At 59.8% G+C, this 56538-nt stretch carries 52 protein-coding genes and 2 pseudogenes (1 of these 54 only partly in view); 19 read left to right on the forward strand and 35 right to left on the reverse strand.

The annotated features are described in order from the left end of the window. The first annotated feature begins 203 nt into the window (after positions 1-203). Genes HX868_RS06050 through HX868_RS06060 form a run of 3 tightly spaced genes read left to right on the forward strand, consistent with a single transcriptional unit; the run spans position 204 to position 3769 of the window. Positions 204-863 (forward strand): paraquat-inducible protein A, encoded by a 660-nt coding sequence (locus HX868_RS06050; protein ID WP_033898387.1) that lies wholly within the window; start codon positions 204-206, stop codon positions 861-863. After that, positions 850-1473: a paraquat-inducible protein A gene (locus HX868_RS06055; RefSeq protein ID WP_033898388.1), complete on the forward strand. Its 624-nt coding sequence runs from the start codon at positions 850-852 to the stop codon at positions 1471-1473. The genes HX868_RS06050 and HX868_RS06055 overlap by 14 nt, the downstream gene beginning before the upstream one ends. Further along, the gene (locus tag HX868_RS06060) at positions 1466-3769 is read left to right on the forward strand and encodes a PqiB family protein (RefSeq protein ID WP_095014571.1); all 2304 of its coding nucleotides are present in this window, start codon (positions 1466-1468) and stop codon (positions 3767-3769) included. Before HX868_RS06055 ends, HX868_RS06060 begins: the two co-directional genes overlap by 8 nt. Before the next feature lie 61 nt (positions 3770-3830). On the opposite strand, the gene mksF is transcribed toward HX868_RS06060, so the two are convergent. Genes mksF through mksB form a run of 3 tightly spaced genes read right to left on the reverse strand, consistent with a single transcriptional unit; the run spans position 3831 to position 8642 of the window. Continuing rightward, entirely contained in the window at positions 3831-6671 is a 2841-nt protein-coding gene (gene mksF, locus HX868_RS06065) for an Mks condensin complex protein MksF (RefSeq protein WP_028618682.1), read from the reverse strand. Further along, positions 6668-7375, reverse strand: coding sequence for an Mks condensin complex protein MksE (gene mksE / locus HX868_RS06070; RefSeq protein WP_016974932.1), 708 nt, complete (start codon positions 7373-7375; stop codon positions 6668-6670). The genes mksF and mksE overlap by 4 nt, the downstream gene beginning before the upstream one ends. Next, the gene (gene mksB, locus HX868_RS06075) at positions 7365-8642 is read right to left on the reverse strand and encodes an Mks condensin complex protein MksB (protein WP_177002260.1); all 1278 of its coding nucleotides are present in this window, start codon (positions 8640-8642) and stop codon (positions 7365-7367) included. The genes mksE and mksB overlap by 11 nt, the downstream gene beginning before the upstream one ends. A 187-nt stretch (positions 8643-8829) precedes the next feature. Here mksB and HX868_RS06080 point away from each other — a divergent pair, with 187 nt between their 5' ends. Continuing rightward, positions 8830-9576: an energy transducer TonB gene (locus tag HX868_RS06080; protein ID WP_177002525.1), complete on the forward strand. Its 747-nt coding sequence runs from the start codon at positions 8830-8832 to the stop codon at positions 9574-9576. Next, the gene (gene rimI / locus HX868_RS06085; RefSeq protein ID WP_005784514.1) at positions 9569-10021 is read left to right on the forward strand and encodes a ribosomal protein S18-alanine N-acetyltransferase; all 453 of its coding nucleotides are present in this window, start codon (positions 9569-9571) and stop codon (positions 10019-10021) included. The genes HX868_RS06080 and rimI overlap by 8 nt, the downstream gene beginning before the upstream one ends. A gap of 83 nt (positions 10022-10104) precedes the next feature. On the opposite strand, the gene HX868_RS06090 is transcribed toward rimI, so the two are convergent. Beyond that, entirely contained in the window at positions 10105-10407 is a 303-nt protein-coding gene (locus HX868_RS06090) for a serine kinase/phosphatase (RefSeq protein ID WP_095014577.1), read from the reverse strand. A 154-nt stretch (positions 10408-10561) separates the two neighbouring features. Here HX868_RS06090 and can point away from each other — a divergent pair, with 154 nt between their 5' ends. Then, the gene (can, locus tag HX868_RS06095) at positions 10562-11206 is read left to right on the forward strand and encodes a carbonate dehydratase (protein ID WP_003188288.1); all 645 of its coding nucleotides are present in this window, start codon (positions 10562-10564) and stop codon (positions 11204-11206) included. On the opposite strand, the gene HX868_RS06100 is transcribed toward can, so the two are convergent. The 5 genes from HX868_RS06100 to HX868_RS06120 form a co-directional block, all read right to left on the reverse strand. Next, positions 11203-11724, reverse strand: coding sequence for an SET domain-containing protein-lysine N-methyltransferase (locus HX868_RS06100; RefSeq protein ID WP_177002261.1), 522 nt, complete (start codon positions 11722-11724; stop codon positions 11203-11205). The genes can and HX868_RS06100 overlap by 4 nt on opposite strands. Positions 11725-11868: 144 nt before the next feature. Then, positions 11869-13038 (reverse strand): hypothetical protein, encoded by a 1170-nt coding sequence (locus tag HX868_RS06105; protein ID WP_177002262.1) that lies wholly within the window; start codon positions 13036-13038, stop codon positions 11869-11871. Between the two features lie 122 nt (positions 13039-13160). Further along, a complete protein-coding gene (locus HX868_RS06110; protein WP_177002263.1) occupies positions 13161-14861 on the reverse strand; it encodes an acid phosphatase in 1701 nt (566 codons plus the stop codon). Between the two features lie 82 nt (positions 14862-14943). Further along, positions 14944-15264 carry a hypothetical protein gene (locus HX868_RS06115; protein ID WP_177002264.1) on the reverse strand — a complete coding sequence of 107 codons (321 nt, stop codon included), beginning with the start codon at positions 15262-15264 and terminating at the stop codon, positions 14944-14946. 126 nt (positions 15265-15390) lie between these two features. Further along, positions 15391-16809: a short-chain fatty acid transporter gene (locus tag HX868_RS06120; RefSeq protein ID WP_095014582.1), complete on the reverse strand. Its 1419-nt coding sequence runs from the start codon at positions 16807-16809 to the stop codon at positions 15391-15393. A 185-nt stretch (positions 16810-16994) separates the two neighbouring features. Here HX868_RS06120 and HX868_RS06125 point away from each other — a divergent pair, with 185 nt between their 5' ends. Then, positions 16995-18284, forward strand: a complete 1290-nt coding sequence (locus HX868_RS06125; protein ID WP_177002265.1) for an MFS transporter — start codon at positions 16995-16997, stop codon at positions 18282-18284. Between the two features lie 3 nt (positions 18285-18287). On the opposite strand, the gene HX868_RS06130 is transcribed toward HX868_RS06125, so the two are convergent. After that, positions 18288-19658 carry a GntT/GntP/DsdX family permease gene (locus HX868_RS06130; RefSeq protein WP_095014586.1) on the reverse strand — a complete coding sequence of 457 codons (1371 nt, stop codon included), beginning with the start codon at positions 19656-19658 and terminating at the stop codon, positions 18288-18290. A gap of 292 nt (positions 19659-19950) precedes the next feature. Here HX868_RS06130 and HX868_RS06135 point away from each other — a divergent pair, with 292 nt between their 5' ends. From HX868_RS06135 to HX868_RS06150, 4 genes are all read left to right on the forward strand, one after another. Beyond that, positions 19951-20856 (forward strand): cation diffusion facilitator family transporter, encoded by a 906-nt coding sequence (locus HX868_RS06135; RefSeq protein WP_177002266.1) that lies wholly within the window; start codon positions 19951-19953, stop codon positions 20854-20856. A 109-nt stretch (positions 20857-20965) separates the two neighbouring features. Beyond that, positions 20966-22192, forward strand: coding sequence for a TolC family protein (locus HX868_RS06140; RefSeq protein ID WP_177002267.1), 1227 nt, complete (start codon positions 20966-20968; stop codon positions 22190-22192). 18 nt (positions 22193-22210) lie between these two features. Continuing rightward, positions 22211-23314: an efflux RND transporter periplasmic adaptor subunit gene (locus HX868_RS06145; RefSeq protein WP_177002268.1), complete on the forward strand. Its 1104-nt coding sequence runs from the start codon at positions 22211-22213 to the stop codon at positions 23312-23314. An 18-nt stretch (positions 23315-23332) separates the two neighbouring features. Next, on the forward strand, positions 23333-26470 hold the full coding sequence (locus HX868_RS06150) for a CusA/CzcA family heavy metal efflux RND transporter (protein WP_177002269.1): 3138 nt from the start codon (positions 23333-23335) through the stop codon (positions 26468-26470). On the opposite strand, the gene HX868_RS06155 is transcribed toward HX868_RS06150, so the two are convergent. The 3 genes from HX868_RS06155 to HX868_RS06165 form a co-directional block, all read right to left on the reverse strand. After that, the gene (locus tag HX868_RS06155) at positions 26394-27830 is read right to left on the reverse strand and encodes a heavy metal sensor histidine kinase (RefSeq protein ID WP_177002270.1); all 1437 of its coding nucleotides are present in this window, start codon (positions 27828-27830) and stop codon (positions 26394-26396) included. The genes HX868_RS06150 and HX868_RS06155 overlap by 77 nt on opposite strands. Beyond that, complete coding sequence (locus HX868_RS06160; protein ID WP_033898419.1) at positions 27827-28501, reverse strand: heavy metal response regulator transcription factor; 675 nt, start codon at positions 28499-28501, stop codon at positions 27827-27829. The genes HX868_RS06155 and HX868_RS06160 overlap by 4 nt, the downstream gene beginning before the upstream one ends. A 345-nt stretch (positions 28502-28846) precedes the next feature. Further along, positions 28847-30166, reverse strand: a complete 1320-nt coding sequence (locus tag HX868_RS06165) for an OprD family porin (protein WP_177002271.1) — start codon at positions 30164-30166, stop codon at positions 28847-28849. Between the two features lie 225 nt (positions 30167-30391). On the opposite strand from HX868_RS06165, the gene HX868_RS06170 reads away from it, so the two are divergent. The 4 genes and pseudogenes from HX868_RS06170 to HX868_RS06180 all read left to right on the forward strand — a co-directional run bounded on the left by HX868_RS06170 (position 30392) and on the right by HX868_RS06180 (position 32779). Next, positions 30392-30724, forward strand: coding sequence for a DUF2790 domain-containing protein (locus HX868_RS06170; protein WP_016974914.1), 333 nt, complete (start codon positions 30392-30394; stop codon positions 30722-30724). 196 nt (positions 30725-30920) lie between these two features. Continuing rightward, positions 30921-31607: pseudogene (locus HX868_RS31180) on the forward strand (PAS domain-containing protein); the annotation flags it as partial. A gap of 108 nt (positions 31608-31715) precedes the next feature. Continuing rightward, a pseudogene (locus HX868_RS31185) lies at positions 31716-32147 on the forward strand (methyl-accepting chemotaxis protein); the annotation flags it as partial. Between the two features lie 53 nt (positions 32148-32200). Then, positions 32201-32779: a flavin reductase family protein gene (locus HX868_RS06180; protein WP_177002273.1), complete on the forward strand. Its 579-nt coding sequence runs from the start codon at positions 32201-32203 to the stop codon at positions 32777-32779. 94 nt (positions 32780-32873) lie between these two features. Here the strand turns inward: HX868_RS06180 and HX868_RS06185 are convergent, their stop codons facing one another. Beyond that, positions 32874-33758: a LysR family transcriptional regulator gene (locus HX868_RS06185; protein ID WP_177002274.1), complete on the reverse strand. Its 885-nt coding sequence runs from the start codon at positions 33756-33758 to the stop codon at positions 32874-32876. 122 nt (positions 33759-33880) lie between these two features. On the opposite strand from HX868_RS06185, the gene HX868_RS06190 reads away from it, so the two are divergent. Beyond that, entirely contained in the window at positions 33881-35218 is a 1338-nt protein-coding gene (locus HX868_RS06190; RefSeq protein WP_177002526.1) for an MFS transporter, read from the forward strand. On the opposite strand, the gene HX868_RS06195 is transcribed toward HX868_RS06190, so the two are convergent. Continuing rightward, on the reverse strand, positions 35195-36016 hold the full coding sequence (locus tag HX868_RS06195; RefSeq protein ID WP_177002275.1) for an AraC family transcriptional regulator: 822 nt from the start codon (positions 36014-36016) through the stop codon (positions 35195-35197). The genes HX868_RS06190 and HX868_RS06195 overlap by 24 nt on opposite strands. A 142-nt stretch (positions 36017-36158) precedes the next feature. On the opposite strand from HX868_RS06195, the gene HX868_RS06200 reads away from it, so the two are divergent. Beyond that, entirely contained in the window at positions 36159-36797 is a 639-nt protein-coding gene (locus tag HX868_RS06200; protein ID WP_177002276.1) for a LysE family transporter, read from the forward strand. A gap of 44 nt (positions 36798-36841) precedes the next feature. Continuing rightward, positions 36842-37936, forward strand: coding sequence for a D-alanine--D-alanine ligase (gene ddlA, locus HX868_RS06205; protein WP_177002277.1), 1095 nt, complete (start codon positions 36842-36844; stop codon positions 37934-37936). On the opposite strand, the gene pgeF is transcribed toward ddlA, so the two are convergent. Genes pgeF through HX868_RS06220 form a run of 3 tightly spaced genes read right to left on the reverse strand, consistent with a single transcriptional unit; the run spans position 37926 to position 41322 of the window. Then, positions 37926-38651 (reverse strand): peptidoglycan editing factor PgeF, encoded by a 726-nt coding sequence (gene pgeF / locus HX868_RS06210; RefSeq protein WP_177002278.1) that lies wholly within the window; start codon positions 38649-38651, stop codon positions 37926-37928. The genes ddlA and pgeF overlap by 11 nt on opposite strands. Before the next feature lie 26 nt (positions 38652-38677). Continuing rightward, entirely contained in the window at positions 38678-40507 is a 1830-nt protein-coding gene (gene ggt, locus HX868_RS06215) for a gamma-glutamyltransferase (RefSeq protein ID WP_177002279.1), read from the reverse strand. 35 nt (positions 40508-40542) lie between these two features. Continuing rightward, the gene (locus HX868_RS06220) at positions 40543-41322 is read right to left on the reverse strand and encodes a PhzF family phenazine biosynthesis isomerase (RefSeq protein WP_177002280.1); all 780 of its coding nucleotides are present in this window, start codon (positions 41320-41322) and stop codon (positions 40543-40545) included. Positions 41323-41792: 470 nt separating this feature from the next. Between HX868_RS06220 and HX868_RS06225 the strand changes: the two genes are divergently transcribed. Next, entirely contained in the window at positions 41793-42428 is a 636-nt protein-coding gene (locus tag HX868_RS06225; protein WP_246355493.1) for a nucleotidyltransferase domain-containing protein, read from the forward strand. 225 nt (positions 42429-42653) lie between these two features. Here the strand turns inward: HX868_RS06225 and HX868_RS06230 are convergent, their stop codons facing one another. From HX868_RS06230 to HX868_RS06310, 17 genes are all read right to left on the reverse strand, one after another. Continuing rightward, positions 42654-42854: a hypothetical protein gene (locus HX868_RS06230; RefSeq protein WP_177002281.1), complete on the reverse strand. Its 201-nt coding sequence runs from the start codon at positions 42852-42854 to the stop codon at positions 42654-42656. 4 nt (positions 42855-42858) lie between these two features. Next, complete coding sequence (locus tag HX868_RS06235) at positions 42859-43467, reverse strand: AbiU2 domain-containing protein (protein WP_177002282.1); 609 nt, start codon at positions 43465-43467, stop codon at positions 42859-42861. A 565-nt stretch (positions 43468-44032) separates the two neighbouring features. Beyond that, a complete protein-coding gene (locus HX868_RS06240; protein WP_177002283.1) occupies positions 44033-44632 on the reverse strand; it encodes a histidine phosphatase family protein in 600 nt (199 codons plus the stop codon). A gap of 204 nt (positions 44633-44836) precedes the next feature. Then, entirely contained in the window at positions 44837-45061 is a 225-nt protein-coding gene (locus HX868_RS06245) for a hypothetical protein (protein ID WP_177002284.1), read from the reverse strand. Positions 45062-45479: 418 nt separating this feature from the next. Next, positions 45480-46547, reverse strand: coding sequence for a hypothetical protein (locus HX868_RS06250; protein ID WP_177002285.1), 1068 nt, complete (start codon positions 46545-46547; stop codon positions 45480-45482). Between the two features lie 553 nt (positions 46548-47100). Further along, positions 47101-47712, reverse strand: coding sequence for a hypothetical protein (locus tag HX868_RS06255; protein ID WP_177002286.1), 612 nt, complete (start codon positions 47710-47712; stop codon positions 47101-47103). A gap of 327 nt (positions 47713-48039) precedes the next feature. Continuing rightward, the gene (locus HX868_RS06260; RefSeq protein ID WP_177002287.1) at positions 48040-48687 is read right to left on the reverse strand and encodes an MAE_28990/MAE_18760 family HEPN-like nuclease; all 648 of its coding nucleotides are present in this window, start codon (positions 48685-48687) and stop codon (positions 48040-48042) included. After that, the gene (locus HX868_RS06265; protein WP_177002288.1) at positions 48684-49796 is read right to left on the reverse strand and encodes a DUF262 domain-containing protein; all 1113 of its coding nucleotides are present in this window, start codon (positions 49794-49796) and stop codon (positions 48684-48686) included. The genes HX868_RS06260 and HX868_RS06265 overlap by 4 nt, the downstream gene beginning before the upstream one ends. A gap of 741 nt (positions 49797-50537) precedes the next feature. Continuing rightward, positions 50538-50969, reverse strand: a complete 432-nt coding sequence (locus HX868_RS06270; RefSeq protein ID WP_177002289.1) for a hypothetical protein — start codon at positions 50967-50969, stop codon at positions 50538-50540. A 48-nt stretch (positions 50970-51017) separates the two neighbouring features. After that, positions 51018-51641, reverse strand: coding sequence for a tail assembly protein (locus HX868_RS06275; RefSeq protein WP_177002290.1), 624 nt, complete (start codon positions 51639-51641; stop codon positions 51018-51020). 12 nt (positions 51642-51653) lie between these two features. Next, on the reverse strand, positions 51654-52034 hold the full coding sequence (locus HX868_RS06280) for a hypothetical protein (RefSeq protein WP_177002291.1): 381 nt from the start codon (positions 52032-52034) through the stop codon (positions 51654-51656). Between the two features lie 106 nt (positions 52035-52140). After that, positions 52141-52749 (reverse strand): hypothetical protein, encoded by a 609-nt coding sequence (locus tag HX868_RS06285; RefSeq protein ID WP_177002292.1) that lies wholly within the window; start codon positions 52747-52749, stop codon positions 52141-52143. A gap of 301 nt (positions 52750-53050) precedes the next feature. Then, positions 53051-53413, reverse strand: a complete 363-nt coding sequence (locus HX868_RS06290; RefSeq protein WP_177002293.1) for a hypothetical protein — start codon at positions 53411-53413, stop codon at positions 53051-53053. Continuing rightward, entirely contained in the window at positions 53410-55203 is a 1794-nt protein-coding gene (locus tag HX868_RS06295; RefSeq protein ID WP_177002294.1) for a DUF927 domain-containing protein, read from the reverse strand. Before HX868_RS06295 ends, HX868_RS06290 begins: the two co-directional genes overlap by 4 nt. Continuing rightward, complete coding sequence (locus tag HX868_RS06300) at positions 55190-56071, reverse strand: toprim domain-containing protein (RefSeq protein WP_177002295.1); 882 nt, start codon at positions 56069-56071, stop codon at positions 55190-55192. Before HX868_RS06300 ends, HX868_RS06295 begins: the two co-directional genes overlap by 14 nt. Further along, positions 56068-56295 (reverse strand): hypothetical protein, encoded by a 228-nt coding sequence (locus HX868_RS06305; RefSeq protein WP_177002296.1) that lies wholly within the window; start codon positions 56293-56295, stop codon positions 56068-56070. Before HX868_RS06305 ends, HX868_RS06300 begins: the two co-directional genes overlap by 4 nt. Further along, on the reverse strand, positions 56288-56538 hold the 3' portion of the coding sequence (locus HX868_RS06310; protein WP_177002297.1) for a hypothetical protein. 37 nt of this gene lie beyond the right edge of the window; the window shows 251 of its 288 coding nt (coding positions 38-288); its start codon lies off the right edge, out of view; it ends in the stop codon at positions 56288-56290. Before HX868_RS06310 ends, HX868_RS06305 begins: the two co-directional genes overlap by 8 nt.

Here is a 56538-nt window from a genome sequence, read left to right on the forward strand (position 1 = left end):
ATGGTAGTGTGGGGTTTCCCCATGTGAGAGTAGGTCATCGTCAAGATTAAATTCCGAAACCCCATTTGCGAAAGCAGATGGGGTTTTGTTTTGGGCGGTCGAAAAGTTCAGCACCGCAAATCCCCCGACAAATTTGCACAGTTATTTCTGAACCAGACCACTAGAATAGGCACCTAACCTTTTTTAGAGTCTGAGCCCTACCTATGCCCGATCCGGTTGATGCCCTTGAGGTGTCGGATTTACCACTGGACGACCTGGTGGCATGCCATGAGTGCGATTTACTGATGCGCAAACCAGTGCTCGCCCTCGGCGAAAAAGCCCAATGCCCGCGTTGCGGTTACGAGCTGTACGCTCACCGCCATAACGTCGTTGAGCGAAGCCTTGCCTTGGTGCTGGCGGCGTTGCTGTTGTACATCCCCGCGAACTTTCTGCCGATCATGCAGCTCAATCTACTTGGGCAGTCCTCCGAAGACACCGTCTGGAGCGGCGTCGTCGCCCTGTTCGATACCGGCATGCAAGGCGTCGCCGCTGTCGTCTTCCTGTGCAGCATGGGTATTCCCTTGCTCAAGCTGCTCTGCCAGTTGGCAGTGTTGCTCAGCATCCGATGGAACATCGGCCGCAGTTATGGACTGCTGTTGTACCGCATCTACCATCACATGAAAGACTGGGGGATGCTGGAGGTCTACCTGATGGGCGTGCTGGTAGCGATCGTTAAACTCGCCGATATGGCCGCCATCACGGTAGGTCTCGGTCTTGTCTGCTTTGTCAGCTTGTTAATGGTTCAGGTATTGCTTGAGGTGGTGATGTCGCCCCACCAGATCTGGCAAGCGTTGTCAGGAGAGGATGAACATGCGGGCGATTGATGCAGGCATTCTGATTTGTACCGAATGCCATGAGTTGAACAAACAAGACGCCGACAGCGACGAGCAAATTTGCACGCGTTGTGGTGCGCTGATCCATGCTCGTCGCCCCAACAGCCTTGCCCGCACATGGGCGCTGCTGATTACGGCGGCCATCTTGTACATTCCCGCCAACCTGTTGCCGATCATGACTATCAACTCCCTTGGTCAGGGCGATCCCAGTACCATCATGGCGGGTGTGATCCAACTGGTGCAGCACGGCATGTTCCCCATCGCCGCTGTGGTGTTCATTGCCAGTATCCTGGTGCCAACGTTCAAGCTGGTCGGCATAGGTCTGCTACTGTTCTCGGTGCAGCGTCGCCAACCGCTGTCCGCGCAACAACGCATTGTGATGTACCGCTTTATCGAATTCATTGGCCGCTGGTCCATGCTGGATATCTTCGTGATCGCCATCCTGGTGGCGGTTGTAAACTTTGGGCGCCTTGCCAGTGTCGAGGCCAATCTCGGCGCGGCAGCGTTCGCCAGTGTGGTGATCTTGACGATGCTTGCCGCAGTAACTTTCGATCCCCGACTGATTTGGGATAACACGGAGTCGGACGACGACCATGAGTGATTTGCCTAAAGCTAAAACCCGCCCAGCCTCCAACTGGTCGGCCATTTGGGTGCTGCCCCTGATTGCCCTGATCATCGGTGGCTGGCTGGGGTGGCGTGCCTATTCCCAACAGGGCATCGATATCCAGGTGCGCTTTGAAAGCGGTGAAGGCATCCAGGTCAACAAGACCGAAGTGGTCTACAAAGGCATGCCGGTGGGTAAGGTCAAGGCGCTGGCCTTGGATGACGAAGGCAACAATCGCGGGGTGATCGCCACCATCGAGATGAACAAGGACGTCGACCAGTACCTCAAGACCAACACGCGTTTCTGGCTGGTCAAACCGAGCGTCACCCTCGCCGGTATCACCGGCCTGGAAACCCTGGTGTCAGGTAACTACATCGCCGCGAGCCCTGGCGACGGGGAGCCCACACGCAAATTCAAGGCGCTCTCCGAAGAGCCGCCTTTGTCCGATGCCAAGCCCGGCCTGCACCTGACCGTCAAGGCCGACCGCCTTGGCTCACTCAACCGTGGCAGTCCGGTGTTCTACAAACAGATCCAGGTCGGCCAGGTCAAAAGCTACCTGCTTTCCGAAGACCAGAGCACGGTCGAGATCAAGGTCTACATCGAACCCACCTACGCCAGCCTGGTGCGTAAACACACACGTTTCTGGAACGCCAGCGGCATCAGCATCGACGCCAACCTGTCCGGTGTGAAAGTCCGTAGCGAATCGCTCTCCAGTATCGTCGCCGGCGGTATCGCCTTCGCCACGCCGGAGAATCGCAAAGACAGTCCGCCCACCGATCCGAGCCTGCCCTTCCGTTTGTATGAAGATTTCGATGCGGCCGCTGCCGGCATCAGGGTCAAGGTCAAGCTCACCGACTTCGAAGGCCTGCAGGCGGGGCGCACCCCTGTCATGTACAAAGGCATCCAGGTCGGCAGCCTGAAAACCCTGAAGATCAACCCAGACCTTTCCAGTGCCAACGCAGAACTGACGCTCGATCCCCTGGCCGAAGATTACCTGGTACAGGACACTCAATTCTGGGTCGTCAAACCTTCCATATCCTTGGCAGGTATCACCGGGCTTGAGGCCTTGGTCAAGGGTAACTACATCGCCATTCGCCCAGGCGACAAAGGCACCCCTCCACAAAGGGAGTACGTGGCCCGGGCCAAGGCCCCACCATTGGACCTGCGCTCGCCAGGCCTGCACATGGTGCTGTTCACCGACAACCTCGGCTCCCTGGATGTCGGCAGCCCGATCCTCTACAAGCAGGTCAAGGTCGGCTCGGTGCAGAGCTACCAGTTCTCGCGCAAGAACAAGCAACTGGTGATCGGCGTCCACATCGAGAAGGAATACGAAAACCTGGTCAACGGCTCGACGCGCTTCTGGAACGCCAGCGGCGTCACCCTGACCGGTGGCCTCACCGGCGGCATCCAGGTCAAGAGTGAATCCCTGGCCAGCCTGATGGCCGGCGGCATCGCCTTCGAAACCCCGGAACCAAACGTACCGCTGAAAAAGCGCATCCCGCGTTTCCGTCTGTTTGCAGACCGCGAAGCCGCCAACCAGCACGGCACGCTGGTGACCATCAAGGTCGACCGCGCCGACGGCATGCGCCCAGGTACTCCGGTACGTTTCAAAGGTCTGGATGTGGGCAAGATTGAAAGTGTCGACCTCAGTGCCGACATGCAATCGGTGCTGCTCAGCGCACGCATCACTCAGGTAGCAGACCGCATCGCACGCGTCGGCAGCCAGTTCTGGGTGGTCAAGCCTGAGCTGGGTCTGATGAAAACCTCCAACCTGGAAACCCTGGTCACTGGGCAATACATCGAAGTGCAGCCAGCGGCGAAAAATGCCGGCCCACAAAAGAGTTTTGTCGCGCTGGATCAACCCCCAGAAGCTGTGCATCAGGAGGCTGGTTTGAGTCTGACCCTCAGCGCCGCACGCCGCGGTTCGCTGAAGGAAGGTGTACCGGTCACCTATCGCGAAGTCACCGTGGGCAAAGTGACCGGCTACGAATTGGGCCAGACCGCAGACCGTGTGCTGATCCATATCCTTATCGAGCCTAAATATGCGCCACTGGTACGAGGCGGTAGCCGCTTCTGGAATACCAGTGGGTTTGGCCTCGATTTCGGTCTATTCAAAGGCGCTACTGTGCGTACTGAATCCTTGGAGACGTTGGTTGCCGGTGGCATCGCCTTCGCGACACCGGACGGCGAGCGCATGGGCAATGCCGCCAGGCCACAACAAACCTTCCCGCTGTTCGACAAGTTTGAAGATGAATGGCTGACCTGGGCGCCTAAAATCCCACTCGGCAAATAAGCGCTCACAAAAAAGGCCGTGATCCAGAAGATCGCGGCCTTTTGCATTTCAGCGAAACAAATCAGACTTCATCCAGCTCCGGCTCGTCCGCCTGTACATTCATCGTCGCCTTCACCACATCATGGCGACGGATGTACTTCCAGTCCGCCTCATCGATATAGATCCCGTTCGGCCCGCTGCCGCCTTCCAGGTCGATTGCCACCTGCGCCGACACCTGCGGCTTCACACTGGCCAGAATCGGCACGAAGCCCAGCTGCAAGCTGGTTTCCAGCAACGCCGCCTGGTTCTTCTCGTCGATGTCCGCCGCCTCGTCGAGGTAGTACGGTAGACGCACGCGCCCGGCCTGGTCGCGGTCCATCAAGTGCAGCAACAAATACATGTTGGTCAGCGCCTTGATGGTCATGGTGGTGCCGTTGGACGCCGCGCCATCGATGTCGGTATGGATCACCGGCTGGCCATGCACCTTGGTGATCTCGAACGCCAGCTCGAACAAGTCCTTGAGGCCCAACTGGTTGTGGTTGGCGGCCACCAGGCGAGCCAGGTATTCCTTGGCTTCTTCGTTCTTGTTGTCCTGTTCGGCGCTCTGGCTCAGGTCAAACACCGACAGTGTTTCGCCTTCTTCATACTGACCCGCACTGTGGATGATCTGGTCGATGTGCTTGAGCGCTTCCTTGTTCGGCGCCAGCACGATGCGGAAGCTTTGCAGGTTGGACACCTGGCGCTTGTTGATCTCGCGGTTGAACAGCGCCAGTTGGTGTTCAAGGCTGTCGTAGTCGCTGCGGATATTGCGCAGGGTCCGCGCAATGTCGGTGACTGCCGCTCGACGAGCCTTGCCCAGCGTCAGCGCTTCGTCGGTACGGTGTGCATAGGCGTTGATCAGCAGCTGCAGGCGACGCTCAACGTCATCCTCGCTGTCGAACTTGGCCACGCCCTTGAGGCGCACCTGCGCATACAACGCTTCGATCTGGCCATCAGCGCGCAGCAACCCTTGCCAACTGTCCTGATAGTCATTGAGCAACGGCAGCAGGTTGTCCATGGAGTCGTCGACCGGGTCCATGAACGGTGTACCGAACGGCAAGTCAGCCGGCAGCAACTGACGACGACGCAACGCGTCATCCAGCGTGCGCTGCTTGGCTTCCATATCGCCGATCTGACGGCCCACCAGTTGCAGCTTGGCCGACAGTTGCTGGACGCGTTCAGTGAAGGCATCACTGGAGCGTTTCAACTCATCCTGCGCCGCTTCCATCTGCGCCAGGTTTTCCAGCTTCTCGCCTTCTTCTGCGCTCAGGGTTTGTGCGCGGCGGAAGTCTTCCAAGGCCTTTTGCGCATCCAGCACCTGCTGGTACAACGCTTCGGTCTGAGTCTTGCTCGCGGCGCGGTCAGAGGCGACAGCCTGCTGGGTTTTCAGTTGCTTGAGTTCTTTCTCCAGACGCTCTTTCTGGTCGCGCAATGCCGCGCGATCCGCGAGTGCCTGCAATGCTGGCGGCTCAATGTGGGAGATGTCGATGGACAGCCCCGGCACTTCAAAACGCTCGCCCTTGAAGCCGTCGAGGATCTGCTCCAGGGATTTGACCCACTGGCCATCCTCGTCCAGGGTGATGCCGTGCTCGCCCAACGGCAGGCTGAACAACGAACTGTTGAACAGGCGCATCAGACGCTCGACGTCCTGCTGTGAGAATTCCTCCCGCAGCTTGGCGTAGCTGTTGTTGTCGGCGTGGTCGAGCTGCTGCTTGACCGACTTCAAGCGCTTTTCCAAGTCGCGCAGACGCTCGTCCAGGTCCTCGGCGCTGAACTGCCGGGACTGCGCCAAGGCCCCCGCCAATTCATCGTGCGCATCCTTGGCCGCCAGCAACTGCTGCTCCAGCACTTTCACGTCATCCACCAGGGCAAAACGATGCTTGAGCACCGACAGCTCGCCCAGCCAACGCTGGATCCCGCTGATCTCACGCTCCAGGCGCATCAGCTCCTGCGTGCCGCCACGCTGGTCGTTCTGCAGCGCGTCCTGTTCATTGCGGTAGTGCTCGGCCTGGATGGTCAGCTCTTCCTTGCGCGCACTGGCGTAGTCCGACCAGGTACCCAGCAACGAATCGAGCAATGGCGACAGGCGATGCAACTTGCCGCGCAGCACGTCGCGCTGGCGAACACCATTGGACAACGCCTCGACCAGCGGCCCGGCGGCGACCAGCGAGTTGTAGTCCTGCTCCATGCGTCGTACATCGCGGAAGGCTTCTTCGCACGCAGCGATGTAATCCACGCTGCCGGAACGCAGGCTGTGTTCAAACGCATCGAGGAACAGCTGCTTGAGCTTGGCCGCGGTGATTTCGCGCATGTGCAGCAGGTTGATAAACAGCGCGCGGAAGGTCTTCAGGCTCTGCTCGCTGGTGGAACGCAGCGGAATCAGGGTCAGGTCCAATGGGATCGACGTGTGGCCGCCCACCAGCAAACGGCGCAGTTCATCCGGCTTGAGTTCGTAGGCTTTCAGGCCTTCGCGCTCAAGGTTGGTGAACAGTTCTTTCTGACGCAGGCAGGTGTCGTTCTTCTGGTAGTGGGCCAGGTCCAGCTTGCCCGCATAGGCAAAGAACTGGTGACCGAAACCACCGCCCGGGCCGCGCCCGACCACGCCGATGACATGCGGGCCGTGGGGCAGGGAGACTTCCACCAGGATGTAGCTGGTGTCGGTGGCAAAGTAGAAGCGCCGCGATTGTTCCAGGGTGTACTTGCCGAAACTCATGTCCGACATGCGCGCCAGGATCGGGAACTGCAAGGCGTTGATCGAGGCGGATTTACCCAGGTTGTTCGCGCCATACACCGACAGCGGTTCTTCCAGCGGGAACAAGCCCAGGCTGTAACCGGCGGTGTTCAATAGGGCGAAGCGGCGGATGCCGTAGCGTTCCTTACTCATGCGTCGGTCTCCTGTTCTTCGGCAATGGCGCGGGCCAGGGCGTCTTCTTCGCTTTCGTCGGCAAAGTCACTCAAGTCCAGCGGGTCATCGGTTTTCAGCAATTTCTCATCACTGTCTTCGTCGATGATCACCGGTGCCGGCAGCGGCAACACGCTGTGCACGCTGGCCGCGAGATCACGGTCTTGCTGCACCGACAGGCACACATCAAGGAAACGGTGCATGGGCGGCAGGAAGCGATAGATACCGTTGTCCTCGCTGGCAAAACCCAGCTGGGTCATGCGGCGCATGATTTTTTCTTCGAGTTCTTCCTGGGTTTGCACTTCGGCCTGGATAAACAGGTCGCGGTACTTCTCCAGCAGCGACGGCAGTTCATCACGGCCGAGGCTGCCACCATCAAGCACGGCAATCGGATCGCGGCCCTGGTCGGCCAGGTGCTCGACGATGATGAAGGTGAACAATGCCAGGCGCTGGGCAGTCTTGTTCACCTGCGCGGCGGCCACGGCGGTGTCCGGCACGAAGTAGTAAAAACCACGGGTATCGCAGACCAGTTCAAAGCCCAGGGCCTTGAACAGCGTGCGGTACTGGTCCTGGAAGTTCGACAGTTGCGCGTACAGCTCCGGGTCGCGGCGGCTGACGTGGTAACCCTTGAACAGCTCGCGAAAGATCGGCGCCAGCTGTGACAGTTCGGATAGATCAAGATGCATGAGGTGTGCTCGCGGAATTCTCGGTCGCTTCAACAGCGGCCGGGAGCAGGGCGAAGGAGCGCAGGCTGACCTGGTGCTCGGTTGTGTGGTACTCGCGGCGTTCCAGGCGTTCGCGCTTGAAGCGTTTTTCGCGGGACAGGCGCGAGAACCAGTACAGCAATTCGTCGGTGGCGCCGTCCGGTTCCTGCTCCAGCAGCCAGGTCATCAGGTCCGGCATCGGCAGCGCGTCTTCGCAGCGTTCGAGCATCTCCTTGACCGTGCGCGGCGCGCGCTGGGCTTCGCCTTTGTAGGATTTGTGCGCCTTCGGAAACTTCGCCGGTTTCGGCTCAAAGTTCGCCAGGGCGTACACATAAGCTTCCACCTGGCTGGCACTGCCGAGGAAGGTGCTTTGCGGCCTGGTGAACATCGGCATCGCCGCTTGCGGCACTGCGTCCAGCCCTTTACGGCGGATGGCCGACAGGGCCAGCGCCGCGCCACGGGTCACGGCGTTGTGCCGGCGCGCTTCTTCACGCAGCGGCAGCAGCAGTTCCCGCGCATGGCGCAAGGTCAACTGGGCGCTGGTCTGCATTTCGAGGATGCGTGCGTGGGTGCGCAGCAGCATGTCGTCATCCACCAGGTGGCCGAGGCGCTGTTGTTCTGTGAGCATGCGCAGCAGCACATTTTCCACCTTGCGCACGCCTTGTTCGAAGGCGCCGTCGGCGTTCACCAGTTGGATCATCGGTTCGACGTATTCGTCCCAGGTCGCCAGGACTTCGGCGTAGCGCTGGCGCAACGGGATCTGCCGGTCGCTGGTCTTGGCCCGGTCGGCCACGGCGGCGAGGGCCTGTTCGTCATTGGCGAGTTTTTTCAGCACGTCCCGCACGCGCATGTCGAGCAGGCGCAGTTGGCGGGCGAGGTCGTGGCCATCACGGATGTCGAAGGCGTCCTGGATATAACCGGCCAGGCGCTCAAGGTGGCGCAGGTAGGCTTCGATTTCCAGGCACAGGCCAAGCCGGTGCTCCTTGCGAAGATACGCCAGGAAATCGTGGATCTGCGCGTTGAGCTCGAAACGGTTCGGGCTCTTGGCGACAGGCACCAGGATATCCAGGCGAATCCACACGTCCAGCAGGCTGGTAATGTCCTGTGGCGTGCTGTCCAGTTGTTGGGCCGCCAATTGCGCGCGCAACTCGCCCAGGCTCAAGGTGCCTTGGTCGAAGTGTTCGCACAGTGGCTCAAGCAGGGCCCAGTGTTCGGCGAGGGCGCGCAAGACGCGCTTGGGTTCGATCATCGGAATGGCCGGCTGGTTGGCGATTAAAAGTCGCGATTGTACTGCATCGGACGCGGGATTTATCCACAGCCGGTCAGTGCGCAGTGGGCGATTGTTGCCGAACAGCGGTAGAATCCCCGCTCTTTAGTTATCCACAAGTGGCCGAGCTGTGCTTATCGAGTCCCGACGTCGCGCTTACTTGACCGCCATGCAGGTGGTCAACTGGCTGCCCCGCACCGAACTGCCGTTCGCCGCGCCATCGCGGCCCGAGCTGTTGCAGGCGCTTGAGCCCTATGAGGCGTTCGAGTCGTCTGGCGAGGAGGCGGCCGCGCCGGTGTCGGTGGTCAAGCCAGCGCCTGAGGCGCGCCCGGTCGTCGAGCGGGCGAAGATCGAAGTGCCGCGTCCATCGCCGGTGACCAAGGCGGCCAAGGTGGTCGAAGAGGCTGCGCCGGTGGTCAAGGCCCCGGTGGTGCCGCCGCCGCGTTTCGCCCTGCAATTGCTGCGGGCCGGGCGCTGTCTGCTGCTGGTGGAGTTGCCTACCGGCGAACGCTTCCAGACCCGCGACCCCGCCTACATGCTGCTAAAAGACATGCTGCGTGCCGCCGGCCTGCCCGACAGCCCGCAAATCGTCGGCGACCCGGTGCGCTGGCCGTTACTGGTACGCGGCAACATGGACCAGGGCCCGGAAGCTGCGCGGGATTTTGTGCAGGGTTTTGTCTCGGCACGTCTGGAAGACGAACCCTGTGTGTGCCTGTGGTTGATCGGCCTGCCGGCCGTGCGCTTTGCCGGCGAAGCCAATGCCGAGGCCTGGTACCGCGAACTGCAGGTCGAAAGCCTGGGCTCGGTATGGGCCCTGCCGGGCCTGGAATTATTAATGGAAGAGCCACAGCGTAAGGCTGATGTCTGGCAAGCCATGCGCCGGCTAATGGCGCGCTGGAAAACAACCGATGAGTGAGGCTTTATCCTTCCGCCCGATGACCGAGGCCGACCTCGACGCCGTGCTGAAAATCGAATACGCGGCGTTCAGCCACCCCTGGACCCGCGGGATCTTTCTAGACGGGCTGGGCAAGTACCAGATCTGGCTGATGTTTGAAGGTGAGCAGCAAGTGGGGCACGGCGTGGTGCAGATCATCCTTGATGAGGCGCACCTGCTGAACATCACCGTCAAGCCGGAAAACCAGGGCCGCGGCCTTGGGCTGGCGCTGCTGGAGCACCTGATGTCCCGCGCCTACGCCGCCAGTGCGCGTGAGTGCTTCCTGGAAGTGCGCGACAGCAATACCGGCGCGTTTCGCCTGTATGAGCGTTATGGCTTCAACGAAATCGGCCGTCGGCGGGATTATTACCCCGCCGTGGGTGGCCGCGAAGATGCGGTCGTCATGGCCTGTACCCTGGTCGACTGACGCGCCCCTCTGTAGCAGCCCGGCTTGCCGGCGATAGCGTCCTCAAGATCGCCATCGCCGGCAAGCCGGGCTCCTACAAACGCTCAGGGTTTACCGTTTATCGGGTCGACATCGGCCAGTTCGGCCTCATCCAAGCCATTGCCGCCGCCGATCTCATCTTCGTCCACGATACTCAGGTCGTAATCCGCCGGATTGTCTTCACCTTCCTCCCTGGCATCCCGCGCGCCATCCTCCCGGATCAACGTTTCCGGGGTTAAATCATCACCGCTCTGCGCCGAGGGCTCATCCTGGTCAAAATCCAGCTCGCGCATCGAGCCCATGCGATCTTCATTGTCATCAATGGGTTCGGGTTGCGTAGCGCCGTAGGGACGTCGTGATTCAGTCATGGCCAATCCTCATACTGTGGGGCTTATAGTGTGTGGACAGGCTGAGCGGCCCAAAGATTCAAGCTAATTCACGCTTGTTATTCACCGGCAGGGCGTGACTTGGACGTGGGGTTGTCAGTCACAAAACTGCGCATCATTCCTGAGGCTTTCCCTGATGAACGAACTACAAGACCTGCTTGATAACAATGAACGCTGGGCGGACGCGATCAAACAGGAAGATCCCGAATTCTTCGCCAAGCTCGCCCGCCAGCAAACGCCGGAATATCTGTGGATCGGCTGTTCCGACGCCCGCGTACCGGCCAACGAGATCGTCGGCATGCTGCCGGGTGACCTGTTTGTGCACCGCAACGTGGCCAACGTGGTGCTGCACACCGACCTCAATTGCCTGTCGGTGATCCAGTACGCAGTGGACGTGCTCAAGGTCAAGCACATCCTGGTCACCGGCCACTATGGCTGCGGCGGCGTGCGCGCCTCGATGCAGGACCGCCAATTTGGCCTGATCGATGGCTGGCTGCGCACTATTCGTGACCTCTATTACGAAAACCGTGACGTGCTGGCCCAGTTGCCGACCGAAGAAGAGCGCGTCGACCGTATGTGCGAGCTGAACGTGATCCAGCAAGTGGCCAACGTCGGCCACACCAGCATTGTGCAAAACGCCTGGCACCGTGGGCAGAGCCTGTCGATCCATGGCTGCATCTACGGCATCAAGGATGGGCGCTGGAAGAGCTTGAACACCACCATCAGTGGCTTCGAGCAATTGCCGCCGCAGTATCGCCTGCGTCCGTTGGGTGAAGCCTAAGGGCGTTTGCGTTCACGCCACTGGGCCATGAACGTCTGGCCCTCGGCGTTCAGCAGCTCGTCGTGACCGGTAATCCAGCCTCGGCAGTTCAGCTCGCCGCATTGGCATGCGAACTGCCGGAACAGCACGTCTTCGGTCATGGCGTAATCCATGGTCAGCAGCTCGCCTGGCTGGATTTCACACAGGGCCCAGACCTCCAGATAGTGCAGGTCGAGAAACACATTCGGTTTACATGAATGTGAAAACAGGCCACTGAACCAACAGTCGTAGAGGTGGGTACGCGACGATAGCTGCAACGTGTGCAGGCGTCGCTCGCTCAGGGCGTAGCCGGAGACTTTGGCGATGCATACACGGCTGTCGAAGGCCGTGCGTGCCCTGATTCCGACCCCCACGCCTTCAATGTTCAGCACCACTTCGAATTTCTCGCTCGAAGGGTAGCCTTGTCCGAGCGTGGGCTTGAACGGGTAGAGACAGTCGCTCACAGCAGTTTCAGCCTTATCCTTGGCCTGAGTTTTCATGACTCTCCTGGTTTAGGCTGCATCGACCTGCCGGTGGTGTCTGACTGCCAGTCTTGCAGCTGATGGGCGCCGCTCAAGACTCGCGGAAGAGGGAGCCGATTTCTACTGTCAATGTTGACAGTAGAAATCGGTTTTTTTTGCGAATTACAGCGCCGGGGCTGCAATGGCTGGGGTGGGGGCGGCATTCTTGAGTTGTTTCAACTGCGTCTTGATGGCGGGCGTAGCGCATTTCGCGTTTGCATCCTCCGGGGACAAGTTGCGCACCGAGGTGTAGAACAACTCACAGGTCTGCTCTTTGCGTGTGACTTGCCACGTATTCATGCACGCCTTGAGCAACACGTTCGGATCACTCGCGGGTTTCTGACCCATTCCGGCCTGCCAGCAGGCGGCGCTCAGGTCCTGCCCCATCACCTTCAAGCCGGCCTCGTCGGCTTTCTGTTCATTACCGTCGTAGGTGTCGGGGTTTGCGGCATACCAGATGTAGCTTGGATGGTTGGCGCCCAGCACTGACACATTCTTGCCTGCCGTCGGGCTGATCTGCGCCAGGCCCAGTACGCCCACGGTCTGGCCGTATTGCTGTTTGATCCAGTTTCGCACCGGAGCGCCAAACGCCACCATCGGCAATGCGCCTTTGGCGGGCAGGCTCAGTTCCTGGACCATGCGTGTCTGGTAGTCGGTGAAGTAGCTGTAGACGGTTTCCAGGTCCTTGCCCGCGTTGGAGGGCGCGGCGATGGGGGCGATATCGATGATGGTCTGGTAAGCCGGCGTTTCAGTGGCCGGGATGCCATTGTCCGTGAGCAGGGTGGCCCAGCGGTCGGTGGTGGCCGACTCCAGATAGTCCTGAGCCTGGGTCAGCGAGTAATCCGGCGGGAAGTGCAGCAGTTCGATGCTCTTGCGGTTTTCCAGGGCCATGCCCAGCGGCAGGAACAAATACCAGTTGTAGGCCCACTTGCCGTCAGTGTTGAGTTTGCTGGCGCCTTGGTAGGCCAGGTCGGCGGTATCGAGCAAGGTGGTCAGGGGTTGACCGTAACTGTCAGGCACACCGCTGAAGGTCGCTGAGACCTGCCCGTCATGGGTCTTGACGCTGACTTTTGCGCGGCTGTAGCCGTCCCGTTGCAGGCTCTGATTCAAATAGTGCTCGGCAGTCTGCTCCAGCGTCCATGGTCGAAAGCAGATCACACTGCAATTGTTGGGGAAGGCGAACAGTTGGGTCACGCGTTGCGTACTCCCCAATGGCACCTCGATGTCGGCCTGTACGACCGCACTCGCCATCAGTGCGGCCAGGGCGAAGGACAACCTGGTCGGTTTAAACATTGTTGTTTCCTTGTCAGCGAAAGCCCGTCTGCGCGGGGTGAAAGCCCACCTCCACACAGTAGCGGTTGACCAGGAAAACCGCGTGTTAAATCGCCAGGCGTGTCGCTATTGGATAAGAAAACCTACAGGCTGAACTGCAATGCGTTGCTCAAGTCGCCCATTGGCTTCTGGCCGCGGGCGATCATTGCGTCATCCCGCTGCTTAAGGCCATCCAGGGTCTCTAGCTGGAATACGCGGGTGATCAAGCGCAGGATCGACGCCGTGTCGTACACCGTATGGTCCACCGTGCCTTTGCGCGCGAACGGCGACACCACAATCGCCGGAATCCGCGTGCCAGGGCCCCAACGGTCGCCCTTGGGCGGTGCCACGTGGTCCCACCAGCCGCCGTTTTCATCGACGGTGACCACCACCACCATGTTTTTCCACTGCGGGCTCTCTTGCAGTACCTTCAAGGCACGGGCGATATGGCGGTCGCCCGAGGCCACGTCGGCATAGCCTGCGTGCATGTTCAGGTTGCCCTGGGGCTTGTAGAAGGTCACAGCGGGCAGTTTGCCGGCTTGGGCGTCGGCGAAGAACGTGTTGGTGCTGGACTCATCGCCCAAACCGCCATCGCGCAGGCGCTTGTCACGCTCGGCGCGATTTTCCGGGCCTTGCTGCTTGAAGTAGTTGAATGGTTGGTGGTGATACTGGAAGTTCGGGATCTTCGGGATACCGCCCGAATCCTTGAACTGGTCCAGGGTGGCTTGCCACGCACCGGCGTACCAGGCCCAGTCGACATTCTTTTTCGACAGTTTGTCGCCGATGTGTTCGTGGGTCTGCGGCACCAGCACGTTGGGCAGGTCGGGTTTGGAGTAGTCCGGGTTTTCCGGGTCGCGGATCCAGGTCGGCCAGTAAGGCGGCGCCAGGGTGTTCACGCCGTAACCGTCGGGGGTCAACGCGCTGGGGCCGAACTGCGGCGGGCCGGTCATGGCGCTGGCCGGGGACTTGTCCAGCGGCTTGAGGCGCGGGTCGGTGGGGTCATCGCTTTGCAGCGTGGCGATCTGCGCCTTGGCCACCGATTGCGCGGCATTCGGGTAAAATGGCGCGGTGGCGCTGATCAGGTACTGGTGGTTGAGGAACGAGCCACCAAATGCCCCCTGGAAGAAGTTGTCGCAGAGTACAAACTCCTTGGCCACGTCCCACAGGCGCAGGGAATAACGGCTCTGGGCGTAATGACCCATCACTAGGCCACCCGAGTCGGCCCAGGCGACGAAGTTGTCGTTTTTACCGCCGTTGATCTGCATCTGGTTCTGATAGAACACGTGCCACAAGTCGCGAGTGACCAGGCTCAGGGGCAGGTCTTCGGCATTCGGGCCCTTAAGCGCGAACGGCGCGTTGGGCAGGTTTTCCTGGAATTGCACTTCGCTGGGGTAGGTCACCCCGTCGACCGTTTGCGGCCCGACTTGCAGCACGCCACCCCAGGCCGGTGGCAGGGTGGTCAGCGGGCTGCCGTCGCGGTCGCGTTGCTGTGTATCGGCGGCAGACAGTGCTGACAGCGGTTTCTCCACGCCTGGGAAATCTGCAAACAGGTTATTGAAGCTGCGGTTCTCGGCATAAATCACCACCACGGTTTTCACCTGATCGTGCAGTGCCTTGTCCAACTCTTGCGACGTGAGCGGACGTGTCACCGGTTTGCCCGGCGCTTCGCTGGTGTTGCCGCAGGCACTTAACGTCGCGCCGACCCCCAACACCGCTGCGCCTCCCAAGAAGCGCCGGCGGCTGGTGTCGACCGGTGGTTGGGTGGCTGAATCGGGGGAAGGGCGGTCTTCGTGCTCGTCACTCATTGCGGGGGAGTCCTTGGCGAGATGTTGCAAGATATTTCGCAGGACGGTAGCAATGCAATGTGACGGAACGAAGACACTGATTTCACAGCAGGCGCAGAGCCAGTTGGCTACCCGCGCGCAAGTATTCCACCTGGGCCGTCACCGCATCCTTGACGATGGCCTCGCCGGTGTCGGTCAGCTTGGCCTTCTTTGCATCGATGACACTGGTCTGCAACAGCTGCATCGCCACGTCGACCGATTTCTGGAACGCGGTGATGTTGTTATGCAGGCCGAACTCCTTGATCACGGCGGCCATGCGGCGGTCTGCGTCGTCGCGCAATGCTCGGTATTCAGGGACCGAAACGTTGTCGTCCTTGTAGATATCAGTGATCAGTTCTTCCAGTGATTTGGAGAGGGGCGTCATCGGATTTTCCTTGGTGTCAGGTGAGGAGGAAGCCGAGACAGGTTAATCAAAGGCATTGATGGGAGGAGTCAGGGGTTGTCGTCGTCTTGAGTAGGACAACCCCACGCGATTAATCGGAAGATGCGGTCAAGGCATGACCGGCGGCAAATACTTCAACGTCGTCCCCAACGCCCACAGCAAGAACAGCACCAGCGGTGTGTGCACCAGCAACTGCACGAACGAAAATCCAATCAAATCCCGCGCCTTCAACCCCAGCACGCCCAGCAACGGCAGCATATAGAACGGGTTGATCAGGTTCGGCAGCGCCTCGGCGGCGTTGTAGATCTGCACCGCCCAGCCCAGGTGGTATTGCAGGTCATTGGCCACTTGCATCACGTAGGGCGCTTCGATAATCCACTTGCCGCCGCCCGACGGAATGAAGAAACCGAGCACCGCCGAGTACACGCCCATCAGCAGCGCGTAGGTATCGTGGGAGGCGATGGACGTGAAGAAGGTCGAGATGTGGTGTGCCAGAGTCTGGCCGTCACCGCCTTTCACGACGGTCATCAGCGCGGCAATCGAACCGTACAGCGGGAACTGGATCAGCACGCCGGTGGTGGTCGGCACTGCACGGGCCACCGCATCGAGGAAGCTGCGCGGGCGCCAGTGCAGCAGGGCGCCGGCCATGATGAACAGGAAGTTGTAGGTGTTCAGCCCCGAGATCGCACTGATCGCCGGCTTGGTCGAAAACTCATGGAACAGCCAACCCGCCGCCAGCAATGCCAGCAGGATAGTCAGCAACGGGCTGTGCTCCAGCCACTCTCCTGGGCGAGTCGGTGCTTGTATCTTGGGCAAGTTGAACGCCGGGTCGACGCCACAGGCCTTGGCATCACGCGCGCTGTTCGGGCCGGGCGCGGTGGCGTAGGCGATGATCAGCGAGACCACGATCAATGCCAGCAGCAGCACGCCGGATTGCCACAGGAAAATAGTGTCGGTGAACGGGATCACGCCGGTGATCGACAGGATCGACGGCGGCAGGCTGGCCGGGTTGGCCTGCAACTGCGCGGCGGACGACGACAGCCCCAATGCCCACACGGCGCCCAGCCCCAGATACGCCGCCGCACCGGCTGCGCGGTAATCCATCTTCAAATCCGTACGACGCGCCAACGCCCGTACCAGCAAGCCGCCGAATACCAGGGACAGGCCCCAGTTCAGCAACGAGGCGACCATCGAGATCAACGCCACCCAGGCCACGGCCGAGCGGCCGTTCTTCGGGATACGCGCCAGGCGGTCGATCAGTTTCACGGCCGGTGGCGAACTCGCCACCACATAACCGCCGATCACCACAAAGGCCATCTGCATGGTGAAGGGGATCAGGCTCCAGAACCCGTCACCGAACGCTTTGGCGGCTTCGGTTGGCGCGGCGCCCATGCCCAGGGTCGCCACGGCGACGATGATCACGGCAAGTGCCGCAAACACCCAGGAGTCGGGAAACCAGCGTTCGGCGAAGTTGGAGCAACGCAGGGCAAATCGGGCATAGCGGCTTTCTTCGATAGCGTCGGCCACGAGTCTTTCCTCTTATAGTTATTAGGGTGCAGGCAATTTTCCGGCATGTTCCGCTACGGCCATTGATATGGGAATGCAGTTATCTTCATCGATCCATGAGGAAAACAAATATATCTGCCGCGATTGCCATCATTGGGCTCAGCTCATAACCTGCACGCCATTTTGTTTGTCTGCCGAGTCTCTACATGACCGCCACCTTTCCTGCGCAGGCGCAGCGCTTTTCCCGCTCCGACTACAAAACCCTGAGCCTGGCCGCCTTGGGCGGTGCCCTGGAAATCTACGACTTCATCATCTTCGTGTTTTTCGCGCTGACCTTGAGCCAACTGTTCTTCCCGCCCGAAATGCCCGAGTGGCTGCGCCTTCTGCAAAGCTTCGGCATTTTTGTGACCGGCTACCTGGCGCGCCCGCTGGGCGGCATCCTGATGGCGCACTTCGCCGATCATCTGGGGCGCAAGCGCGTGTTCAGCCTGAGCATCCTGATGATGGCGTTGCCCTGCCTGCTGATCGGGATCATGCCGACCTACGCGCAAATCGGCTATTTCGCACCGCTGATCCTGCTGGCGCTGCGCGTGCTGCAGGGTGCTGCGGTGGGCGGTGAAGTGCCCAGTGCCTGGACCTTCGTCGCCGAACACGCGCCGCCCCACCATCGTGGTTACGCGCTGGGCTTCCTGCAAGCCGGCCTGACCTTCGGCTATCTGCTCGGTGCACTGACGGCGACCCTGCTGGCGCAAGTCTTCACCCCGGCCGAAATACTCGACTATGCCTGGCGCTTTCCCTTCCTGCTCGGTGGCGTGTTCGGCGTGATCGGCGTGTGGCTGCGTCGCTGGCTCAGTGAAACCCCGGTGTTCCTCGAAATGCAGGCGCGCCGCCAGGCCGCCGCCGAACTGCCATTGCGCACCGTGTTGCGTGACCACCGCGCCGTGCTGCTGCCGGCAATGATCCTCACCTGCGTGCTCACCTCCGCCGTGGTGGTGCTGGTGGTCATCACCCCGACCATGATGCAGAAAACCTTCGGCATGAGCCCCAGCCACACCTTCGCCTTGAGCGCTCTGGGCATCGTGTTCCTCAATATCGGCTGTGTGCTGGCCGGCTTGCTGGTCGACCGCATCGGCGCCTGGCGCGCGGTGCTGGTCTACAGCCTGTTGCTGCCGGTGGGGATTGCGGTCCTGTACGCCAGCCTGATCAGCGGCGGCATCTGGCTGGGCGCGGCGTACGCCGTGGCGGGCTTGAGCTGTGGCGTGGTGGGCGCGGTGCCGTCGGTGATGGTCGGCCTGTTTCCGGCGCAGGTGCGGGTGTCGGGGATTTCCTTTACCTACAACATTGCCTACGCGCTGTGGGCGAGTACCACACCGTTGTTGCTGATTGCGCTGATGCCGACCAGCCCGTGGATTTGTGTGGGATATTGCGTGGTGATGGGGGCGGTGGGGGTGGTGAGTGTGGCGCTGTTTGGCAAGCGCCACACCTTGGCTGCCTAGACGTTAAGTCAAAAAGTGCCAGAGCAGCAGCGTACCGATCAAGCCGACGACTGAAACAATGGTCTGCAACACCGACCACACCCAGATCGTCTGCTTCAACTGCAAGCCGAAGTATTCACGCACCATCCAGAACCCGGCGTCGTTGACGTGGCAGAAGAACACCGAGCCGGCGCCGATCGCCAGGGCTACCAGTGAACTTTGCGTCGCCGCCAGCCCGGCCATCATCGGCGCGAGGATGCCTGCGGTCGTCGTGGTAGCCACCGTGGCCGAGCCGGTGGCTTGGCGCAGCGCAACCGCAATCAACCACGCGAGCAACAGATACGGCATGTGCGCGCCTTCGGCGACCTTGCTGATGGTCTGGCTCACGCCTGCGTCCAACAGCGTTTGCTTGAGGCCACCCCCTGCGCCAATGGTCAGCAGCAACACGGCGATGGGCGCGAGCGCCTTGCGCAGGGTGTTGCCGACCTCGGCGCGCGGCATGCCGGCGGCCCAGCCCAGGCAGATCACGGCGGCGATCACGGCCAGGCCGAGGGCGATCAGCGGTTCGCCGAGGAATTTCAGGGTCAGGCCGACAGTGCTTTCAGCCGGCAGTGCGACCTTGGCCAAGGTGCTGCCCAACATCAGAATCACCGGCAACAGAATGATCAGCAACGACACCGCAAAACTCGGCTGGCGCGGCGCCTTGGGCGGTGCGCTGAACAGTGCGCCGATGTCCGCCGGTTCATCCACATGCAGGCGCTTGGACAGCCAGTTGCCGTAGATCGGGCCGGCCAGGATCACTGCCGGCACCGCCAGGCAGAAGCCCAGCAACATGGTCAGGCCCAGGTCGGCGTGCAACGCGCCCACCGCAATCAATGGCCCCGGGTGCGGTGGCATCAGGGCGTGCAACGTGGTCATACCCGCGAGCGCCGGGATAGCGATTTTCAGCAATGGCTGGTTCGAACGCTTGGCCATCACAAAGATGATCGGCACCATCATCACCAGGCCCACTTCAAAGAACAGCGGCAAGCCAATCACCATGGCCACCAGCGCCATCACCCAGGGCAATGACTTGCCCTTGCCCAACCCGAGCAGGGTGGTGGCGATGCGGTCGGCTGCACCGGATTCCGCCATCAGCGCGCCGAGCATCGAGCCCAGGGCGATGATGATCCCGGCTTCACCGAGGATGGCTCCGGCACCTTTACTGAACGCCTTGGCCACTTCTTCAGGTGGCAGCCCGGCGCCGACACCGGCGATAAACGTGCCGATCAGGATCGAGAGGAACGGCGGTAATTTGGTCGCACTGATCAGCACGATGATGCTGGCGATGGCCAGCAGTACACAGAACATAAGGCGGGTGTCGTGAACCATCCACGCGGCAGTCGATAACTCCAAAACGGGACTCCTTATCGAACAGGTTGGGAAAATTGTTTCTTTTTGTTTCCTGTTCGAAAAGCATACCTGATAGAACCGTTGCAGAGCGCTCGTGTGCGATTTTGGTGCGCCAAAAATAACGGTGAACTGGCGTGCAGATGACAAATTTGCAAGGCATGCCAATGTTTTTGCGCCAGGGCTCTATCTTTGTAGGAGCCGGCTTGCCGGCGATGGGGTCCGTAAGATCGACGCCTAGGGTCAACATCACTATCGCCGGCAAGCCGGCTCCTACAACAGATCAGGAGCACTCCCCATGAGCGCAGGACACAACCACGCCCAAGTACGCGCCGGCCACGAACGCAAGCTATGGATCGCCCTGGGCCTGACCGGCAGCTTCATGATTGCCGAAGTGATCGGTGCCTTCGTCACCGGCAGCCTGGCGCTGTTATCCGATGCCGCGCACATGATGACCGACGCCCTGGCCCTGGCGATTTCCCTGGTGGCCATCCAGATTGCCAAGCGCCCGGCCGACCGCAAGCGCACCTTCGGCTATGCGCGGTTCGAGATCCTGGCCGCAGCGTTCAATGCGTTGCTGTTGTTCGCCGTGGCGTTCTACATCCTGTATGAGGCGTACCAACGGCTGCAGGCGCCCGCTGAAATCCAGTCCACCGGCATGCTGGTGATTGCGGTGCTGGGGCTGATCGTCAACCTGATCTCCATGCGCCTGCTCAGCGCGGCCAGCGGCGAGAGCCTCAACGTCAAGGGCGCTTACCTGGAAGTGTGGAGTGACATGCTCGGTTCCATCGGCGTGATCATCGCCGCGGTGTTGATCATGTTCACAGGCTGGGGATGGGTTGACTCCCTGGTGGCGGCAGCCATCGGTTTCTGGGTGTTGCCGCGCACCTGGACGCTGCTCAAGGAGAGCATGAACGTGCTGCTGCAAGGCGTGCCGGACGGCGTTGATATCGACCAGGTCGAGCAGGGCATTCGCAGCGTGCCAGGCGTCAAGGACGTGCATGACTTGCACATCTGGGCCCTGACCAGCGGCAAAAATGTGTTGAGTACTCACCTGGTCACCGACGCGGCCCAGGGCTCCGAGCAACAGATCCTCAGCCGAGTGACGGCATTACTGCATGAACAATTCGATATTTCCCACGCCACTATTCAGGTCGAGGGGGGAGGCTTCCAACATGACGAGCATGACGAAGTACATGCCTGATCCTGGCTAACGGATTTGTAATGTTCTGCCCACCGCCCTGATAAGTACCGAACGCTACATTGCCCCCGCTGGGACACCTCAGCGACTTCATGGGCGTGGAACTTTCGTTATGGCACTTTCGGTTAGAACACTGTTGGGGGCGGCGGCATTGTGGGCAGCCGCAGCCGCATGCGCCGCCCAGGCACAAACCCTCACCCTCGACACGGCCCTGCAAACCGCCTTCGCCAACAACCCGGACCTGGCGGCCGCGCAATGGGAGATCGACATTGCCCAGGGGGGGCGTCAGCAAGCGGGGTTGATCCCCAACCCGGTGGCCTCGTGGGATGTGGAGGACACCCGTCGCGACTCTCGCACCACCAGCATCAAGATCAGCCAGGCGCTGGAACTGGGCGGCAAACGGGGGGCGCGCATCGATGTGGCGTCCCGCGTCCAGGACGCCGCCGCGTTGACCTTGGAACAGCGTCGCAACACCCTGCGCGCCGAAGTCATCGACAACTACTACGGCGCTCTGCGCGCCCAGGAACGCCTCGACCTGGCGCAGCGTTCCATGGCCGTGGCCGAACGTGGCTTGGTCGTCGCCAACGGTCGGGTGACAGCAGGCAAAGCCTCGCCGGTGGAAGCCACAAGAGCCCAAGTGCAAGTATCGGAGATTCGCCTGGAACTTGACCGCGCGCAAATTGGCCTCACCGATGCCTACCGTCGCCTGGCCGCTAGCACGGGCAGCGCCGCACCGAACTTCCAGGCCGTCGCGACACAAAACCTGTCCGCGCCGACCGTGCCGTCAGCCACCCAGTTGCTGGCGCGCCTTGAGCAGACCGCCGAGTTGCGCCTGGCCGAACTGAACATCCTGCAAAACGAAGCCAGTGTCGTCCTGGAAAAGGCCCAGCGCATTCCTGACCTCGACGTGTCCATCGGCAGCCAGTACGACGCCAGCGTGCGCGAGCGGGTGAACCTGGTGGGCGTGTCGATGCCGATTCCGTTGTTCAACCGCAACCAGGGCAACGTACTCGCCGCCTCGCGCCGCGCCGACCAGGCCCGCGACCTGCGCAACGCCGCCGAACTGCGCTTGCGAACTGAAACCCGTCAGGCCTTGGACTTGTGGCAGTCCGCGAATACTGAGGTGCGCGCGTTCAACCAGCAGATCCTGCCGGCCGCGCAAAGCGCGGTGGACAGCGCCACCCGGGGCTTCGAGATGGGCAAGTTCAGTTTCCTCGACGTGCTGGATGCCCAGCGCACCCTGATCGCGGCGCGCACGCAGTACCTCACCGCCACCGCCCAGGCCACTGACGCCTGGGTGCGCATCGAACGGATTTACGGCGACCTCGCCCGCTTTTGATTTCCTTTGGAGTCCTCTATGAACAACAGACACGGCGTGGCAATCGCCGTCGCCTTGAGCCTGATGCTGTCCGGTTTTGCGAAGGCCGATGAAGAAGGCGAACTTGAACTCACCGAACAGCAGATCCAGGCCGCCGGCATTCAAATCGCCGAGGCTCAACCGCGATCGGTCAGCACCTTGCTGGTGCTGCCGGGCGAGGTGCGTTTCGACGAAGACCGTACCTCCCACATCGTCCCGCGCACGGCGGGCGTGGTGGAGTCGGTGAAGGTCAACCTCGGTCAATCGGTGAAGAAAGGTGAGCTGTTGGCAGTGATCTCCAGCCAGCAGATTTCCGATCAGCGCAGTGAGTTGGCGGCCAGCGAGCGACGGGTCGAGCTGGCGCGCACCACCTTCCAGCGCGAACGCCAATTGTGGCAGGACAAAATCTCCGCCGAGCAGGATTACCTGCTGGCGCGCCAAACCCTGCAAGAAGCCGAAATCGCCCTGAACAATGCGCGACAAAAGATGACCGCCCTCAGCGGCAGTGCTGTGCTGGTCGGTGGCAATCGCTATGAGCTGCGTGCGCCGTTCGCCGGCGTGGTGGTGGAAAAACACCTGGGTGTCGGTGAAGTCGTGAGTGAGACGACTAACGCCTTCATCCTCTCGGACCTGTCCCAGGTGTGGGTCACGTTCGGTGTGTTTCCCAAGGATTTGAACAAGGTCCGGGTCGGCAAACCGGTCAAGGTCAGCTCCACCGAAATGGGCACTGAAGTGCAGGGTACGGTGGCGTATGTCGGCAATTTGCTCGGTGAGCAAACCCGCACCGCGACGGTGCGCATCAGTGTGCCCAACCCTGACGACGCCTGGCGTCCTGGTCTGTTTGTCAGCGTGCAACTGGCCGCCGACACGTTCCAGGCCAAGGTCACTGTACCGCAGGAGGCGATCCAGACCGTCGAGGACAAGCCCTCGGTGTTCGTGCGCACCGAGCACGGTTTTATCACTCGTCATCTGGAGCTTGGCGCGAGTGAAAACGGCTACGTCGAAGTACGCCAGGGCCTCGACGCCGGCGCACAGGTGGCCACCGTTGGCAGCTTCATTCTCAAGTCCGAACTGGGCAAAGGCTCGGCCGAACACGCCCATTGATCCCGCGAGTGATTCCCCATGTTTGAGCGCCTTATCCAATTTGCCATCGAGCAGCGCATCATCGTGCTGCTGGCGGTGCTGTTGATGGCCGGTGTCGGCATCGCCAGCTATCAGAAGTTGCCCATCGACGCGGTGCCCGACATCACCAACGTGCAGGTGCAGATCAACTCGGCGGCGGCCGGGTATTCACCGTTGGAGACCGAGCAGCGCATCACGTTTCCCATCGAAACCGCCATGGCCGGCTTGCCCGGTTTGCAGCAGACGCGATCGCTGTCGCGTTCCGGCTTGTCCCAGGTGACGGTGATCTTCAAGGACGGCACTGACCTGTTCTTCGCCCGCCAATTGGTCAACGAGCGCCTGCAAGTGGCCCGCGAGCAATTACCCACGGGCATCGAGACGGCGATGGGGCCGATTTCCACGGGGCTTGGAGAAATTTTCCTATGGACCGTCGAAGCCAAGGATGGCGCGCTCAAGGACGACGGCACGCCTTACACCCCGACGGATTTGCGGGTTATCCAGGACTGGATCATCAAACCGCAACTGCGCAACGTGCCGGGCGTGGCCGAGATCAACACCATCGGCGGCTTCGCCAAGGAATACCAGATTGCGCCGGACCCCAAGCGCCTTGCCGCCTACAACCTGACCTTGAATGACTTGGTCACGGCGCTGGAACGCAATAACGCCAATGTCGGCGCCGGCTATATCGAGCGCAGCGGCGAGCAACTGTTGATCCGTGCACCGGGGCAATTGGCGTCCATCGATGACATTGCCAACATCGTCATCATCAGTTCGGACGGCACGCCAATTCGCGTGCGCAATGTGGCCCAGGTCGAGATCGGCCGAGAGCTGCGTACCGGCGCCGCCACCGAAAATGGCCGCGAAGTGGTGCTCGGCACGGTATTCATGTTGATCGGCGAAAACAGCCGCAGCGTGTCCCAGGCCGTGGCGAAAAAACTCGAAGAGATCAACCGTTCGCTGCCCGAAGGCGTGGTTGCCGTCACCGTCTACGACCGTACCAACCTGGTCGAAAAAGCCATCGCCACCGTGAAGAAGAATCTCTTCGAAGGTGCGCTGCTGGTGGTGGCAGTGCTGTTCCTCTTCCTCGGTAATATCCGCGCTGCGCTGATCACTGCGATGGTGATTCCCCTGGCGATGCTGTTCACCTTTACCGGGATGTTCACCAACAAAGTCAGCGCCAACCTGATGAGCCTCGGCGCGCTGGACTTCGGCATCATCGTCGACGGCGCGGTGGTGATCGTCGAGAACGCCATTCGCCGTTTGGCTCACGCACAGCAGCGTCACGGACGACTGTTGACGCGTAGCGAGCGCCTGCACGAAGTGTTTGCTGCCGCCAAGGAAGCAAGGCGAGCGCTGATTTTCGGGCAACTGATCATTATGGTGGTGTACCTGCCGATCTTCGCCCTCACCGGCGTGGCCGGGAAGATGTTCCACCCCATGGCGTTTACCGTGGTGATCGCCCTGTTGGGCGCGATGATTCTGTCGGTGACCTTTGTCCCGGCGGCGATTGCGCTGTTCGTCACCGGCAAGGTCAAGGAAGAAGAAAATATCGTCATGCGCAGCGCGCGTCGGGTCTATGCACCGGTGCTCGACTGGGTGATGGCGCGTCGGCCGCTGGTGTTTGGCTTGGCCGTGTTGACCATCGTCGCTTCAGGCGTTGTCGCCAGCCGTATGGGCAGCGAATTTATCCCCAGCCTCAGCGAAGGCGACTTTGCCCAGCAGGCCCTGCGCGTGCCTGGCACCAGCCTGACGCAATCGGTGCAGATGCAGCAGCAACTGGAAAAAACCTTGATGGCCCAGGTGCCGGAAATCGAGCGGGTATTCGCGCGCACCGGCACTGCGGAGATCGCTTCGGATCCGATGCCACCGAACATTTCCGACAGCTACGTGATGCTTAAACCCAGGGACCAATGGCCAGATCCCAAGAAGTCCCGCGAAACCCTGATCGCTGATATCCAGCGCGCCAGTGCGATTGTGCCGGGCAGTGCGTACGAGTTGTCGCAGCCGATCCAGTTGCGTTTCAACGAGTTGATTTCCGGCGTGCGCAGTGATGTGGCGGTGAAGGTGTTCGGCGATGACATGGACGTACTCAACAAGACCGCCGGGGAAATTGCCGAGACGCTGAAAAAGCTCAAGGGCGCCTCGGAAGTCAAGGTTGAGCAAACCGCCGGCCTGCCGGTGCTGACCATCAATATCGACCGCGACAAGGCCGCGCGATTTGGCCTGAATGTGGGCGATGTGCAGGACACCATTGCCGTCGCTGTCGGTGGGCGCCAGGCCGGTACGTTGTACGAAGGTGACCGGCGTTTTGACATGGTCGTGCGCTTGTCTGACGCACTGCGTACCGATATCGACGGGCTGTCGCGGCTGTTGATTCCGGTGCCGAGTAACGCGGCGGGCCAGTTGGGGTTCATCGCCTTGTCCCAGGTGGCGAGCCTGGACCTGGTGCTCGGCCCGAACCAGATCAGCCGTGAGAACGGCAAGCGCCTGGTGATCGTCAGCGCCAACGTACGTGGGCGGGATATCGGCTCGTTTGTGGAAGAGGCCGAGGCGGCGATTCTCGCCCAGGTGAAGGTGCCGGCGGGTTACTGGACCACCTGGGGCGGCCAGTTCGAACAGTTGAAGGAAGCGTCCGAGCGCTTGCGCATCGTGGTGCCGGTGGCGCTGCTGCTGGTGTTCGGGCTGTTGTTCATGATGTTCAACAACCTCAAGGATGGCCTGTTGGTGTTCACCGGCATTCCGTTCGCCTTGACCGGTGGGATCATGGCGCTGTGGCTGCGGGATATTCCGTTGTCGATCTCGGCGGGGGTGGGCTTTATTGCTTTGTCCGGCGTGGCGGTGTTGAACGGCCTGGTGATGATCGCGTTCATTCGCAATCTGCGCGAGGAAGGGCGTTCATTGTCGATGGCGATCAACGAGGGGGCGCTGACCCGGTTGCGCCCGGTGTTGATGACGGCGTTGGTGGCGTCTCTCGGGTTCATCCCCATGGCGCTCGCCACCGGCACCGGCGCTGAGGTGCAGCGGCCGCTGGCGACGGTGGTGATCGGCGGGATCATTTCCTCTACGTTGCTGACCCTGCTGGTGTTGCCGGCGCTGTATCAATGGGCGCATCGCAAGGAAGAGGAAACACCAGGCTGAACCGTGTAAACCGGCCCGGCTGGCTGCTGACGTCGGCGTGCCCCTGATGCAGGCGCATGATCGACTGCACAATCGCCAGCCCAAGGCCGGTGCCGCCTTCAGCGCGGGCGCGGCTGTTGTCGGCGCGGTAGAAGCGTTCGAACAGGTGGGGCAGGTGATGGGCTTCGATACCACGCCCCGGGTTGCCCACCGACAGCGAAACGCTCTGGTCATAGCTTTCCACCAGCAGCAAAACACTGGAAGCATCGGGGGTATGGCGAATGGCATTGGACAGCAGGTTGGAAATGGCGCGCTGGATCATCAGCCGATCCCCCGTCACCCAGGCGTCGCCGCGCAGGCTCAGGGTAATGTGTTTGTCCTCGGCGCTGAGGGCGAACAGCTCCATCACCCGCTGTGCTTCCTGTGCCAGTGACACCGGTGCAAACCCGGCACGCGCGGCGGGGTGGCTGACCTGGGCGAGGAACAGCATGTCCGAGACAATCCGCGACAGGCGCTCCATTTCCTCGGTGCAGGATTCCAGGCCGGCCTTGTATTCCTCCGAGGGTCGCTCGCGGGACAGGGTCACCTGGGCCTTGCCCATCAGGTTGGTCAGGGGCGCGCGCAGCTCGTGGGCCAGGTCATCGGAGAACTGCGACAGTTGCTGCACCCCGGCGTCGAGGCGATGCAGCATAACGTTGATGCCCTCGGCCAATTCGCCCAGCTCCTTGGGCAGGTTGTCCAGGGACAGGCGATGGGTCAGGTCCTGGGTTGTGACCTTGGCTGCCACGCGGCTGAACTGCTGCAACGGCGCGAGCCCGCGCTGCACCAGCCACCAGGCGCCCATGCCGATCAGGATCAGCAACATCGGCAGGGCGATCACCGTGGAGCGCAGGTAGGCACTGAGCAACGCCTCATCATCGGAACGGTCCAGCGACAGCAGCACGCGGACATACTCGCCACCTTGCAAGGGCATCAGTCGCGTCGCACTGAGGATGCGATTGCCCTGGCCGTCGACCCAGTTCAAATAGGCCAGGTTTTTGCCCGTGGGCACGTCGAGTAGCAGTGGCTGTTGGGGCTTGGCGCCGACGCTGAGCAGTACCGGTGCATCGGGCCGTGCACCTAGGATGGTCAGGTAGATGTTGTCGTGGCCCATCACCAGGTCCAGCAGTGAATGAGGACGGTTGGTGATGCGGTGTTCATCGAGGCCCTGGTTGAGGGTATGGGCCAGTTGCTCCATTTTGTTTTCCAGGCCCTTGCGTGCCAGTTTGTCCAGCTCGTGGGTCAGGGCCAGGTACGCCAGGCTTGCCAGCAGCACCACCAACCCGGCGCCCATCAGGCTGACTGTCAGCCCCAGGCGCATCGACAGGCTGCTGGTCTTCATGGGCGCGCCTCCAGCACATAGCCCACGCCGCGAATGGTATGGATCAACTTCACCTCGCTCTGGTCATCGACCTTGCCGCGCAGACGGCTGATGGAGACTTCCACCACATTGGTGTCGCAATCGAAGTTCATGTCCCAGACCAGCGAGATGATCTGCGTGCGGGTCATCACCTCACCGGCCTGGCGCATCAGTACGTGCAGCAGGGCGAATTCCTTGGTGGTCAGGTCAATCCGACGGTTGCCGCGATAGGCGCGGTGTCGGCGGGGGTCCAGTTCCAGGTCCGAGACGCGCAGCACATCCGGCAGCGGGATGTGCTCGCTGCGCCGCAACAAGGTGCGCACGCGGGCCAGCAGTTCGGGAAATTCGAAGGGCTTGACCAGGTAATCATCGGCGCCCATGTCCAGGCCCTTGATCTTGTCGGCCAGCCGGCCGCGCGCGGTGAGCATCATCACGCGCTGGTTACCGTCGCGGCGCAGTTGCTCCAGCACTTCCCAACCGTCGGTGTTGGGCAAGTTGACGTCGAGGATCACCAATTCATAGCTGTGTTGCCGGGCCAGGTGCAGGCCATCAACGCCGCTGGCGGCGCAATCGACCACATAACCGCTTTCGGTCAGGCCTTGCTGCAGGTAGTCGGCGGTTTTTTGTTCGTCCTCAACCACAAGGATACGCATGGGGGGTTACCTTCAAAGAATACGAAAAGGGGCATGGCCTCATGGAGAGGCTGAGTGATCTGTAGGAAAATTCTGAAGCGTGAAGTAGCTTTAGGGTCAAGCCAGCTCAGACAGGTGCGACGATTCGTCACTCAAGTCTGCACACAAAAAAAACGCCCCAACCGGGGCGTAAAAATTCATCTCTGTTCCAAAGGAGCTACACAAAAGCCGCAGAGATGAGGTGTGTTCGATGTGCAGTGTAAAAAGTGCAACTTAACGAGAAGGTGAGGCCGATATTACAGTTTTGACAGACTTCAACTTGTGAACAGATGTAGTGCATCGGCAAGTGAATGTAATGGGCCTCCCTTAAAGCACTGCAATGGGATACTCGACAATCAAGCGGACTTCTTCCAGGTCCGACTCAAATGCACTAGAGCGCACCGTCGCCTGGCGCAGTCGCAGCGATAAGTCCTTCAAACTGCCGCCTTGCACCACATACTTGGCCTCGATATCCCGTTCCCAGCGACGTTGGTCGGTGAGCGGGTTGCCGGACGCATCGCGACGCATGTACACCGCGTTGGCGTTGCTGTAGTCAGCGCCGGTGCCTTTGCCGTAGCGGGTCATGAACGACAGTCCGGGAATGCCGAACGCCTGCATGTCCAGGTCGTAGCGCACCATCCACGAACGCTCCTTGGGCGAGTTGAAGTCGCTGTACTGGATCGAGTTGTTGAGGAAGATCGAGTCCGACTGGCGCAGGTAATCGAAGTCGTCATCGCCGTTGTTGCGCTGGTGCGAGACGGCCAGGCTGTGGGCGCCGAGCTTGACTCCGAGCCTGGCACTCCAGATGTTGTTGTCGAATTCGCCCAGCAGCTTTTTACCTTCGTCCACGGCCTTGTAGTAGTTGAAGTCGCCGAACAGCGAGACGTCTTCGCCCAGCGGATAACTGCCCGCGGTGCCGAAGTAGTACTGGTCCCAGGCGTCTTTCAAGCGGCTGCTGTAGAGGCTGACGCTGAGATTTTTGTTCACGGTGTAGTCGCCGCCGAAATAGCCGATCCAGGGCGAGTCGACCGGGCCCGCGTAGAAGGTGGCAAAGCCCTTGTCCATGCCGCTTTGCGTCGGCTGGCTCATGCCGCTCAGGCGCCCGCCCTGCAAACTCAGGCCCTCAAGGCTGGTGTTTTGCGCGGTGACCCCACGAAAGCTTTCCGGCAAGACACGTGAATCACCGTACGCCACGACCGGCGTCAGCGGGAATACATCGCCGGCTTTGATCACGGTGTCCAGTACGCGTAGTTTCGCGGCGCCGCCAAATTTACTGTAGTTGTCTTCCGGGTGGTTGTTGCTGTCCACCGGCAGCACGCCGAACGAGCCTTTGCCACCGCTGCGACCGGTGCCCGAATCCAGCTTCACGCCGACCATGGCGAATGCGTCCAGGCCGAACCCCACGGTGCCCTGGGTAAAACCGGATTCGAATCGGCCAATCAATCCCTGCGCCCAGGCTTCTGAATAGCCGTTGCCGGTGGGGCTGGACTGGCCCTTGCGATCATCGCGATTGAAGTAAAAATTACGTGCCAGCACGTTAACGCTGCTGCCTTCGATAAAGCCCTCGGGCGGCTCCTGCGCAGCCACGGCGGTCAAGGGCAAGGCGGCGCACAGTGAAAGGGGAAGGCTGTAGTGACGGATACGCATGGTTCGCTCCTGGGTACTGGCAGTGTTCAGCTTCTTATGGGAGTGGGCGTTCTTATTGATCTGGCCCGGGCTGATAGTTGCAAACCGTGGATAACGAAGAAGTGGCGTGAACATTACAATTCTGGAAACTCACGGTTATCTAACAAATAAGTAATGTTCTGGTGAAGATTGCGTCAGGGTCCGTTGGTTAGTCTCGGTACTGAACTTTCAATCGAGGAACTAACCATGAATCTTTATAAAATCGCGTTGGGCGTGTTAACGGCAGTTTTGTCTTTTGGTGTATTGGCCGAGGGCGGGGGTGATCGTACGTTCGCACTGATGATGGAACGCAATGAGAAAGCCATGGCCGACTATGCCGCCAAAAAGGGCAAGCCCGCGCCTGAGGTCCAGGTGTATCGCTATGGCCTGGAGCTGGACATTGCCAAGGTGGTCAACGTCACGCCACCGATCCGCTCGTGCAACCCGGTGCCGTCGCGCATGACCTATGAAGACTCCAGCGGCAAGCTCAATACCCTTGAGTATCAAGTGATGGGCGTGTGCCGAAACAATGGCAGCTGATGGATCCAAAAATATAGTTGGGAATGGGGCTAAAGCCCTCTTCAGAAAACGCCGGCAACGCCGATGCAGGTCAGATCCATCTCCCTCATTTGATCATCGGTGCCCCATGTTCAACACCCGTTTGAAGCAGGAGCTGTCGGCTCTTCGCGAAGAATTGTCCAGCTTGAATCAGGTCAAGGAGAGCCTGGAAAGTGAAATGCTGTGCCTGACGCTGGACGCCGAAGGCCGGGTGGAATGGGCCAATGCCAACTTCCTGCAGGAACTGGTCTACCAGAGTGGCCAACTGATCGGACGGCCGATCGAAGATCTGGTGCCGGCCCACGTGCGCAAGGATGAGTTCCAGCTGCGCTTCAAGAACGCTCTGGTGCGCGGCGAACATTTCGCCGGCACCGTGCGCCTGGTGCGCGGCAATGGCCAGGAAGTGTGGTTGCGCTCGATTGTGCAGCCAGTGCGCAGTTCCGATGGGCGCATCAAGCATTTCTCGATTTATTCCAGTGACCTCACACGCACCATTGAAGCTTCCCGCGAGCATGAAAACCTGATCACCGCGCTGGTACGTTCCACCGCGGTGATCGAGTTCGACCTCGGTGGCCACGTGCTCACCGCGAACGACCGTTTCCTCGGCGGCATGGGTTACAGCCTGGCGCAGATCCAGGGCAAACATCACCGCATGTTCTGCGAGCCGGAGGAATACAACAGCACCGAGTACCAGGATTTCTGGAAGCGCTTGAACGCCGGTGAATTTGTTGCGGCGCGCTTCAAGCGAGTGGACAGCCACGGCCGTGTAGTGTGGCTGGAGGCGACGTACAACCCGGTGATGGATGCGACGGACCGGCTGTATAAAGTGGTCAAGTTCGCCACGGTGATCACCGACCAGGTCAACCAGGAACAGGCGGTGGCCGAGGCGGCAAACATTGCCTACAGCACGTCGCTGCAAACCGATAACAGCGCCCAGCGTGGGACCACCGTGGTGACCCAAGCGGTGGATGTGATGCGCGACCTGGCCAAGCACATGCAACAGGCTGGCGAGGGCATCGAGGCGCTGAACGCTCAATCCCAGGTGATCGGGACAATCGTCAAGACCATCAGCGGCATTGCCGAGCAGACCAACTTGCTGGCGCTCAACGCGGCCATTGAGGCGGCGCGAGCAGGCGAGCAGGGGCGTGGTTTTGCGGTGGTGGCCGATGAAGTGCGGCAGCTGGCCTCGCGTACCAGCAAGGCGACTGAGGAGATTGTCGGCGTGGTGCGTCAGAACCAGGACATGGCGCGCGATGCTGTGAGCCTGATGACTGAGGGTCGCCTGCAAGCCGAGCAAGGCCTGGCCCTGGCGGCCGAGGCGGGCACGGTGATCGTGGAGATCCAGGACGGCGCGCAAAAGGTGGTCAGTGCGGTAGGACAGTTCGCCAACCAACTGTCGAGTTGAGCCTGAGGCTTCAGGTATCGTAGGCGCTTTCTTGCATGAAGAGCCGACCGTCCATGAGCCCTACCCACCGTCGCCCCGTTCCGCTGTCCAAGGCCTACCGTTTGCTCAACCATGGCCCGACCGTGCTGGTGAGCGCCGCGCACAATGGCCAGCGCAATATCATGGCCGCTGCCTGGGCCATGCCGCTGGATTTTGAACCACCGAAGGTCGCTGTGGTGCTGGACAAGTCCACTTGGACCCGTCAACTGCTCGAAAGCGCCGGCACCTTTGTACTGCAGGTGCCTTGCGCGGCCCAGGCCGATCTTGTGCAAACCGTGGGTAACACGACCGGCGCCGACACGGACAAATTTGCCGCCTACGGCTTGCAGACGTTCAAGGGTGAACACACCGAAGCGCCGTTGCTGGAAGGTTGCGTGGCCTGGCTGGAGTGCCGCCTGTTGCCCGAGCCCCATAACCAGCAGACCTACGATCTGTTCCTGGGTGAAGTGGTGGCGGCCTATGCCGACGAGCGCGTATTCAGCGACGGCCGCTGGCACTTCGAAGGCCATGATGAACTGCGCACCTTGCACCATGTGGCGGGCGGCAACTTCCTGACCATCGGCCAGCCGATCACCGGCAAGACCCTTGCCTGACGCCCCCTGTAGGAGCCGGCTTGCCGGCGATAACCGTATTCAGGAGTACGTCTACTCCACAGGCCGCATCGCCGGCAAGCCGGCTCCTACAGGGTTACCATTTTGCCTGGCTGAGGGCTTCGGCAAACGCCATCAGCTTCGGTGAGTACTGCCGGGACGGCGGGTAGACCAACGAGATCGCCCGACTGCGCCCGGCGACGTGTTCCAGTACCGGAACCAGGCGCCCGGCCGCGAGGTCTTCGCGCACGGCAAAATCCATCACCTGGGCAATGCCAAAACCGCCCACGGCGCCGTCAACCAGGGCATCGCCGATGTCAAAGATCAGCCGCCCTTCGACGCTTACATCCTGCACCTTGCCGTCGATCATGAACTGCCAGTCCACCAGGCGGCCGCTGCGCAAGTTACGTACGGTGAGGCAGTTGTGGTGCTTGAGGTCATCGACGCAGTGCGGTGTGCCGAAACGTGCGAGATAACCGGGTGCGGCGACCGTGACCCAACGCAGTGGCGGCAGGGTGCGGGCGATCAGGCGTTGGTCCTGGATCTCGCCGGTACGCAGCAACGCATCGAAGCCTTCATCGACGATATCCACCAGGCGGTCGGTCATCACCGCCTCGATACGCAACTCGGGGTAACGCAAGGTCAATTTGCCGATCACTGGCATCACCACTTTGCGCCCGAACAGTGACGGCGTGCTGATCTTCAACAGACCGGACGGGTTGCTGCGCCGGTCGAGCAGCAGTTTTTCGGCTTCGGCCAACTCCGCCAGCAACGGTGCACTGCGCTCGTACAACATCTGCCCATCGGGGGTGAGGCTGACGCTGCGTGTGTTGCGTTGCAACAGGCGAACCCCCAACTCGCTTTCCAGGCGCGAAATGGCGCGGGACAGACCGGACTGGGTCAGCCCAAGGTCACCGGCGGCACGGGTGAAACTGCGGGTTTCAGCCACGCGGACCAGCAGGCGAACAGCGTTCAGATCCATGATTAAAGTCATTACTGAAAGAGTGATAGCGCTATTTATCATCGATCAGGCATGAAAGAAACTGATGCTCTCTTATTTTCGGACAGGACGCTGTGATGTCTCCTTCTCGACCCTCAGGCTGGATGTTGACGTTGCTGGCCACCGCGCAACTGATCATCGCGCTGGACGCCACCATCGTGTTTGTTGCCCTGCCGCAGATCGGCATGCACCTGGATTTTTCCGCCCAACAACTGCAGTGGGTGGTCAGTGCCTACAGCGTGACATTTGGCGGGTTCCTGCTGCTGGGTGGCAGGGCCACCGATTTGCTGGGCAAACGGCGTTTGTACCGGGTGGGGCAGTCGCTCTACGCCCTGGCCTCCCTGGCGGCGGTGCTGGGTGGCAGCGCGATATTGCTGGTACTGGCGCGGGCGGTGCAGGGCGTGGGCGGCGCGATGCTGTTCCCGGCCACGCTCGCGCTGATCAACACTCACTACGCCGAAGGGCCGGCGCGCAACCGTGCGTTTGCCGTGTGGAGTGCGGCGTCGGCGGCGGGGCTGGCGTTGGGCGCGTTGCTGGGCGGCGTGTTGACCCAGGTATGGGGTTGGGAAGCGGTATTTCTGGTGAACGTGCCTCTGGCGGGCGGCTGTGCGTGGGTGGCGCGGTACTGGATCCCCGCTGATGGTGAGCGTGCGCGTGGACGCAACTTCGATATCAGCGGCGCGTTGACCGTGACCGTCGGCGGCACGTTACTGGTGTTTGCCCTGGTACAAGGCCCGGAATGGGGCTGGACGGCCCCGTCCACCCTCGGTTGCCTGGCCTTGGCATTGGCACTGCTCGGGCTGTTCGCCTGGATCGAGCACCGAGGCCGCGACCCGCTGATGCCGCTGCGCCTGTTTGCCTACCGTGAGCTGCGTATGGCCATGGTGCTGACAGCGGTGTTCATGAGCAGCTTTGGCGTGCAGTACTACTTCCTCGCGCTGTATTACCAACAAGTTTACGGCTACAGCGTATTGCAGTCGGGGTTGGCGTTCTTGCCGGCGACCTTGGTGTGCACGTTCGGCATCTGGCTGGCGGAGCGCTCGCTGGTGCGGCTGGGGTTGCGCAACACCCTCGTCATCGGGCAACTGGCTGGCGCGCTGGGCATTGCGCTGGTGGTATGGGCATTGCCGACCGGCGTGGGGTTCTGGTCGTTGCTGCCGGGTATTTTCATCTTGAGCATCGGCCAGGGTATGACCTGGACCGCGATGTGGGTGGCGGCGGGCCTGGGTATCCGGCCGGGAGAGCAAGGCGTGGCGGCGGGGATGGCGTCCACCAGTCAGCAGATCGGCGGGGCGTTGGGATTGGCGGTGCTGGTGTCGGTGGCGAGTGCCGGTGGGATCGAGCAGGCGTTATGGTGGAGCGCGGCGATCGCCCTGGCAGGCGCGATACTGGCGCTGCGTCTCAAGCAACCGGCCGGGTTACCTGCCCTGGAAACGGTCTGACATTTTTACCCAGCGCGACGGTGGCATGCCGTACGTGCTACGAAATTGCCGGGTCATATGGCTCTGGTCGGTAAACCCTGCGGTCATCGCCGCGTCGACCAGCGATTGGCCCTGGGCCAACAGGCTGCGCACCAGATCCAATCGCCGCATGGTCAGGTAGCGGTAGGGGCTGGTGCCGAACAGCAAGCGAAAATCCCGCGACAAGGCCCAGCGGTCGCGTCCGGCATGGTCGGCCATTTCATCCAGGGTGATGCTGCGGCCCAAGGCGCTGTGGATAAATTCCCGTGCACGCTCGGCGGCTACATAGTCGAAGGTCTTGCGGCTGACGATCCCGCCCGAGACGTTGCTCAAGGCGTGGGCCAGGTCAAACAGGGCGTCCTGTTCCTGCAACGGGTCGATGGGGTTATCCAGGTTCTGCAGCAGCACTTCGCTGGCGCGGAATAGCCGTGGGTCGGTGGATAGGCCGTTGGGGATAAACGGCAACGGCTTGCCGCCGAGAATCTGCTGGATCAGCGCCGGCTCGACGTAAATCATCCGGTACTTGAAGCCTTCATCGCTGCCGGCGTGACCGTCGTGGGTCTCATCGGGATGCAGCACCATGGTGGTGCCCGGCAGGCTGTGGACCATGTCTCCACGATAGTGAAAGCTTTGCACGCCGGTCAACGTACGCCCGATGGCGTAGGTGTCATGGCGATGCGGGTCGAAGGCGAAGCCGGCAAAGTACGCCTCGATACGGTCCAGGCCACTGGCATGTGGCGCGCGGTGCAGCCAGTCGAGGGTGGCGGTGGGTTTGCCCATGGTGGCGTGTCACAAAGAAAGATAGATAAGTACGTTAACCCAGTCTGGCTCGGGTTGTCTGCCGGGGTCTTGTACGATTGTGCAGGGCGTGGGTGAGGCCTATGATCGCCGTTCGTGCCTTGCGCTGATGGAGCTGCCTCCCATGGATTTTTTCAACCCCGCCTACCTGGCGCCCCTGGTTTCGCTGGCCCTGCTATGGACGGTGGCAGTGGTGACGCCCGGTCCCAACTTTTTCAACACGGCGCAATTGGCCGCCAGCTGTTCGCGCCGCCATGGCGTGGTGGCGTCGGCGGGTGTCGCCACAGGCACCATCATGTGGGGGCTGGCGGGTGGCCTGGGCATCAAGTCGCTGTTTACTGCCGCACCGATGCTGTATTTGGCGTTCAAGATCATTGGCGGGTGCTACCTGATCTACCTCGGGCTGAAACTCTTCAAGCGCTCAACGCCGAACATGAGTCAGAACCTGCTGCCGGACGAGGCACGGCGTTCGCTGTTTTCCGCATGGCGCCTGGGGTTGCTGGGTAACTTGTCCAACCCCAAGGCGGCGCTGTTTGTGGCCACCATCTTCGCGTCCACCATGCCACCGTCTCCCTCGCCGATGCTGCTGACCCTGGCGGTCATCACCATGGCCACTTTGTCGTTCAGCTGGTATTCCTGCGTGGCCCTGGTGTTTTCCAGTGAACGTATGGCCAATCTCTACAGCCGCTCGCGCAAGTGGCTCGACCGCTTTGCCGGGGGCTGCTACGTGCTGTTCGGTGCACATCTGGTAGCGAATCGCTGACCGCCCGTGGTAAGAAGCCTTACTTTCAACAGTGAGGCCGGGTCATGAGCAAGGTGCGGGTAGGTATTATTTTTGGTGGCCGGTCGGCTGAGCATGAAGTCTCGTTGCAGTCGGCGCGCAACATTGTGGACGCGCTGGACCGCTCCCGTTTCGAGCCGGTGTTGATCGGTATCGACAAGGCTGGCCACTGGCACCTCAACGACACATCGAACTTCCTGCTCAACCAGGAAAACCCGGCCCTGATCGCCCTCAACCAGTCCAACCGCGAGCTGGCGGTGGTGCCCGGCAAGGCCAACCAGCAACTGGTGGAGACCTCGGGCACAGGCCTGCTGGAACATGTCGATGTGATTTTCCCCATTGTCCACGGCACCCTCGGCGAAGACGGTTGCCTGCAAGGCCTGTTGCGCATGGCGGACCTGCCTTTCGTCGGTTCCGACGTACTCGGCTCGGCGGTGTGCATGGACAAGGACATCAGCAAGCGCCTGCTGCGTGACGCTGGTATCGCCGTTACCCCGTTCATCACCCTGACCCGCAGCAACGCGGCGCGTACTTCGTTTGCAACTGCGGTGACCAAGCTCGGCCTGCCGATGTTCGTCAAACCCGCCAACCAAGGTTCGTCCGTGGGCGTGAGTAAAGTCTGCGACGAAGCCGAGTATTACGCAGCCGTCGAACTGGCACTGGGTTTTGATGAAAAGGTGTTGGTTGAATCCGCCGTAAAAGGCCGTGAAATCGAATGCGCCGTGCTGGGCAACGAAAACCCCATCGCCAGCGGTTGTGGCGAAATCGTGGTGAGCAGCGGTTTCTATTCCTACGACAGCAAATACATCGACGACCAGGCGGCCCAGGTGGTGGTGCCGGCCGACATCAGCCAGGAAGCCAGCGAGCGTATTCGCGGGCTGGCCATCGAGGCGTTCGAGGTGCTGGGCTGTTCTGGTCTGGCACGGGTCGACGTGTTCCTCACCGACGACGGTGAAGTACTGATCAACGAAATCAACTCACTGCCCGGCTTCACCCGCATCAGCATGTACCCCAAGTTGTGGCAGGCGGCGGGGATGAGCTACAGCGAACTGGTGAGCCGGCTGATCGAGCTGGCGTTGGAGCGGCACGCGGGGCGCAAGGGGTTGAAGATCAGTCGGTGATGCGAGCAATCCACGAATAAATCAGTGTCTTCACTTCCTCCGGATGATGCGTCCTTCGGCGGTAGCTGGCAAAGGTGGGGGAGGTGCAGTAAGTGCACACCTCACTCACCTCGATCTGCTCCCGCCGGATGCCGGCGGCTTGCAGCAACATCACCCCATATCCACTCAAATCAAACCACGCACTTCCCTCTTGCCGGGCGTGGGGTGGTGCGATCTCAGGCGGCAGCAACGGCGCTGGTTGCGCGGTGCTCCACGGCGCCTGCCCGTTTGACCATACGTGCCCTTGGTCAGCTTGAAACTGCGCGACAAACCCTTCGCTTACCTCATAGCAGCACGGTTTGATCGACGGCCCGATCGCCACCCGCAACTGGTCGACCGCAATCCCTTCATCGGTAAAGCGCTTGATGGCATTGGCGATGATCCCGCTTTGCAGCCCCTTCCATCCTCCATGCACCGCAGCGACCTTTTCGCCGCCCTGCGAGGCAATGAGAAGGGGCAGGCAGTCGGCGGTAATCACCGCAATGGGATGATGCTCACCCGTGCACACCCCGTCCGCTTCAACGGTATTGGGCACCTGGTCGGCTTGCCACTCGATCACCGAAGGGCTATGCACCTGCTTGCAGATGAACACCTCTGCCGGGCGCAGCGGATCATTGATCGAACAAAAGCCGTGGTCGACGCCGGGAATGGCGCCGAGATTATCTGCCTGCTGCACGAACGCGTTCTCCGTTGAGTGAATAGTCAGTCGCCAACCGCTTCGCCTTCGCGCCGGGGGTCGGCGCCGCCGCTCAGCGACACCTTGCCCTGGGCATCCCGTGTGCGGACGATGGCCTGGATGCCGCTGGTCATATCGATCTCGCTCAGCGCATGGCCCTTGTCCTTGAGCGCCTGTTTCAGCGCTGGGCTGAACAGACCGGCTTCCAGCTCGGTCGCGCCATTGCGGCTGCCAAAGTTAGGCAGGCTGATGGCGGCTTGCGGGTCGAGTTTCCAGTCGAGCATCGCCACCAGGGACTTGCTCACGTACTCGATGATTTGCGAGCCACCGGGTGAGCCGACCGTGGCCAGTAATTCGCCGCTCTTGCGGTCGAACACCAGGGTTGGCGCCATGGCCGAACGCGGGCGTTTGCCCGGCTCGACGCGGTTGGCCACGGGCTGGCCGTTTTCCTCGGGGATAAACGAGAAATCGGTCATCTGGTTGTTGAGCAAGAAACCTTGCACCATCAAATGGGAACCAAACGCCGCTTCCACCGTGGTGGTCATCGACACAGCGCCGCCCTGGTCATCCACCGCCACCACTTGCGACGTAGAAATGCGCAACGGCGAGCGGTCCGGCGCGTAGGCTACCTGGATACCCGCGGGTACGCCCGGCTTGGCGATGCCCATGCTGCGCTCGCCGATCAAGGCGGCGCGCTTGGCCAGATACTCCGGTGCGACAAGGCCCGCCACCGGCACCGGAACGAAGTCTGCGTCGGCAACATAGAGCGCGCGATCGGCAAACGCTAAACGTCCGGCTTCGGCCAGCAGGTGCACGGCTTCGGGTGTGGGCTCAAGGCCTGCAGGCGACGGACTTTTCACTGGGAGCATGGGGGCGATGGCCTGGGCCGGATTGCGAGCCTCCAGCGCCTGCAAGGTGCCGAGGATTTGTGCGATGGCGACTCCGCCCGATGACGGCGGCGGCATGCCACAGACTTTCCACTGCTTGTAATCGGTGCACAGCGGCGTGCGCTCCTTGGCGGTGTAGCCCTTGAGGTCCGCCTGGGACAGGCTGCCCGCGTTACGATGACCCTGCACCTTGCTCGCGATTTCATCAGCAATCGGCCCTTGGTACAGTGCATTCGGCCCTTCCTTGGCGATGCGTTTGAACACGTTGGCCAGTGCCGGGTTTTTCAACAGCGTCCCGGTGGCTTTCGGTGTGCCATCGGCGTTCAGAAAGTACACCGCCATGTCTGGCGATTGTGCGATATAGCGGTCGGCTGCGATCAGGCTGTGCAGGCGTGGAGAAATGGCGAAGCCCTGTTCCGCCAACCGGATCGCCGGCTCGAACAGCTCGGCCCATGGCAGGTGGCCGGTCTTTGTGTGTGCCATCTCAAGTGCACGCAATACCCCAGGCGTGCCGACTGAGCGTCCGCCAATCTGCGCTTCTGGAAACGCCATCGGTTTACCATCGGTCTTCAGGAACAACCGCTCCGTCGCCCCGGTCGGTGCTGTTTCGCGGCCGTCATAGGCGTGCACCGTTTTCCCGTCCCACAGCATGATGAACGCGCCGCCGCCGATTCCGGAGGACTGCGGCTCCACCAGGGTCAACACCGCCTGCATCGCAATCGCCGCATCGATCGCCGAACCCCCCTTGCGCAGCATCTCTCGCCCGGCCTCTGCGGCCAGAGGGTTGGCGGCCGCTGCCATATGGCGCGTGGCCTGTTGGGTGGTGAGGTCGGTGCGATAGCCTGAGCCCAGCTCTGGTGCCGGTGGCTGTTCGTTGACAGAGGTGTTGCATGCAGCCAGTGCAAGGGCTGCGGCAATCACCGACAGTTGACGGCGGGAAATCGAAAACACGCGCTGAACTCCGTTCATTTTGAGAATGATCTGTTGTCCTTGGGTACTGCTTTTTACAGGTAAATCGTGCCTTGCAGGTACAACACCGCATGGCCGGAAATGATCACGCGGTCACCTTTGAGTTCGCAACGCAGTTGGCCGCGGCGTGCGCCGCCTTGTTCGGCGGTCAGTTGCGACTTGCCCAGGCGTTCGGCCCAGAACGGCGCCAATGAGGTGTGGGCCGAACCGGTGACCGGGTCTTCATTCACGCCCACATTCGGGCCGAACCAGCGAGAAATAAAATCAAATCGCGCGCTTTTGGCCGTCACTGCAGTCCCGCGTTTGGGCAAGCCTTTAAGGCGTGCGAAATCCGGCTTCAGTGCGGCGACTTGCGCTTCGTCTTCCAGCAACACGATGTAGTCATCGGTGCTGAATACGTCGGCCTGCTCAATGCCCAGTGCGCTCAACATTCCAGCGGGGGGCGCGCAGGGGTGGGGTTGCTTGGCCGGAAAGTCCATCGCCAGCTCATCGCCGTTGCGGGTTACCCGAAGTTCGCCGCTACGTGTCGCAAAGCGCAACACTTCAGGTGCATCCGCCAGTTGGTGAATCAGCACCCACGCCGCCGCAAGCGTGGCGTGGCCGCACAGGTCCACTTCGATCTCTGGGGTAAACCAGCGCAATTCGTAGAAATCTCCACGGGGCACGAAGTAGGCGGTTTCGGAGAGGTTGTTTTCGGCGGCGATGTTCTGCAATTGCTCATCGCTGAGCCACTCGGTGAGCGGGCAGACCGCCGCCGGATTGCCGCCGAAAGGGGCCTGGCTGAACGCGTCGACTTGGTAAATGTCCAGTTTCACCGTGGAGCACTCCGTGAATAGAAGGGAGGCTGGACACTAACAGTGGGTCAGGGGAGCGTCAAAATACAGATCGCGCCTTTTTTCGAGCGCAATTGCACTGCCTCCTGCTACATCACCGCAATGGCTTGGGCCAACGACCGGCACTTTTCTGGAGGCATAAAAAAACGGCCTACCTCTCGGTAAGCCGTTTTTAGTACTTGGTGGTACACAGACATTTGAACTGGTCGTATAAGCTATTGTTTTTGATTGCTATTTATTCGTTCATGTTTTTAAGGGATACACCTGGGGATACACGGCGCTGTCTGCTGGGGTGTTTTGGGTCTATGTCAGAGCAGCCGAATAAAGCTTGAGAGAGTCGCTATTCCGCTTCCGACGAGCGGCAGCCTAGCTTCAAAAAAACGCAGAAGGTGCGTGAGTGTTTTCTAACCCAGTTTGCTAAATGGCAAGTATGTGTTGTCTTAGGCAGCGTAATGCTCAGAACGATCGGAGATCAGATTATGACGGACAGGGCTTTGGCGCCGGATCAAGATCTATGGAGTTCATGGACGCCCGCCGAGTTGGCTGTTCGCCTGAAGACCGTCTCGCTTCCATGGTGCGTTGTCGGCGGGTGGGCGCTTGATCTATGGCTCGGCGAAAAGACGAGGGAGCATGACGATATAGAGTTCACCATGTTGCGAGACGATTTTCCGGTATTCCGGCACGCGCTTGGCGATCTCGATATGTACACCGCGAAGGACGGGGTGCTCACTTTTCTCCCCGCGGGTCAAATCCCAGGTGTAGACATTCAGCAGGTGTGGTGTTTCGACCCAGTTGCTCAAGCCTGGCGGGTGGACATGATGATCGAATCAGGAAGTCCTGAAGTATGGGTTTACAAACGGGATGGGTCTATCAGGTTTCCCCGTAAAGAAATGTTGTGGTTGAGCAGTGAAGGCATTCCATATTTAAGGCCTGCGGCGATCCTCTTGTTCAAAGCCCTGCGCGTGCGGGCAAAGGACGAGGAGGATTTTCACAAGACCTTGCCGACGCTGCCCGATGAAGAGGTGGCGTGGCTTAGGCGGCATTTGCTGAAGCTTCATCCGGGGCATCACTGGATAACCCATTCATGACCGCTATTGATCAACGACAGCCCGCTGCATTGGGGCACTTCCATAACACAGAGGAGTTCTTGCCATTCCCCCGCGCCAGCACCACCCCGAACCAGGGTAGTGGTCATTCATGGGGTGTTTCGCGATTGGGTGTTGTCCGGGATTCTCCCTAATTAGCCTGGGCTCCCATTCCGGTATGGCAGGTACTGGAAAAACTACCGAGGTCCCGGCAGTTCACTTTCCCGCCTACAAGCGCATTTCCCTGATTACGCGCCTTGGCTCAGTTCCCTGCGAAAGTGCGCGTCGGGCGTCCTTGGTGAGCTGATCAAGGGCTTGCTCCTCGAATGCCGCCGCCATTGCGCTGGCCTTCCTGACAATCAGCAGCGCCAGTTCTGGCGGAAACGCCACCTTGTCGGTGGGCAGATAATCACAGTCAATAACGGACACGGCTCTATCCTCGGTGCGCGGTTGGTGTTGGCGCCGGTGCGGCTTGGCGCAGGAAGCGAAGTAAGTCGATCGCGTCGCCCGCACAGGCGGATACTCGATAGTCTAAAGGTCCTATCCCGCAAGCCTCTCCCACAAGATCTGTGTAACGGAAAAGGCCGGCGAAGAAGTGACTTACTTCCTCTGCCGCGTGCGCTGCCAAAGACTGACCATCACGCACGGTTTTCCAGTCCAGGTGCGAGATCAGTTTATTCCTTGCTGGCTTTATCACTTCGCGATAGGCGCTCAGCTTATCCGACACCAACTCTATCTCGGATGAATACAGGTTGATGGCCTGCAGATGTTTGTTCAGGTTGGCCAAGGTTAGATTCTGCTGAGCCCCTGTTTGTGCCGGATCTGTGATTTTGCAAATTTGAAGAAGTATGTGATCGATCACAATCCGATTCAGGTCAAGAAAAAGCGCCGGCGCTACACGATGTAGCAAGGCGTCCGTCTCGGGGCCACCCTCATACAAAGTTTTGTAAAGGTTGTAGCAGTTAGTGAGCCAAATACACTCTTCTCGAAAGTGAACAAACTTTTCTCTCAGCGCTGCAATTTCCGGGTCTTCAATGTTCATTTCGCCCCCACCATTATCATTGGCTGCGTCGTGATTACGCTCTCGGCTGAGCCTAGTCGTTTTGTTCTGATTTCAGTCTGATGGAAGTCTCGGTAAATACTTGACGAGCATCAAGCGCCAGGACACCACATTTCACGCTGGCGGCGGCGTGCTGCGTAGGCTGCGGGCAGTTTGCCCGTGGTCTGTCGGCGAAAATCCGTCTAGGGCCTGTCTAGTATTGCCTGGCGCGCTAAGGATTTGTCTGGCCCGGTATTTCACCACCCCATCCCGGCTGGGTGGGCCTTGATATTGATCGAGCAGCTACCTTGACGGGTACTTCTAGAATTCTTGACGAGGCCGGTGCTGGCCAAGCTGCGAGAAAGCCCGCAAAGCCTTGCCCCTCGTGGCTTTCAGCGATCCATCTGCTGGTGGCGCCAGATAAATCCGTCAAGACCTGTCAAGAATTTCGTCAAGGCTCCGTCAAGGATGGTCAAGGGTTTCGGACGTGTCTCCTGATCATGGAATAAGCCCCAGGAATCGCCGTACAAGGTCAGGGGGCGGCCGAATTAATGGAGCACAGGCCCGCTCATTCAACTGGAATCTCTGATTCCCACGATTGCGGCGAGGCGCTCGGAGGCTGAAAATTTTCCAATGCCAGCACCGAGCCATTGGCGAGTTGCCACTGGTAGAAATCAGAGAAGTCCTGCCTGGCTAATGCCCTAATGGTCTTGGCAATAAAACCATGAGCGACTATTGCTACATTTTTCCCGGAATGCATTTCATGCAATTGCTGCAAGGTTGTGTGAACCCTGCTGACCACTTCGAAAATCGATTCCCCGCCGGTAGGTGCAAGTGCCCAGTGCCGAGTAATATTGAGACTCCATAGGTCCGGGTGACGCTCGCGTGCTTCGGCCTGGGTCAGTCCCTCGAAGACACCGACATTGCGCTCGCGCAGGCCTTGAAGTGTCTGAACCTGAAGCGCTCGGGAGTGATTAAGTATCTCGGCGGTCTGCTGTGCCCTCAATAGCGGCGAGACGGCCAGCACCGATAATTCTGTAGGCAACTGTGCGTCAAGCGTTTGGGCCTGCTTGCGGCCCCTCTCAGTCAACTCGGGATCAAGTGCGCCCAGATAGCGGCTTTCTATATTGGCCCATGTTTCGCCATGCCGGACGACATAAAGATTCATTCCTGAAGCTCCAAAATAGTAGAGCTCAAACCCTACCATGACATGGCGTAACTTCGAGTTGGCATCTCTCTGCTTCTGGACGAGGTAGATTCCGGCCGCCTGCGCGATCTGCCTCCAGCCCATACTGGTTTTGGCTTCTGGGCCGAGTTGGATGAACTGCGGCCTCTCCAGCCGTCCAGCGCCTGTCCAGAATCCTATCCCGCGTCAGGACTGCCCCAGGCTGCCGGCGACGGTCAGCTCAGCAATGCCCTGGCGAACGAACACCAGGTTCTCGTCGAGAGTTTCCAGCGCGCCGCGTACGTTGTTGGCAATGTCTGCCGATCCGCGCTGTTCTACCCAGTTGGAAAGCTCCTCTACCGCGGCGCCCAGGGCGAGCTGGTTTTGATTCAGGCGGTCGAACAGGTTAGCAATCAGTTTGGTGTCCGTCATGGTGGCTCTCCGTGTTTCGGGAAAGCGTAGCACCGGCGCCGCGAATGCCCGGAATCACCTTTACGTGGTTTGCGTCTGCCGGCAGCAAACTGCCCTGGTTATGTGATACGGGATTTCCCCGCATCTAAGCGTGAGCCCCGCCCGCATTGGTCGCTGCGCGTTCTCAGGCGACCACGCTCGCCGAATCCGTCTTATGCCTGTCTCACATTCGCCAGCGATTCTGTAAAGACCGGGTAAAAGTAAGGAGGACATAAGGGGGTATCTGCCTGCGGGCCTTCAGGGGGATCAGAGCACGGATACTTCGTAGGCGAGGGCAAGTACAAAAATTCTTACCCCCCCCACTGGGTGCGTTGTGCCATATGCGTTTTTCATTTTAGATATGAGTCAGGATTTAGCTTCGCTGATGGGAGCGGACTTACTAAGAGCAGGTTTTGTTTATGTCCGAAATTTTATCGTAGATTCGGGCTCTAGCTTTGACGCTTTTGTTCGTCTCTCCTGGGAATGCTCCTGTAGATCCCATTTTGATTAGATCTTTAGGCTCTGGTGCTCGATAGCCATTCTCGTCGCAATGTCCGAGCAGCCAGTGATAGTTCGTGGCTATCAGAGTTTTCCATTGCTCTGTTATGTACTCAGCGTCAGTGGAGGATGTACTGATCAACGACAGGGCAGTAAGCCTACGCTTGATGTCATCAATGTATAAAGGCAGTGTTTCAGCATACCGCAAGGAAATATAATCACTCAGTGAAGCCACGTATAAGAGGACGTAGGGAAGTCTGCTGTAAAGAAATGACCACTGCCCTTCTATTTCGTCTTCCCCTGAAAATATAAAGTTCACGTTATGTGGCTCGGTTCTTAATGCATGATGTTCTGTGAATAAGTGCATCGCCTTATTGCATATTCCGTCAAAGCTATCTTCCTCCAATTTGTCATACCGAAGCTTTGCTAAATATTCGGCATCAAATTTATCCTGCTCGCCGATTATCTCTAGCACCTTTTGAATGCGTTTGGTATGCCCCGGTACGCCACCAGCATTCTGCGGGCGTAATTTCAGCGGATCTATAGAAAGCTTCTCGGCAAAATCCTCTTTATTTGCAATTACCGATTCGAGTAGATAAAGGCTTTCTTGCAAAGGCTTCCTCAGCAACATGTAGGAAATAGCAAGCTTGCCTTTGCGGGAGGTCTCTAACGCCTCAAAAATACAGTGCAACATATCGGATAAAACAGCAGGGAAAACCAAACTTACTAGTACATCTACCTTATCTTCTAATCGGCCGCTAATTTTGAACCATTCAAAGATGTCATCTGCCTCCTCAAAAGAAGCTTTATCTTCGTTATTTTGAAATTTAATATTTTTTACGAACAGCCCAGCCTCCATACCAGATACAAGTAATTGAGCGATGACATCATGGGCTGCAAAACATAGCTCAAATGCAGCATGGAATTTTTCAGGTAGGTGGGTGCTAGGTGCTTTGAGCCGTGGGTGCATAGACTTCACTCCTTCGATCCTATGGGCAGCATACAGCTTGCAACTGTGACCAATACTAGGTCCGAGGTAAACGAAATTCGTAATGATGTAGGTTGGTCTTTGATTACCTTGTAGTACCTCCTGATTGTAGATTTTGTCCTTTTTATAAGTCGACTTTCAGTGGAAACCACTACAAAACCCTGGAAACCATAGTGGAAACCAGTGCCTGGTAACCATAGCTTTTGATAACAGGCTGGCGGCCTGGTTCGCACCAGGTTCGCGTAAGAGGGTGCGAACCAGAAGTGCGAACCTACTGCCAGTACGCACCCCAATGCGTACCAACCGTGCGTACTGAACCGCGTACTTCCTGCGCGCAATTTGCGCAGTTACTGCGCAGTCCAGAGGTCTTCGCTGAGGCTTGAGCATTTGCGGGCCTCCAGGGCATAACGCGGCCCAGTGCGTGAATATGCTGCGTGAAGGGGGCGTGAAACCTTGCGGGGGAGGGCTTCGCGCATTGACCAGGTGCGCGACGGGCGTGCGCGAAACACTGCGCGAGAACCCCGGATGCCTGCGCCTATTGGATGCCGCACTGACGCAATGCGACCTCCAGCGACTGGTCCAGTACATATTCCCCGGTCGTAGACGCCGCTTGATTCAGGCCAACAGTACGATAGATAAGCGTCTTGCCGGATCGCATCTCTTTGAGAATTGACTGAGCCTTTTCGCCTGTTGACGCGGTAAACGGCGACATGGACCGTGCTGTGGCATCCATCGCCGTCTTGTAGGCGTTTTCCACTATTTGTTGCTGCTGGGGATCTTTCGGTGCGTAGGCTTGCATCGCTTTGAGCTGGCCCTCGGGCACATAGTCCAGCGGGGTTTCGCTGGTACTGATCGTCCATGCCTTGTTCTGATCGACTCTGAGCTGAACGTCGCCGACCGGGATCAGGAAACGGCCGCCGCTTTTCACACCGACTCGGAGGTCGCCGTTTACCACCTCAATGTATGGGTAGTATTGATTGCTGACGGTGTATATCCCCCCCTTTGTGTAATAGCTGCCCACCGTTACCGCGCAGCTGGATTTATCAGTGAATTTGTCAGTGTTGCGGACAGTCACCCATTCGACGGCGGGGCCGGTAGCACAACCAGACGTCAGCAGAGCGAGTAATAAGACAGGGGCGAGCTTCACATTCACATTCCTTGTATTGGGTCTGTCAGGTGGCCGGCAATATAGCAAGCGGGAATGCTATACCTCGTTAATCGGCCAGCATTTGGCTTCCTTCATGCTGTGTTTCTCCGAGACGGATTGGACGAACAGTTGACCAGCGAAAAGTGGTTACCACGTCTGGTCACGCCCCGCGGTATCCACCTTGGATCATCCTCAAACCGTGGATACCTGGGTGGATACTGACAGCGGTCGATCCGAAGCCTCCATGAAGGGAGGCAATCGGCCAAAACCGGACGCTCAGGTGACGGGAGTTCCAAGACCCCTGCCATTCTGAGGAGGCAGGATCAACTAAACGGCTCTGTAAGTTTGCAGCACAACATGATTTTCCAGGGCGTCACCGAAGGCTCGCATTAGCCCAATAGAGTCGTTGGTGATTTCGTCGAGGTCAGCGAGTGCCACTAAGGTATTTTCACCGTGGGCAATGGCATTTCTTCGTTTAAGGAGAACAACGTCTATGAACGTAGCTTTGTCTGCAAAAGGCTCAGGAGGAACTCCGCACACTAAGCAGATATCTGTTAGCACTTCAGAGTTAAGGTTCGCTTTTGTATTGATTAAGTCATCGTTCACCCTGCTGAAGCGATGATCCGAGGAGTTCAAAATCTCATCAACTAAGGCGCTCCGCTCTGCGATGCTAGCTTTCGATGTAGAGAGGGCGCCCAATCTCGGCAGAAAGTAGTTTCGGAAGAATTGCGTATTAAGGTCACCATATTGGAATTTTCTCAACGCCACATGCTCTAGGTACTTCTTTGCAGAAAACCTAACGTAGCCTTCCCAGTGAGCGTAGCAAATTGCAACTAGGGCTCGTAGCAGTACTCTACGTACGCCCTCATCACCTCGCCTAATTGCCGTTTTTAGGTCGGAGATTTCTTTGATTCGCCAGTTGCGGTCTTCTGTTATTTGCTCGGAGAAGTTGGCCTCGGTATAGGGTTTGCTCATGGACGGAACCATGCCTCTCCGAATGGAACGGTACGCTGAATGCGGACGGTGCCGCGGAGGCCGAGTGACGTGAAGCTCGCGGTCGCCGGTTGTACCCAGAAGTTTTCCATCCGCTCTCTGACAAAATCTCGGGACGCCACAGGACCGAGAGCAAGGATCGCGTGAAGGTTTTTAGCTACGCCTACGGCAATCCCTTCTAGACCGACAAGGCCAACTTTTCCGCCATGTGCGCCATTTTGAAAGCGTCGAAGGGCGTTACTTCCAGCAACGTCGTGAAGGAGTTGGAACGTTTGATTGATCAGCAATGCTGCGGCCGCGGGATCTCCGTTTTGCGATAGGATAACGATTCCCTCGTCGATATATTCCTCCACGTCAAGGCGGCCATCATACGGCACCTGGGTATGGACCAAGAACCGCACGGCCAACTCCATGTGTCTTTGCTTTTCAGCCTGCTCATCGCTGACAGATACCACACTCCTAAAGGCTTCCTGCTCCGCCGAGGCTTTCACAGACCGGAAGTAGTCACGGTTGATCATCAGCATTATGCAGTTCCGAAGCTCCTGAGCGTTTGCTTGGGTGCCTCCCGCATTCAGCCTCTGGAAGAGATCGTACTTGGTCTGGTCATCGCTAGGGCGTTTCAATATTTCGACGCCTAGTCGAGCACGGCGGATGGCCAACTGTTGCGTTTTGTCTAGAGGCTTCTGGTCTACTGCAAGAAGATCAACGAGGTCTGAAGACTCCCAAACGACGTTGTGTAGCGAGGGCAAATATTTAGTAGCTTCTAATATCGACGGCTTAAGCAACCCATCGTCTGGGTGTCGTAAGCGCCCCATGAATTCAAGGATGGACGAAATGCGCTGGAGACCGTCGATTAGCTCCCAAGCCCCATCGTCCCGCTCGAAAACGAAAATCGATGGTAACGGGATTCCTAGCAACAACGATTCAATCAGTTTTGACTTCTGACCAATGTCCCAACGGAAAAGGCGCTGAAACTCTGGGTCAATGATGATTTCCTCGTTGTCATACATGCCGACAATTTCGCCAATCGACATTTGGTATGCGTCAGTCCGTACTTGGCGCTGAGCATTGAGAATCTCTTCAGTAAGCATCGTTAATTCCATCTAATTAAGCTGTATCAGGAGACTACCATCTCGAAGCTAACGAGAAAATGTAGGGGCTACACTATCGTTAATTAATGCCAAGTCATTCCCTCGTGATGATGTGTGTCGGGGGACGCGATTGCTAGAGCCAGCGTGCGGCGGCGCTCGCAGTGTGCGCCCACAGATGCTTGCCCATAATCGGCCAGTAGCAAACCTGAAGCACCACGGAACAGGCTGCTTCGGGCCTTATACAGCGTTCAGCGAACGATCGATACTGGTCGATTTTTGCTAATCGTTTTTAAGGTGTGTACTCCTCAACGGTTGATAATTGGTCACGGAGGGATTTGCGTGGCGTGATTGCGAATGTGGTTGTCGGCCTATCTGTCAGCGCCGGCGACTTCTCAAGCTCGATATTGGTTCGGCTCCAGAACCTGACAAAACCTGACATTTGATCAAGTGCGGGGCTTGGCGCGATGTTGACAAATGTTGACATCGGTCCGACCTGGAATCGGTGGAAAAGCTCGCCGCCTGTTAGCAGAAGGTAGTCCCTGGGGAGGTTGGCCAGCCTGGCACCCTGTTAACAATTGTCAAGGTTGGCGGGCGCCAGGCGGCTCTGCGACGGATATCCCCGTGATGGATGGTAACCGAGCTGTGTGGTTACTTTTGGTGGTTACCAGAGTGGTTACCAGCAGGACGGTGAAACAGACGATTTGGTCTGAGTGAGACCATATCGTCTGTCTGGGGCGCTTTTCAAATAGAGCTCGGGCGAATATCCAGGCCGACATTCGTGTCGCCGCCGATTCGGAACCGCTTCACTTGGCCGGCTTTCAATATCGCAGATTGCTCTTTTAGCGACCCTGAAAAACTGCATAGCCCCGAACCACGTTCGTCTGCACCCAGCCCGACTAAGTGGTCCCCAGCGGGGACAAACAGGCTCACCGCCTCACCAGTATCAATGCGAGCAACTGGTCGACCGTCGATATGAATGGCTACAAAGCAGCCACCGCCTACAAAACCGGTATCGCGTGAAACCTGGATTGTTCCATACGGACCTGCGGGCTTTTGCCCATACGCCATTACCCTGCTACCAGGAACAGGTTTAGCCTGGTCGAACGATACCGGGGAGGTAGAGCAGCCAGTCACCAAGGCGGCCAGGGCAATTGCGGCGATGATCTTAAGCATGGGAACTCCTTGTCATGAGCTGCAAAGGTAGCACTGGCAGACCTCGGATCACATCTGGTCTTCGGCGTAGATCTCAGCGCTGATAATTGCCCCGCCCCACCGTCGCTCGCCGATGCAAAGCGGTACCGGGTTGCCGGACGCAGTTGTGTTCTTGGCGCTGCCGAAGGCATAGCCGGGGGTGTTCTCAGGCGCTGCGCTGGTCTTCAAGCCGCCGGCCTGGGGACTTAGCATTTGGATCACCCCTCCCAGAGCAAGGGAAGCGCCCAGCATCATCATCCCTGACGTAAACGGCGTCGCCGTATCGCCAGACGCGTATGTCAGTACAGCCCCGACTGCGAGCAGGACGACACCTACTACCGTTTGAAGAACGCCGCCGCGCTTGCTCCCGCAGATCACGGGGATAATCTTGATCTCGCGACAGCCTCCCAGTCCTAACTCAGCCTCGCCAACATTCTTACCATTTCGGAATACTGCGAACTCAATACCCTTGGTCTTGGCAATGGCTAGATCCTGGGCGAATCCCTGATGATTCACGTCTATCGCTCTCACCGCCTCTCGCACGTCCCCGTGATCGGAAAGCAGAAAAGTGTGTTTGCGTCCGTATTTCTTTGCGAGTGAACCGCCAAGGATGATGGTTGTGCGCGGGCTGTATTCGATTGCCAATGCGGCCATGATCTATTTCTCCTATTTGCCGTTGGTGACTTGGGTCGGTACTTCTGCTCCGATCTGCATTGCCAGCAGCATGCGAGATGCCATGGCGTCGTCACGGGTAGCCTTTTCGCGGCGCGGGTCAGGGTTCCAGGCTGAGCAGTGGGTAGATGCGTATTCCTTGGCGAATGGATTTATGGCTTTCAGCAGGTCCGCGGCAATGGCAGCCTCTTGCTCGGTGTAATACGGGCCGTCGATTCCGTCACGCCCAACTTTGACGATGTGATTGACGCCCCAAACGACATACCCGCCAATCATCTTTGGATCACTAGCAAAGTCAGTGATCTTGCACGCCTCGGCGAAGCGTTTCCGGTGCGTGGGCGCTTGGCCTATGGTGTTGCTGTCTTGGTCTGTCATGTTTTCCTCTATGCGCCGCTGGCGCTGGTCATGGGCTTGTGCCCGGTGGTGTTGCTCGGTGTCGCGCCACGTTTTCGTGATTCGCAAAACGTGGCGCGGAAAATGGTCAGTTGCCGATGATGCTCAGGGCAGGCGGGAGCTTTGGGCCGAACGGCGCACCAGGGGCGAATGGGTCGGGCAACTGGTCTTCTGGGCATTCCCTGATGAACCGGATCATGGCCGCGTGGCAGGCTTGATACAGCGGGCCACCGGCGCCCCATTCGTCGCTCTTGCGGTCGGCGCTGTCCTCTAGCTGGGATAGGTACGCCACTTCGCGAAGGCTGGTATCACCGTCTGCGCTGGCCTGCTGGCGATGTACTGGGTTGACGCCCAGTAGGTCGCACATCTGGTCGAAGCCCAGCGCCTGCGCCAGCCCCTCGCGGTCGAACATCAGTGATTGGCCAAACCCTGCGAGTGCGCTCCACGCTCCGCTGCGGGTAGCCTCCTGGTGTTCGCTGGCCTCTTCCTCCAGTTCCGCAATGGTCTGCCGGGTGAATGGGAGGAATGCATTCAACTTGCCCGCTTGCCGGCGTAGGGCTCGTCGTTCACTGCGGATAACGTCGAGCTGTTCAGCAATGGCGCGACCGATTCGCCGGGTGGTGATGAGCTGCGTGGCGGCGCTAATGCCTGGCTTCAAAGCGATGTTGCACAAGCTGGTGATAAGGCTGGGCGTCATGGGTGCGCCTCCATAGGTGTGTTGTCGTAGCTGGCGCGCAGGTGGGCGCCAGCCGTGCAATGGCGGCCGGTGGGCGCGTAGCAGCTCCGACAAACCATGATGTGGTTGAGGTACTGGTCACGGGCGTGTCGCCATTCGGGTGTGGCGGCGGCGGCGCTTGAGTGTGGGTTTGTGATGAGCCGGGGAGTGCGCTCGACAGAGCTGGCCAGCACTAGGCACGGGCGAGGCTGGCTATCCACTTTTGGCGAGTCGACTCCTGCGATAGCTGGCGGCATGTGATCGAGGAGAACGGAAAGAAGGCTCATGCCGTCACCTCGACCCGATCACTGCTGATCCAATGTTCCTGTGATCTCAAAAACACCGGCAACAGCGGCAACAAAGGCAACAGCCGCGTAAACCGTGGCTTCCAGGCGTTGCCGATGCTGCCAAACTGTTGCCACCGGTTTTTTACCGGCAACGGTGATAACCAAATGAAGGGAAAGTGCGGGTCTCTTATGTTGAAAATGAGGTGTGCGTTGCCAGTTGTTGCCACTTTTTTTATAGGGTGGCAACGGCTGTAGGCCATGCCACACAAGGCCGTTGCCGGTGTTGCCACTGTTGCCAGTGATTCTAGGTTCCTGTGAACTTGGGCAATCTGGATTGCTGGTCTTTGAGTGACGTTCATACGCCACCGCCTTCACGATCCATAATGTCCGGGTCGATCACATAGAGGCGCGCCTGGCCACCACCAGGGAGGCGGTAGTTTTTGGTTTTACGCTCGTTGTCACGGCGTGCGAGGACGTTAGCGCTCTCCAGAGCCTTGATGATGCGAGACAGGCCATAGCCGTGCGCCGCCTCGATAAGCGCCGGCTTGTTGAACAGGTATAGGCGGTTGGTGCCCACCAGCTCCCAGTAACCGGCCCGGTTGAAAACCTTGGTGTCAGGCGTTTGATCGTCGACATCTGAAAAGCGGCTGCTACCGTGGCGGTCGATAAAGTCCAGGATGCCGGCCAGGATCTGACGGTCTTCGGCGTTGCCGCTGCCAACCCGGCTGAGCCATTCGCCATACAGCAAGCGGCAGTCGGCGAGGGCGGTACCCGGCACCCAAGGCAGCAGGCCGTAGGCGATGGCCATCTCCCCTGCAAGCGCGATCACGGCGAACCGATCAGCCACCCGGCCGGCCTGGGCGTTGTCTTCCACAAAGCTGGCGCGTACTCCGGCGAAGTCTTCCAGCAGGCCCGGGCGGTCGTCGCTTTCGAGCAGCTTCTCGACAAAAGCTGGCCCAAGGTGGCCGTGGTGGGCGCCGACCGCCACGGTGAGTTGACGGTGAAAGTCCGCTCCCTCAAGCCCGTGCAATTCGTCGAAGGCCCGGTGTGTGCGGGTACCGGCGTTCACGTCGACCATGCGCAACTCGGCGCCAGCGTGGGCGGCATTGCCGGATATGGCCGCGTGTTCGGATAGAGAGCGCTCGCCGCTTGAAAGTGTCAGAAGGCGCCAGCTCAATTTGGCGCGGCCTTCGCGCTCACGGGTCATGGTGCCTTTGCCCTGGCCGTTGGCGAGGGAGTAGGCCATTTCCTGTACGCGCTTGGGATCAGCACGCTTGATCTCATCCAGGGGGAGGATGGTGTCATTACGGCTAGACGCTTCGATCTCCAGGCCGCCCTTGGTCATGTCCCAACTGGCGGCGAACACGCCCGGGTCGCCCCATACCGACGATCCGATCAGTTGCGCCAGTGACTTGCCGCTAGAACTGTCGCCCACCAGGTGAACACCACCACCCAGCACGCCGACCAAACTCAGCAATGGGCCAGCCAGGGAGCAGCCGATCGCCAGAGTCAGCACCGGGTTGCCCGCGCACTTGGCGGCCACCTCCGATTGCCACAGCGCCAGCTCGCCGCGCCGACTGAAAAGTACCTGAGCCTTATTGCTGGCCTGGTACCGCACATTGGCGCTACCGATGGTTCGCCCAGGCAGCACGAACGCTCCCGATTCATGCCACCCCGGCCGGCTGGTGGTGGCAAACACTTCTGCAGGATGCTGGTCGAGCAGGTACTCCATGAACGTGCCGCGTTTCTTGAGGGCGATAATGACGCCCATCCCGAACAAGGCACGCCGGGCGTCCTCGCCGCTGCCGCCGAACACTTCCATGGCGATGATCCATTCCTTGATGCCGCCCTCAGTTACCAGGCGCAGCAACCGCCCCTCGCTGCCGTCGTCGCTGTTGGTGGTGCGGGCCACGACCGTGACGGGGCTGGAGATCCATTCATCGGTGATAGGCCGGTCGCCGGTATCACCCTCGGCGTCGTCCTGGTCAGCGGCGGCGCGCTTAAAGCTATGCCAGTAAACGCCCGGGCGCAGCTTGCGGCCCTTCTCATTGATTACCCAATGCTCGTACACCGCCCAGCAGGGGCGATCTGGCGCAATGGTCGCGGCGTCCGGCCGAAGGTTGATGACGTTGTTGTCAGGCTTGGACATGGGCGAGTTTCCAGTTGGCGAGGTCGTTGAAGTCGGTGAGGTCATCGGGAGCGCCTTCCGGCCACTCAGGGAAAGCCACTTGGCCACCCACGGCCGCCGCCGCTGCGTTTGCCGCTGTGCGCCCCGGGTTGCCATCGGTGAGCCGGTCGTCGTCGCCGGCGATCACGATTGGCTGGCCTGGGTAGCGAGCGCGAAGGGCCAGCGCCGCCGGGATCAGGTTGCCCGCGTTCATGGCAGCGGCAACGACATAGCCGCCGTGCTGGTGGAGGCTGGCGGCCGTCGCCCACCCTTCGCAGATGCAAAGCACAGAACCTGGCTCGATGATGCCCAGCGGCGAATAGGTGCCCTTGATCCGGCCGCCGAACAGGAAGCGCTTGTCGCCGTCCGGCCCGATCCTTTGCAGGTTGACCAAGCGCCCATCTAGGTACAGCGGGATCAGCAGGTCAGCGCCACGCTGGCGCAGGCCGTAGGAGCGAACCGTCTTGGCTACCAGATACGGGTGGTCGGGTGAGGCGCGGCGCGCATTGCGCCACCAGTGATTAGCCTTCTCGGCGGCCTGCTGCTGGCGCCGATGTTGCTCGGCTTCGCGCTGGCGCCGGGCCTGGTCAACTCGCTCGCGGATCTGGGCCGCTTCGCGGGCGTCCACCGGTTCGCGACTACACCAGGTGCTGGCGCCTCCGGCTTTCCAACTGCCGAACGCGCCGGATGCAATGCCGTCCAGGTACAGCACATACCAGCCGTTGAGCGAGCCAGGCTTATCCTCCGGCACACGGAATCGGTGGATTGCACCGTCGGGCTCTGGTAGCCAGTCGAGAGGGCCATAGACGGCCTGGAGCGCATCACGGAATTGGATCGTTGCGTCTGTCATGCGGCCCCCTTCGGCGGGGTAAAACGCTTGGCCAAGTGCTCCAGTTTCTGAGTCAGGCGCTCCAGATCATTGCAGTGGCGGCCTTGGTCGCCTTCCGAGATGCGCAGCTCCAGGAAGCCCACCAGGGATTCCACCAGCAGCGCATAGCTGGCGCTGTCGATATGAGCGCCAGCAGTGGGTGGGCCGCCACTGCCCCTGCGCTTGATTGGGGTCACGTTATCCATGGCCGACCTCCCAGCGATCAGCGCCAGCAAAGGCCCGGCAAACTTGACCGTTGTTCACACCGTGCCAGCGGGTAACGTCGTCGATTGAATCAACCAGGCAGGCCGTCACCTGGGCGCCAGCATTGCGCATAACAACGCGCCCGCACTCAGCGTCGGCCTCGGTCAAGAATGGTCCCAGCAACGCCTTGGGCACCTTCGGGTGCGTGACGTAAAACAGTTCGATGGTTTTTTTCAGGCAAGCCT

Source organism: Pseudomonas reactans, assembly GCF_013385825.1.
In the GTDB taxonomy this organism is placed as follows: domain Bacteria; phylum Pseudomonadota; class Gammaproteobacteria; order Pseudomonadales; family Pseudomonadaceae; genus Aquipseudomonas; species Aquipseudomonas reactans.

Coding starts and splice junctions, on each gene's coding strand:
- HX868_RS06285 (WP_177002292.1), bottom strand. CDS start 52,749: ATGACGCCCAGCCTTATCACCAGCTTGTGCAACATCGCTTTGAAGCCA.
- HX868_RS06060 (WP_095014571.1), top strand. CDS start 1,466: ATGAGTGATTTGCCTAAAGCTAAAACCCGCCCAGCCTCCAACTGGTCG.
- HX868_RS06270 (WP_177002289.1), bottom strand. CDS start 50,969: ATGCTTAAGATCATCGCCGCAATTGCCCTGGCCGCCTTGGTGACTGGC.
- mksE (WP_016974932.1), bottom strand. CDS start 7,375: ATGCATCTTGATCTATCCGAACTGTCACAGCTGGCGCCGATCTTTCGC.
- HX868_RS06190 (WP_177002526.1), top strand. CDS start 33,881: ATGTTGACGTTGCTGGCCACCGCGCAACTGATCATCGCGCTGGACGCC.
- HX868_RS06250 (WP_177002285.1), bottom strand. CDS start 46,547: ATGCACCCACGGCTCAAAGCACCTAGCACCCACCTACCTGAAAAATTC.
- rimI (WP_005784514.1), top strand. CDS start 9,569: ATGAGTGAGGCTTTATCCTTCCGCCCGATGACCGAGGCCGACCTCGAC.
- HX868_RS06280 (WP_177002291.1), bottom strand. CDS start 52,034: ATGACAGACCAAGACAGCAACACCATAGGCCAAGCGCCCACGCACCGG.
- HX868_RS06165 (WP_177002271.1), bottom strand. CDS start 30,166: ATGCGTATCCGTCACTACAGCCTTCCCCTTTCACTGTGCGCCGCCTTG.
- HX868_RS06105 (WP_177002262.1), bottom strand. CDS start 13,038: ATGTTTAAACCGACCAGGTTGTCCTTCGCCCTGGCCGCACTGATGGCG.
- HX868_RS06050 (WP_033898387.1), top strand. CDS start 204: ATGCCCGATCCGGTTGATGCCCTTGAGGTGTCGGATTTACCACTGGAC.
- can (WP_003188288.1), top strand. CDS start 10,562: ATGAACGAACTACAAGACCTGCTTGATAACAATGAACGCTGGGCGGAC.
- HX868_RS06080 (WP_177002525.1), top strand. CDS start 8,830: ATGCAGGTGGTCAACTGGCTGCCCCGCACCGAACTGCCGTTCGCCGCG.
- HX868_RS06100 (WP_177002261.1), bottom strand. CDS start 11,724: ATGAAAACTCAGGCCAAGGATAAGGCTGAAACTGCTGTGAGCGACTGT.
- ddlA (WP_177002277.1), top strand. CDS start 36,842: ATGAGCAAGGTGCGGGTAGGTATTATTTTTGGTGGCCGGTCGGCTGAG.
- HX868_RS06200 (WP_177002276.1), top strand. CDS start 36,159: ATGGATTTTTTCAACCCCGCCTACCTGGCGCCCCTGGTTTCGCTGGCC.
- HX868_RS06110 (WP_177002263.1), bottom strand. CDS start 14,861: ATGAGTGACGAGCACGAAGACCGCCCTTCCCCCGATTCAGCCACCCAA.
- HX868_RS06125 (WP_177002265.1), top strand. CDS start 16,995: ATGACCGCCACCTTTCCTGCGCAGGCGCAGCGCTTTTCCCGCTCCGAC.
- mksB (WP_177002260.1), bottom strand. CDS start 8,642: ATGATCGAACCCAAGCGCGTCTTGCGCGCCCTCGCCGAACACTGGGCC.
- HX868_RS06275 (WP_177002290.1), bottom strand. CDS start 51,641: ATGGCCGCATTGGCAATCGAATACAGCCCGCGCACAACCATCATCCTT.
- HX868_RS06170 (WP_016974914.1), top strand. CDS start 30,392: ATGAATCTTTATAAAATCGCGTTGGGCGTGTTAACGGCAGTTTTGTCT.
- HX868_RS06300 (WP_177002295.1), bottom strand. CDS start 56,071: ATGACAGACGCAACGATCCAATTCCGTGATGCGCTCCAGGCCGTCTAT.
- HX868_RS06115 (WP_177002264.1), bottom strand. CDS start 15,264: ATGACGCCCCTCTCCAAATCACTGGAAGAACTGATCACTGATATCTAC.
- HX868_RS06150 (WP_177002269.1), top strand. CDS start 23,333: ATGTTTGAGCGCCTTATCCAATTTGCCATCGAGCAGCGCATCATCGTG.
- HX868_RS06090 (WP_095014577.1), bottom strand. CDS start 10,407: ATGACTGAATCACGACGTCCCTACGGCGCTACGCAACCCGAACCCATT.
- HX868_RS06265 (WP_177002288.1), bottom strand. CDS start 49,796: ATGCTTACTGAAGAGATTCTCAATGCTCAGCGCCAAGTACGGACTGAC.
- HX868_RS06240 (WP_177002283.1), bottom strand. CDS start 44,632: ATGAATCTTTATGTCGTCCGGCATGGCGAAACATGGGCCAATATAGAA.
- HX868_RS06185 (WP_177002274.1), bottom strand. CDS start 33,758: ATGGATCTGAACGCTGTTCGCCTGCTGGTCCGCGTGGCTGAAACCCGC.
- mksF (WP_028618682.1), bottom strand. CDS start 6,671: ATGAGTAAGGAACGCTACGGCATCCGCCGCTTCGCCCTATTGAACACC.
- HX868_RS06180 (WP_177002273.1), top strand. CDS start 32,201: ATGAGCCCTACCCACCGTCGCCCCGTTCCGCTGTCCAAGGCCTACCGT.
- HX868_RS06225 (WP_246355493.1), top strand. CDS start 41,793: ATGCTCAGAACGATCGGAGATCAGATTATGACGGACAGGGCTTTGGCG.
- HX868_RS06160 (WP_033898419.1), bottom strand. CDS start 28,501: ATGCGTATCCTTGTGGTTGAGGACGAACAAAAAACCGCCGACTACCTG.
- HX868_RS06145 (WP_177002268.1), top strand. CDS start 22,211: ATGAACAACAGACACGGCGTGGCAATCGCCGTCGCCTTGAGCCTGATG.
- HX868_RS06290 (WP_177002293.1), bottom strand. CDS start 53,413: ATGAACGTCACTCAAAGACCAGCAATCCAGATTGCCCAAGTTCACAGG.
- HX868_RS06235 (WP_177002282.1), bottom strand. CDS start 43,467: ATGAACATTGAAGACCCGGAAATTGCAGCGCTGAGAGAAAAGTTTGTT.
- HX868_RS06305 (WP_177002296.1), bottom strand. CDS start 56,295: ATGGATAACGTGACCCCAATCAAGCGCAGGGGCAGTGGCGGCCCACCC.
- HX868_RS06140 (WP_177002267.1), top strand. CDS start 20,966: ATGGCACTTTCGGTTAGAACACTGTTGGGGGCGGCGGCATTGTGGGCA.
- HX868_RS06135 (WP_177002266.1), top strand. CDS start 19,951: ATGAGCGCAGGACACAACCACGCCCAAGTACGCGCCGGCCACGAACGC.
- HX868_RS06195 (WP_177002275.1), bottom strand. CDS start 36,016: ATGGGCAAACCCACCGCCACCCTCGACTGGCTGCACCGCGCGCCACAT.
- ggt (WP_177002279.1), bottom strand. CDS start 40,507: ATGAACGGAGTTCAGCGCGTGTTTTCGATTTCCCGCCGTCAACTGTCG.
- HX868_RS06245 (WP_177002284.1), bottom strand. CDS start 45,061: ATGACGGACACCAAACTGATTGCTAACCTGTTCGACCGCCTGAATCAA.
- HX868_RS06155 (WP_177002270.1), bottom strand. CDS start 27,830: ATGAAGACCAGCAGCCTGTCGATGCGCCTGGGGCTGACAGTCAGCCTG.
- HX868_RS06055 (WP_033898388.1), top strand. CDS start 850: ATGCGGGCGATTGATGCAGGCATTCTGATTTGTACCGAATGCCATGAG.
- HX868_RS06295 (WP_177002294.1), bottom strand. CDS start 55,203: ATGTCCAAGCCTGACAACAACGTCATCAACCTTCGGCCGGACGCCGCG.
- HX868_RS06260 (WP_177002287.1), bottom strand. CDS start 48,687: ATGAGCAAACCCTATACCGAGGCCAACTTCTCCGAGCAAATAACAGAA.